Source organism: Streptomyces yaizuensis, from assembly GCF_034961445.1.
Taxonomy (GTDB): Bacteria; Actinomycetota; Actinomycetes; order Streptomycetales; family Streptomycetaceae; genus Streptomyces; species Streptomyces yaizuensis.
In genome coordinates this window covers 1-56,615 of record NZ_BSBI01000008.1, presented here as the reverse complement: position 1 = coordinate 56,615, position 56,615 = coordinate 1, and the positions used below count along the sequence as shown (strand labels likewise).

46 protein-coding genes, 5 tRNA genes, 1 rRNA gene, 1 pseudogene and 1 riboswitch (1 of these 54 running past the window's edge) are annotated in these 56,615 nt (G+C 72.2%); of the genes and pseudogenes, 25 read left to right on the top strand and 28 right to left on the bottom strand.

Features of this window, described 5'->3' with window-relative positions; translation table 11 throughout:
- Positions 1-3,317 carry the 5' portion of an ATP-dependent RNA helicase HrpA gene (gene hrpA, locus SYYSPA8_RS19795; RefSeq protein WP_323448567.1) on the bottom strand. The gene continues 616 nt to the left of window position 1, outside the view, so only the first 3,317 of its 3,933 coding nucleotides appear in the window; it begins with the start codon at positions 3,315-3,317; its stop codon lies off the left edge, out of view.
- A gap of 182 nt (positions 3,318-3,499) precedes the next feature.
- Between hrpA and SYYSPA8_RS19790 the strand changes: the two genes are divergently transcribed.
- The 3 genes from SYYSPA8_RS19790 (at position 3,500) to SYYSPA8_RS19780 (ending at position 5,745) form a co-directional block, all read left to right on the top strand.
- The gene (locus SYYSPA8_RS19790; RefSeq protein WP_323448566.1) at positions 3,500-3,871 is read left to right on the top strand and encodes a hypothetical protein; all 372 of its coding nucleotides are present in this window, start codon (positions 3,500-3,502) and stop codon (positions 3,869-3,871) included.
- A gap of 222 nt (positions 3,872-4,093) precedes the next feature.
- Positions 4,094-4,888: a DsbA family protein gene (locus SYYSPA8_RS19785; RefSeq protein WP_323448565.1), complete on the top strand. Its 795-nt coding sequence runs from the start codon at positions 4,094-4,096 to the stop codon at positions 4,886-4,888.
- A complete protein-coding gene (locus SYYSPA8_RS19780; protein WP_323448564.1) occupies positions 4,885-5,745 on the top strand; it encodes a cytochrome c biogenesis CcdA family protein in 861 nt (286 codons plus the stop codon). The genes SYYSPA8_RS19785 and SYYSPA8_RS19780 overlap by 4 nt, the downstream gene beginning before the upstream one ends.
- Here SYYSPA8_RS19780 and SYYSPA8_RS19775 read toward each other — a convergent pair.
- From SYYSPA8_RS19775 to SYYSPA8_RS19750, 6 genes are all read right to left on the bottom strand, one after another.
- Positions 5,740-6,423: a histone deacetylase gene (locus SYYSPA8_RS19775; protein WP_323448563.1), complete on the bottom strand. Its 684-nt coding sequence runs from the start codon at positions 6,421-6,423 to the stop codon at positions 5,740-5,742. The genes SYYSPA8_RS19780 and SYYSPA8_RS19775 overlap by 6 nt on opposite strands.
- Positions 6,424-6,478: 55 nt before the next feature.
- A tRNA-Phe gene (locus tag SYYSPA8_RS19770) sits at positions 6,479-6,552 on the bottom strand.
- A gap of 21 nt (positions 6,553-6,573) precedes the next feature.
- Positions 6,574-6,648, bottom strand: a tRNA-Asp gene (locus SYYSPA8_RS19765).
- A 38-nt stretch (positions 6,649-6,686) separates the two neighbouring features.
- A tRNA-Glu gene (locus tag SYYSPA8_RS19760) sits at positions 6,687-6,759 on the bottom strand.
- A 133-nt stretch (positions 6,760-6,892) separates the two neighbouring features.
- Entirely contained in the window at positions 6,893-8,404 is a 1,512-nt protein-coding gene (locus tag SYYSPA8_RS19755) for a metallophosphoesterase family protein (protein WP_323448562.1), read from the bottom strand.
- A 116-nt stretch (positions 8,405-8,520) separates the two neighbouring features.
- Entirely contained in the window at positions 8,521-8,871 is a 351-nt protein-coding gene (locus SYYSPA8_RS19750) for a metallopeptidase family protein (protein WP_323448561.1), read from the bottom strand.
- A gap of 162 nt (positions 8,872-9,033) precedes the next feature.
- Here SYYSPA8_RS19750 and SYYSPA8_RS19745 point away from each other — a divergent pair, with 162 nt between their 5' ends.
- Together SYYSPA8_RS19745 and SYYSPA8_RS19740 are read left to right on the top strand one after the other, a co-directional pair.
- A complete protein-coding gene (locus SYYSPA8_RS19745; RefSeq protein ID WP_323448560.1) occupies positions 9,034-9,582 on the top strand; it encodes a fluoride efflux transporter FluC in 549 nt (182 codons plus the stop codon).
- Positions 9,575-9,940, top strand: a complete 366-nt coding sequence (locus SYYSPA8_RS19740; RefSeq protein WP_323448559.1) for a fluoride efflux transporter FluC — start codon at positions 9,575-9,577, stop codon at positions 9,938-9,940. The genes SYYSPA8_RS19745 and SYYSPA8_RS19740 overlap by 8 nt, the downstream gene beginning before the upstream one ends.
- Before the next feature lie 530 nt (positions 9,941-10,470).
- Here SYYSPA8_RS19740 and SYYSPA8_RS19735 read toward each other — a convergent pair.
- Positions 10,471-10,716: a hypothetical protein gene (locus SYYSPA8_RS19735; protein ID WP_323448558.1), complete on the bottom strand. Its 246-nt coding sequence runs from the start codon at positions 10,714-10,716 to the stop codon at positions 10,471-10,473.
- 249 nt (positions 10,717-10,965) lie between these two features.
- On the opposite strand from SYYSPA8_RS19735, the gene SYYSPA8_RS19730 reads away from it, so the two are divergent.
- Positions 10,966-13,143, top strand: coding sequence for a DEAD/DEAH box helicase (locus SYYSPA8_RS19730; RefSeq protein ID WP_323448557.1), 2,178 nt, complete (start codon positions 10,966-10,968; stop codon positions 13,141-13,143).
- 132 nt (positions 13,144-13,275) lie between these two features.
- Positions 13,276-13,348 (top strand) — tRNA-Lys (locus tag SYYSPA8_RS19725).
- A gap of 164 nt (positions 13,349-13,512) precedes the next feature.
- Here SYYSPA8_RS19725 and SYYSPA8_RS19720 read toward each other — a convergent pair.
- The 4 genes and pseudogenes from SYYSPA8_RS19720 to SYYSPA8_RS19705 all read right to left on the bottom strand — a co-directional run bounded on the left by SYYSPA8_RS19720 (position 13,513) and on the right by SYYSPA8_RS19705 (position 16,256).
- Positions 13,513-13,974: a hypothetical protein gene (locus SYYSPA8_RS19720; protein ID WP_323448556.1), complete on the bottom strand. Its 462-nt coding sequence runs from the start codon at positions 13,972-13,974 to the stop codon at positions 13,513-13,515.
- Between the two features lie 183 nt (positions 13,975-14,157).
- Positions 14,158-14,397: pseudogene (locus SYYSPA8_RS19715) on the bottom strand (site-specific integrase); the annotation flags it as partial.
- Positions 14,398-14,663: 266 nt separating this feature from the next.
- Positions 14,664-14,978, bottom strand: coding sequence for a 4a-hydroxytetrahydrobiopterin dehydratase (locus SYYSPA8_RS19710; RefSeq protein ID WP_323448555.1), 315 nt, complete (start codon positions 14,976-14,978; stop codon positions 14,664-14,666).
- Positions 14,979-15,002: 24 nt separating this feature from the next.
- Positions 15,003-16,256, bottom strand: coding sequence for a helix-turn-helix transcriptional regulator (locus SYYSPA8_RS19705; protein WP_323448554.1), 1,254 nt, complete (start codon positions 16,254-16,256; stop codon positions 15,003-15,005).
- 700 nt (positions 16,257-16,956) lie between these two features.
- On the opposite strand from SYYSPA8_RS19705, the gene tgmA reads away from it, so the two are divergent.
- The 4 genes from tgmA to SYYSPA8_RS19685 all read left to right on the top strand — a co-directional run bounded on the left by tgmA (position 16,957) and on the right by SYYSPA8_RS19685 (position 21,304).
- Positions 16,957-17,247 (top strand): putative ATP-grasp-modified RiPP, encoded by a 291-nt coding sequence (gene tgmA, locus SYYSPA8_RS19700; RefSeq protein ID WP_323448553.1) that lies wholly within the window; start codon positions 16,957-16,959, stop codon positions 17,245-17,247.
- On the top strand, positions 17,247-18,251 hold the full coding sequence (locus tag SYYSPA8_RS19695; protein WP_323448552.1) for an MvdC/MvdD family ATP grasp protein: 1,005 nt from the start codon (positions 17,247-17,249) through the stop codon (positions 18,249-18,251). The genes tgmA and SYYSPA8_RS19695 overlap by 1 nt, the downstream gene beginning before the upstream one ends.
- A complete protein-coding gene (locus SYYSPA8_RS19690) occupies positions 18,248-19,339 on the top strand; it encodes a methyltransferase domain-containing protein (protein ID WP_323448551.1) in 1,092 nt (363 codons plus the stop codon). The genes SYYSPA8_RS19695 and SYYSPA8_RS19690 overlap by 4 nt, the downstream gene beginning before the upstream one ends.
- Positions 19,340-21,052: 1,713 nt before the next feature.
- Positions 21,053-21,304 (top strand): GntR family transcriptional regulator, encoded by a 252-nt coding sequence (locus SYYSPA8_RS19685; protein WP_407706043.1) that lies wholly within the window; start codon positions 21,053-21,055, stop codon positions 21,302-21,304.
- 125 nt (positions 21,305-21,429) lie between these two features.
- Here the strand turns inward: SYYSPA8_RS19685 and SYYSPA8_RS19680 are convergent, their stop codons facing one another.
- From SYYSPA8_RS19680 to SYYSPA8_RS19645, 7 genes are all read right to left on the bottom strand, one after another.
- Positions 21,430-21,585 carry a hypothetical protein gene (locus tag SYYSPA8_RS19680; RefSeq protein WP_323448549.1) on the bottom strand — a complete coding sequence of 52 codons (156 nt, stop codon included), beginning with the start codon at positions 21,583-21,585 and terminating at the stop codon, positions 21,430-21,432.
- A gap of 140 nt (positions 21,586-21,725) precedes the next feature.
- Positions 21,726-22,040, bottom strand: a complete 315-nt coding sequence (locus SYYSPA8_RS19675; protein WP_323448548.1) for a hypothetical protein — start codon at positions 22,038-22,040, stop codon at positions 21,726-21,728.
- A gap of 106 nt (positions 22,041-22,146) precedes the next feature.
- Positions 22,147-22,950 carry a hypothetical protein gene (locus SYYSPA8_RS19670; RefSeq protein WP_323448547.1) on the bottom strand — a complete coding sequence of 268 codons (804 nt, stop codon included), beginning with the start codon at positions 22,948-22,950 and terminating at the stop codon, positions 22,147-22,149.
- A 117-nt stretch (positions 22,951-23,067) separates the two neighbouring features.
- A complete protein-coding gene (locus tag SYYSPA8_RS19665) occupies positions 23,068-23,202 on the bottom strand; it encodes a hypothetical protein (protein ID WP_323448546.1) in 135 nt (44 codons plus the stop codon).
- A gap of 721 nt (positions 23,203-23,923) precedes the next feature.
- A complete protein-coding gene (locus SYYSPA8_RS19655; protein ID WP_323448545.1) occupies positions 23,924-25,174 on the bottom strand; it encodes a helix-turn-helix domain-containing protein in 1,251 nt (416 codons plus the stop codon).
- Positions 25,175-25,357: 183 nt separating this feature from the next.
- Positions 25,358-26,146 carry a fumarylacetoacetate hydrolase family protein gene (locus tag SYYSPA8_RS19650; RefSeq protein ID WP_323448544.1) on the bottom strand — a complete coding sequence of 263 codons (789 nt, stop codon included), beginning with the start codon at positions 26,144-26,146 and terminating at the stop codon, positions 25,358-25,360.
- Positions 26,147-26,489: 343 nt separating this feature from the next.
- The gene (locus SYYSPA8_RS19645) at positions 26,490-26,699 is read right to left on the bottom strand and encodes a hypothetical protein (protein ID WP_323448543.1); all 210 of its coding nucleotides are present in this window, start codon (positions 26,697-26,699) and stop codon (positions 26,490-26,492) included.
- Positions 26,700-26,877: 178 nt separating this feature from the next.
- On the opposite strand from SYYSPA8_RS19645, the gene SYYSPA8_RS19640 reads away from it, so the two are divergent.
- From SYYSPA8_RS19640 to SYYSPA8_RS19625, 4 genes are all read left to right on the top strand, one after another.
- The gene (locus SYYSPA8_RS19640) at positions 26,878-28,140 is read left to right on the top strand and encodes an XRE family transcriptional regulator (RefSeq protein ID WP_323448542.1); all 1,263 of its coding nucleotides are present in this window, start codon (positions 26,878-26,880) and stop codon (positions 28,138-28,140) included.
- Between the two features lie 32 nt (positions 28,141-28,172).
- Positions 28,173-28,472, top strand: coding sequence for a 4a-hydroxytetrahydrobiopterin dehydratase (locus SYYSPA8_RS19635; protein WP_323448541.1), 300 nt, complete (start codon positions 28,173-28,175; stop codon positions 28,470-28,472).
- Between the two features lie 86 nt (positions 28,473-28,558).
- On the top strand, positions 28,559-29,101 hold the full coding sequence (locus tag SYYSPA8_RS19630) for a GNAT family N-acetyltransferase (RefSeq protein WP_323448540.1): 543 nt from the start codon (positions 28,559-28,561) through the stop codon (positions 29,099-29,101).
- Positions 29,102-29,371: 270 nt separating this feature from the next.
- Positions 29,372-30,622: a serine hydrolase domain-containing protein gene (locus SYYSPA8_RS19625; RefSeq protein ID WP_323448539.1), complete on the top strand. Its 1,251-nt coding sequence runs from the start codon at positions 29,372-29,374 to the stop codon at positions 30,620-30,622.
- A 14-nt stretch (positions 30,623-30,636) separates the two neighbouring features.
- On the opposite strand, the gene SYYSPA8_RS19620 is transcribed toward SYYSPA8_RS19625, so the two are convergent.
- The gene (locus SYYSPA8_RS19620) at positions 30,637-30,951 is read right to left on the bottom strand and encodes a 4a-hydroxytetrahydrobiopterin dehydratase (RefSeq protein ID WP_323448538.1); all 315 of its coding nucleotides are present in this window, start codon (positions 30,949-30,951) and stop codon (positions 30,637-30,639) included.
- Positions 30,952-31,113: 162 nt separating this feature from the next.
- On the opposite strand from SYYSPA8_RS19620, the gene SYYSPA8_RS19615 reads away from it, so the two are divergent.
- The gene (locus tag SYYSPA8_RS19615; RefSeq protein ID WP_323448537.1) at positions 31,114-32,166 is read left to right on the top strand and encodes a methyltransferase domain-containing protein; all 1,053 of its coding nucleotides are present in this window, start codon (positions 31,114-31,116) and stop codon (positions 32,164-32,166) included.
- A 70-nt stretch (positions 32,167-32,236) separates the two neighbouring features.
- Here the strand turns inward: SYYSPA8_RS19615 and SYYSPA8_RS19610 are convergent, their stop codons facing one another.
- A complete protein-coding gene (locus tag SYYSPA8_RS19610; RefSeq protein ID WP_323448536.1) occupies positions 32,237-32,989 on the bottom strand; it encodes an HNH endonuclease family protein in 753 nt (250 codons plus the stop codon).
- Between the two features lie 272 nt (positions 32,990-33,261).
- On the opposite strand from SYYSPA8_RS19610, the gene SYYSPA8_RS19605 reads away from it, so the two are divergent.
- From SYYSPA8_RS19605 to SYYSPA8_RS19590, 4 genes are all read left to right on the top strand, one after another.
- The gene (locus SYYSPA8_RS19605) at positions 33,262-33,552 is read left to right on the top strand and encodes a hypothetical protein (protein ID WP_323448535.1); all 291 of its coding nucleotides are present in this window, start codon (positions 33,262-33,264) and stop codon (positions 33,550-33,552) included.
- 275 nt (positions 33,553-33,827) lie between these two features.
- A tRNA-Met gene (locus tag SYYSPA8_RS19600) sits at positions 33,828-33,901 on the top strand.
- Between the two features lie 201 nt (positions 33,902-34,102).
- On the top strand, positions 34,103-35,284 hold the full coding sequence (locus SYYSPA8_RS19595) for a PP2C family protein-serine/threonine phosphatase (protein ID WP_323448534.1): 1,182 nt from the start codon (positions 34,103-34,105) through the stop codon (positions 35,282-35,284).
- 213 nt (positions 35,285-35,497) lie between these two features.
- Positions 35,498-35,654: riboswitch (cyclic di-AMP (ydaO/yuaA leader) on the top strand.
- An 11-nt stretch (positions 35,655-35,665) separates the two neighbouring features.
- The gene (locus SYYSPA8_RS19590) at positions 35,666-36,724 is read left to right on the top strand and encodes a M23 family metallopeptidase (protein WP_323448533.1); all 1,059 of its coding nucleotides are present in this window, start codon (positions 35,666-35,668) and stop codon (positions 36,722-36,724) included.
- 124 nt (positions 36,725-36,848) lie between these two features.
- Here the strand turns inward: SYYSPA8_RS19590 and SYYSPA8_RS19585 are convergent, their stop codons facing one another.
- The 4 genes from SYYSPA8_RS19585 to SYYSPA8_RS19570 all read right to left on the bottom strand — a co-directional run bounded on the left by SYYSPA8_RS19585 (position 36,849) and on the right by SYYSPA8_RS19570 (position 43,350).
- Complete coding sequence (locus SYYSPA8_RS19585; protein WP_407706037.1) at positions 36,849-38,264, bottom strand: PrsW family intramembrane metalloprotease; 1,416 nt, start codon at positions 38,262-38,264, stop codon at positions 36,849-36,851.
- A gap of 129 nt (positions 38,265-38,393) precedes the next feature.
- The gene (gene trmB / locus SYYSPA8_RS19580) at positions 38,394-39,182 is read right to left on the bottom strand and encodes a tRNA (guanosine(46)-N7)-methyltransferase TrmB (RefSeq protein ID WP_323448532.1); all 789 of its coding nucleotides are present in this window, start codon (positions 39,180-39,182) and stop codon (positions 38,394-38,396) included.
- A 1,395-nt stretch (positions 39,183-40,577) separates the two neighbouring features.
- The gene (lhgO, locus tag SYYSPA8_RS19575; RefSeq protein ID WP_323448531.1) at positions 40,578-41,786 is read right to left on the bottom strand and encodes an L-2-hydroxyglutarate oxidase; all 1,209 of its coding nucleotides are present in this window, start codon (positions 41,784-41,786) and stop codon (positions 40,578-40,580) included.
- 118 nt (positions 41,787-41,904) lie between these two features.
- Positions 41,905-43,350 carry an MFS transporter gene (locus SYYSPA8_RS19570; RefSeq protein WP_323448530.1) on the bottom strand — a complete coding sequence of 482 codons (1,446 nt, stop codon included), beginning with the start codon at positions 43,348-43,350 and terminating at the stop codon, positions 41,905-41,907.
- 879 nt (positions 43,351-44,229) lie between these two features.
- On the opposite strand from SYYSPA8_RS19570, the gene SYYSPA8_RS19565 reads away from it, so the two are divergent.
- A complete protein-coding gene (locus SYYSPA8_RS19565; RefSeq protein ID WP_323448529.1) occupies positions 44,230-46,440 on the top strand; it encodes an asparagine synthase-related protein in 2,211 nt (736 codons plus the stop codon).
- 18 nt (positions 46,441-46,458) lie between these two features.
- On the opposite strand, the gene SYYSPA8_RS19560 is transcribed toward SYYSPA8_RS19565, so the two are convergent.
- Both SYYSPA8_RS19560 and SYYSPA8_RS19555 read right to left on the bottom strand, forming a co-directional pair.
- Positions 46,459-48,618, bottom strand: a complete 2,160-nt coding sequence (locus tag SYYSPA8_RS19560; RefSeq protein WP_323448528.1) for a sigma-70 family RNA polymerase sigma factor — start codon at positions 48,616-48,618, stop codon at positions 46,459-46,461.
- Positions 48,619-49,036: 418 nt separating this feature from the next.
- The gene (locus tag SYYSPA8_RS19555) at positions 49,037-49,828 is read right to left on the bottom strand and encodes a TetR/AcrR family transcriptional regulator (RefSeq protein ID WP_323448527.1); all 792 of its coding nucleotides are present in this window, start codon (positions 49,826-49,828) and stop codon (positions 49,037-49,039) included.
- Between the two features lie 325 nt (positions 49,829-50,153).
- Between SYYSPA8_RS19555 and SYYSPA8_RS19550 the strand changes: the two genes are divergently transcribed.
- The gene (locus SYYSPA8_RS19550) at positions 50,154-51,599 is read left to right on the top strand and encodes an NAD(P)/FAD-dependent oxidoreductase (protein WP_323448526.1); all 1,446 of its coding nucleotides are present in this window, start codon (positions 50,154-50,156) and stop codon (positions 51,597-51,599) included.
- Positions 51,600-51,771: 172 nt separating this feature from the next.
- Positions 51,772-53,664, top strand: a complete 1,893-nt coding sequence (locus SYYSPA8_RS19545) for an ATP-binding SpoIIE family protein phosphatase (RefSeq protein ID WP_323448525.1) — start codon at positions 51,772-51,774, stop codon at positions 53,662-53,664.
- Between the two features lie 111 nt (positions 53,665-53,775).
- Here the strand turns inward: SYYSPA8_RS19545 and SYYSPA8_RS19540 are convergent, their stop codons facing one another.
- Positions 53,776-55,041, bottom strand: coding sequence for an MFS transporter (locus SYYSPA8_RS19540; protein WP_323448524.1), 1,266 nt, complete (start codon positions 55,039-55,041; stop codon positions 53,776-53,778).
- A gap of 144 nt (positions 55,042-55,185) precedes the next feature.
- Between SYYSPA8_RS19540 and SYYSPA8_RS19535 the strand changes: the two genes are divergently transcribed.
- Together SYYSPA8_RS19535 and SYYSPA8_RS19530 are read left to right on the top strand one after the other, a co-directional pair.
- Positions 55,186-55,761: a MarR family winged helix-turn-helix transcriptional regulator gene (locus SYYSPA8_RS19535; RefSeq protein ID WP_323448523.1), complete on the top strand. Its 576-nt coding sequence runs from the start codon at positions 55,186-55,188 to the stop codon at positions 55,759-55,761.
- Positions 55,762-56,553: 792 nt separating this feature from the next.
- A 16S ribosomal RNA gene (locus tag SYYSPA8_RS19530) occupies positions 56,554-56,615 on the top strand; the annotation flags it as partial.

Here is a 56,615-nt window from a genome sequence, read left to right as displayed (position 1 = left end):
GCCAGCTTCTGCTGGTTGCTCAGCTTGTCCGACGCGAACTTCGCCGGGTTGACGGGGATGTTGAGCAGGATCAGCCTGCGGGTGCCCCGCCACATCGCCTGCCGCTGCTCGGCCTCCGTGTCGAAGAGCCGTACGGAGACCGTGTCGCCCGCGTCCACCAGCGCCGGGTACGCCTTGACCGGCTGGCCCGCCCGGCGGGTCTCGAAGACCTTCGTCAGCGTCCCGATCGTCCAGTCCGTGAGGCCGGTCCGCTCGATCGAGCCGCCCTCGGGGCCTGCGGTGGCCGCCGCCGCCCGGGAGAGGGCCTGGCGGGCCTTCGGGCGCAGCTTCAGCTTCAGCGCCTCCAGGTCCTTGTCCTCGGCCAGCGTCCGGCGCCGCTCGTCCACGATCCGGAAGGTGATCATGAGATGGTCGGGGACCCGGGTCAGGTCGAAGTCGTCGGCGGAGACCGGCACCCCGACCATCCGGTGCAGCTCCCGCGCCAGGGTGACCGGCAGCGGCTCCTGGAGCGGCACCGCGCGCTCCAGGAAGGCGCCGGAGTAGTTCGGCGCCGGGACGTAGTGGCGGCGGATCGCCTTCGGCAGGGAGCGGATCAGCTCGATGACGACCTCCTCCCGCAGCCCGGGGATCTGCCAGTCGAAGCCCTCGCCGGTGACCTGGTTCAGCACCTGGAGCGGGATGTGGACGGTGACGCCGTCCGCGTCCGCGCCCGGCTCGAACTGGTAGGTCACCCGGAACTTCAGCCGGCCCTGCCGCCAGGAGTCCGGATAGTCCTCCTTGGTGACCGCGCCCGCCTTCTCGTTGATGAGCATTTCCCGCTCGAAGTCGAGCAGGTCGGGCTCCTCCTGCCGCTTGTGCTTCCACCAGGAGTCGAAGTGCGCGCCCGAGACGACGTGCGCGGGCACCCGCTGCTCGTAGAAGTCGAAGAGGGTCTCGTCGTCGACGAGGATGTCGCGCCGCCGGGCGCGGTTCTCCAGCTCCTCCACCTCGGTGAGGAGCCTGCGGTTGTCGGCGAAGAACTTGTGGTGCGTCCGCCAGTCGCCCTCGACCAGGGCGTTGCGAATGAAAAGATCCCGGGATGTCTCGGGGTCGATCCGCCCGTAGTTCACCTTGCGCTGGGCGACGATCGGCACGCCGTAGAGCGTGACCTTCTCGTACGCCATGACCGCCGCCTGGTCCTTCTCCCAGTGCGGCTCGCTGTAGACGCGCTTGACCAGGTGCTGGGCGAGCGGTTCGACCCACTCCGGCTCGATCCTCGCGTTGACCCGGGCCCACAGCCGGGACGTCTCCACCAGCTCGGCGGACATCACCAGCCGGGGCGGCTTCTTGAACAACGCCGAGCCGGGGAAGAGGGCGAATTTGGCGCCGCGCGCGCCCAGGTACTCGTTCTTGGCGTCCGTGTCCTTCAGCCCGATGTGGGAGAGGAGCCCGGCGAGCAGGGAGACATGGACACCGGACTCGGGGCCGTCGTCCTCGTTGATGTGGATGCCGAGGGTCTTCGTCACCTGCCGCAGCTGGGCGTAGATGTCCTGCCATTCGCGAATGCGCAAATAGTTCAGATACTCCTGCTTGCACATCCGGCGGAAGCTGGACGAGCCGCGCTCGCGCTGCTGCTCGCGGACGTACCGCCACAGGTTCAGGAAGGCGAGGAAGTCGGAGGTCTCGTCCTTGAAGCGGGCGTGCTGCTGATCGGCCTGGGTCTGCTTGTCGGCGGGGCGCTCGCGCGGGTCCTGGATGGAGAGCGCGGCGGCGATCACCATGACCTCGCGGACACAGCCGTTCTTGTCGGCCTCGACGACCATCCGGGCCAGCCGGGGGTCGACGGGCAGCTGGGCGAGCTGCCGCCCGAGCGGGGTGAGCTTCTTGCGGGGGTCCTTCTGCGCCGGGTCGAAGGCGCCCAGCTCCGCCAGGAGCTGCACACCGTCGCGGATGTTGCGGTGGTCCGGCGGGTCGATGAAGGGGAACTTCTCGATGTCGCCGAGGCCGGCGGCGGTCATCTGGAGGATGACGGAGGCCAGGTTCGTCCGCAGGATCTCCGCGTCGGTGAACTCGGGCCGGGCCTCGAAGTCCTCCTCCGAGTACAGCCGGATGCAGATGCCCTCCGAGGTACGGCCGCAGCGGCCCTTGCGCTGGTTGGCGCTGGCCTGGCTGATCCGCTCGATCGGCAGCCGCTGCACCTTGGTGCGGTGGCTGTAGCGGGAGATCCGGGCGGTGCCGGGGTCGATGACGTACCGGATGCCGGGGACGGTCAGCGAGGTCTCGGCGACGTTGGTGGCCAGAACGATCCTGCGGCCGGTGTGCGGCTGGAAGACCCGGTGCTGCTCGGCGTGGGAGAGCCGCGCGTACAGCGGCAGCACTTCCGTGAAGCGATAGTTCCTCTTGTTGAGGGCGTCCGCCGTGTCGCGGATCTCGCGCTCCCCGGAGAGGAAGACCAGGATGTCGCCCTTGCCCTCGCCCTGAAGCTCCTCGACGGCCTCGCAGATCGCCGTGATCTGGTCGCGGTCGCTGTCCCCGCTCTCCTCCTCGTCCTCGTCCAGCAGGGGCCGGTAGCGGACCTCCACCGGATAAGTGCGCCCGCTGACCTCGATGATCGGGGCGTCGCCGAAGTGCCGGGAGAAGCGCTCGGGGTCGATGGTCGCGGAGGTGATCACGACCTTGAGGTCCGGCCGCTTCGGCAGCAGCTGGGCCAGATAGCCGAGCAGGAAGTCGATGTTGAGGGACCGCTCGTGCGCCTCGTCGATGATGATCGTGTCGTAGGCGCGCAGCTCGCGGTCGGTCTGGATCTCGGCGAGCAGGATGCCGTCCGTCATCAGCTTGACGAAGGTCGCGTCAGGGTTCACCTGGTCGGTGAAGCGGACCTTCCAGCCGACGGCCTCGCCGAGGGGCGTGTCCAGCTCCTCCGCGACCCGCTCGGCGACCGTGCGGGCGGCGATCCGCCGGGGCTGGGTATGGCCGATCATGCCCCGGACGCCCCGGCCCAGCTCCAGACAGATCTTCGGGATCTGGGTCGTCTTGCCCGACCCGGTCTCACCGGCGACGATCACGACCTGGTGGTCGCGTATCGCCTCCAGGATCGAGTCCTTGCGCTGGCTGACGGGCAGCTGCTGCGGATAACTGACCTCGGGCACCCGCGCCGCACGCCGGGCCGTCCGCTCGGCGGCGCTCCCGGCCTCGGCGGCGATCTCGTCCAGCACGGCCTGCCGCGCTTCGGGCTTACGGATGCGGCGAGCGCCTTCGAGACGGCGGCCGAGCCGGTGGGAGTCCCGCAGCGAGACCCCGGCCAGCAGCTTCTGAAGGTCGGCGAAGGAAGTAGACATACGGATCCCAGGATCGCACCCCGGTCGGAGCACTGGCGAACCCATTTCGCGCGGGGGCTGGTGCAGTATGGAGCAGATCATTCTGATCAGCTCGGCCCAGCGAACAGCTCGGCCCGGTTCGACTCAGCTTCGACTCAGCCGCCGGCGACCGCGCGCCGCAGCGGGGAAGGGACAGCGCGTCCATGCCGCTTCGCCGTGTGCCACGGGGCCGACTGCCGATGTCGGCGGCCGTGCTGCTGGCCATGGTCCTCGCGCTGCTCGCCCTGGCCTGCCCGGCGTCCGCCGCCGAACCGGTGGCCGAGATGCCCGTGGCCAGCGCCGTGGGGGAGCCGAAGGGCTGCGGCAAGGGCGCGCCGGACGACGACCGGGGGGCCCATCCGTCCCCGCCGCCGCGCGCCCCCTCCCCGTACGAGCCCGCTCCGGTGGCCTGTGCCGTGTACGGCGCGGCGGCCGGCCAGCCGTGGCAGGGGTGGGCGCCCGGGGTGGCGCCGGACCGGGGGCCGCCGCCGGTGGGACCGCCGACACCGGTGGATCTGTCGGTCCTGCGGGTGTAGGGACGGGCGCGGACCGTGCGGGCCCGTCCGTCCAGCCGCCCGCGCGCCCGCTCGCGCGCGGCCGGAGCCGATCGCCCCGGCGCTGCCGCCGCTTCCGCCCCTGCCCTGTCCAGCGTGCTCATGGACGGCCCGGGGCCGCCGCTCCCTCCCCTCCCCGGGCCGTCTCCCGGCGCACCGTCCCCGGGCCCGGCCCCCACCCTCGTTCAGGAGAACCGAACCACCATGCCTTCCTCCTCTTCCGGCAAGCCCGCCGCCAAGTCCTCCCGCAAGCCCGTGATCATCGGCGCGGGTGTCGTCGTCGCCGCGCTGCTCCTCGGACTCGCCTCCTACACCGCCACCAAGCCCGACGACGAGGCCACCACCACCTCCACCTCGACCGCGCCCGCCGAGGTCTCCGCCGACCCGCAGAGCGGCGTCTATCCCGAGCTGGCGAAGCTGGCCCGCCGCGACGCGAAGGACCCGCTTGCCGTGGGCCGGGCCGACGCACCCGTCGTCATGATCGAGTACGCCGATTTCAAGTGCGGCTACTGCGGCAAGTTCGCCCGCGACACCGAGCCCGAGCTGATCGAGAAGTATGTCGAGGACGGGGTGCTGCGCATCGAATGGCGCAACTTCCCGATCTTCGGCGCGGAGTCAGAGAACGCCGCGCGCGCCGCGTGGGCGGCCGGCCGGCAGGGCCGCTTCTGGCAGTTCCACTCCGCCGCGTACGCCGAGGGCGCCAAGGAGAAGGGCTTCGGCAAGGACCGGGTGCGCGCCCTCGCCGAGGAGGCCGGGGTGAAGGACCTGGACCGGTTCGCCCGCGACCTGGACAGCGACGCCGCGAAGGCCGCCGTCCGCGAGGACCAGGAGGAGGCGTACGAACTGGGCGCGAGCTCCACCCCGTCCTTCCTGGTCAACGGCCGGCCGATCGCCGGGGCCCAGCCCATGGCGACCTTCACCGAGGCCATCGAGGCGGCCCACCGGGCGGCGCCGAAGGCCGCCGGCTCCTCCGGCGGCCCGGCCAAGGCGGACCGATGACGGACATCGGCTATCTGGCCGCGTTCCTGGGCGGGCTGCTCGCCCTGATCAGCCCGTGCAGCGCACTGCTCCTGCCCGCGTTCTTCGCGTACTCGCTGGACTCGGCGGGCAGGCTGCTGGTGCGGACCGGGATCTTCTACGCCGGTCTCGCGACCACCCTGGTCCCGCTCGGCGTCGCGGGCTCCTACGCGGGCCGCTTCTTCTACGGCAACCGCGATCTGCTGGTCGCCGTCGGCGGCTGGCTGATCATCGCCCTCGGCGTGGCGCAGATCCTGGGCCTGGGCTTCGCCTCCCGCCGGATGGCGGAGATCTCCGGCCGGCTCCGCCCGGTGACCGCCGCCCCCGTCTACGCCCTCGGCCTCGTCTACGGCCTCGCGGGCTTCTGCGCGGGCCCGATCCTGGGCAGTGTGCTCACCGTCTCCGCGCTCAGCGGCAGCCCGGTCTACGGGGGGCTGCTGCTCGCGGTCTACGCCCTGGGCATGGCCGTCCCGCTCTTCCTGCTCGCCCTGCTCTGGGACCGCTTCGACCTGGGCCGCCGCCGCTGGCTGCGCGGCCGCACCCTGACGGTCGGCCGGTTCCGCCCGCACACCACGTCCCTGGCGTCCGGGCTGTTCTTCATCGTCCTGGGCACGCTCTTCCTGGTCTTCGACGGGACAACGGCGCTCCCGGGCCTGCTCTCCGTCGACGACTCCTTCGCCGCCGAACAGCGGGCGGCCCGGCTGGGCGAGGCCGTCCCCGACTGGGCGCTGCTGATCGGCGTGGTGGCGCTGGTCGCGATCGCCCTGGGGGTACGGGGATGGAAGCGCCGCACCCCCGGCGACACGGAGGCGTCCGCGTCGGATGCGTCCGTGTCATGAGGGCGCGAGCAGCCCGGTGACCGCCGCCGGGGTCCAGGCCCCGGCGGCGCCCGGCGCGGCGGCGAGATAGCGGGCGATGTCCCCGGCGTCCCAGGCGCCGGCGGTGAGCAGACCGGCGGCGAGGTGCCGCAGATACGCGGCGGACGGGCGGTTCCAGGCGACGTCCGCGTACCCCCAGGGAGCGGTGAAGGTCAGCAGGGGCAGCCCGTCCAGGAAACCGGGGCACAGCAGCGTCTCGTACCGCCCCGGACCCAGCTCTTCGCGGCCCTCCTCGATGACGCTCCGCAGATCCAGATCGGTGCCGGGGCTCCGGTACATCTCCTGGGCGGCGATGTCCGAGAACTGCCGGGCGGTGATGAGCCGGGCGACCATCCGGACCGGCCCGCCGGGAGTGTCGGGCGCGTCCGGGTCGTAGAAGGCGCGGCCGCCGCCCCAGACCGCCGACTCGGTGGCGAAGTAGAGCACCCCCGGCAGCTCGACGGGGACACTGTCGGCGGGGGGCCGGTGCTCGCGGCAGCCCGGACAGCTCCTGGCCGAACCGGGCGGCCGGCCGCCGACGAGATAGTGATGGAGCCGCGCGGGGTCCATGTTGGAGCCGTACGCGGCGTACCAGACCCGCTCCGGCTGCCGGGCGGGTCCCGGCGGCCGTGCGCCGGGGCGGTGAACGGTGGTGGACATGAGAACAGCCTCACCGAGAATCCTCGGTGAGGCTGTGTGCCCCGGAGGGCGAAGGTGGCTGGGGCCGGGGTCGAACCGGCGACCTTCCGCTTTTCAGGCGGACGCTCGTACCAACTGAGCTACCCAGCCGAACGACCACGAGGGTCGTAGCGGTCCTGACGGGATTTGAACCCGCGGCCTCCACCTTGACAGGGTGGCGAGCACTCCAAACTGCTCCACAGGACCAAGCTTTGTGCGAGCACTAGTCTCGCACAGATACTGCGTGCCCCCAACGGGATTCGAACCCGTGCTACCGCCTTGAAAGGGCGGCGTCCTGGGCCACTAGACGATGAGGGCTAAAGGCCCGCCTGGGCGCCTTCTCAGCGCCTCGGGGACGTGAGAAGCATATGGGATGGCGGGAGGTATCGCCAAAACGCTTTTCGCGGCCGCCCTCCAGGGCTCCGAACGGGTGGTGCCGGCGGGGTGTCCGTCAGCGGCCCCGGGGCCGGTTCTCGTCCGGGAGATGACGGCTGACCTCGGCGGTCGTCAGCCCCAGACCGCCGAGGGTGATCTCGTCCCACGCCTGGAGCCGCCGGGTGTCCCGGTCCAGATAGAGCACCGACGCGCGGACCTTCTCCGGCTCCCCGCCCTCCAGGGCGCGGAGCCCACCGCCGCCCGTGGAGCCCTCGGTGCGCAGCCGGGTGCCCCGGGGCAGCGTCTCGTTCACCCGGCGGTGGATGTGGCCGGCGAGGACGAGCGGGACCGTCCCGTCGGTCTCGCGGGCCGCGACCGGGTTGTGCACGACGGCGATGTCGGCGGGGGTGCCCGCGCGGGTCTGGTCGCGCAGGGCGGAGGCCAGCCGGATGCCCATCATCCGTTCGGCCGGGGCGCCCCCGGCGACGGCCGTGCGGTCGGGGGTGAACTGCGGGTCGCCGCTGCCCGCGATCCGTACGCCGGCCACGGTCACGGCCCGTCCGCCGTCCAGGACATGGACGTTCCGCATCCGTTCGAGGGCCGCCTGCGTGGCGGACGAGTCATGGTTGCCGCGTACCCACACATAGGGCGCCCCCAGCTCCGCGACCGGTGCCAGGAAGCCGTTCTCGGCGGTGGTCCCGTGGTCCATCGTGTCGCCGGAATCGATGATCACGTCGATGTCGTACTGCTCCACGATCGTGCCGATCACCTGCCAGGACGCCGGGTTGAGATGGATGTCGGAGACATGCAGCACCCGGGTGGTCAGGGGGTTCGGCCGGAAGGTGGGCAGGGTGGAGGTGGCCTCGTACAACTGGGTGACGTTGGTGACCAGACGGGCCAGCTCCCGCTGGTAGACGTCGAAGTCGGTGACGATCGAGCGCGCGTCGCCGACGAGCGAGGGCGCGCTCGTGAGCAGCCCGGAGAAGCGGGGCTCCAGGACGGAGCGGGGGTTCCAGGTGGCGGCGGCGGTGGCGCCGGAGAGCGCGAGCAGGGCCAGGGCGAGGCCGCCGGCGGTGAGCGCCCGGCGCGGGCGGCGGTAGACGGCGAGTCCGAGGGCGGTGGCCCCGGTGACGGCGGCGGCGCAGGAGCGGACGGCGAGTTCGGTGGTGCCGGCGGTGACGTCGGCCGCGACCTCCTCCTGGAGCCCGGCGAGCCGTTCGGGGCGCTCCACCAGGGCCCGGGAGCGGACGGGGTCGAGCCGGTCCACGGCGACGTCGAGGCGGACGGGCGCGGTGTGGGAGTCCAGTTCGAGGGCGCCGAGCGGGGCGATGTCGATGCGGGTGCCGCCGGCGAGGTCGGGGCGCAGGGCCATCCGGGTGTCCATGGGGCCGACGGAGGTGTGGACCGCGCCCGCGATCAGCAGCCCGAGCCAGGCGCCGGTGACGACGACGCAGAACAGGCCGAGGGTCCGGGTCCACTCCCGGTCCCGGGTCCGGTTGGGTGTCGACTTCCGGTCACGTGTCCGTTTGCGTGTCCGGTTTTGGAGGGTGGTCCGCAGCGCTGCCAGGGCTTCGCGTACGCGTGCCATTGGGCCCCTATGCCCAGCGCTCCGGCGCCGTATGCGGAGGGCTGGTCAGGGCCCCGGGAAGGGCGCGGCGGAGGCTCGGCGTGGCCTCGGCGGAGGCTCGGCGGAGGCGCGGCGGGTCAGCCCCAGCCGAGTTCGTGGAGCCGTTCGTCGTCGATGCCGAAGTGGTGGGCGATCTCGTGGACGACGGTCACGGCGACCTCGTGCACGACGTCGTCCCGGGTCTCGCAGTACCGGAGCGTGGGGCCCATGTAGATGGAGATGCGGTCGGGGAGCACCCCGGCGTACCACTCGCCGCGCTCGGTGAGCGGGGTGCCCTCGTACAGGCCCAGCAACTCCGGGTCGGAGGGGTCGGGCTCGTCCTCCACGAACACCGCCACGTTGTCCATCACCCGGGTCAGCTCGGGCGGGATCGTGTCCAGGGCCTCGGCCACCAGCTCTTCAAAGGCGTCTCGCGTCATCTCCAGCACAGGGCCATTCTCCGTGAGCGGGGTCACTTGCGGCGGGCCCGGTGAGGATCTTTCCCGGCGGCGCCACCGTGCGGACCCCGGGCGGCGGGAGAATGCCCCCGTGGAGACCGGCGAACCCCTTCCGACCCTTTCAGCCCGCCCGGCGTGCGCACCGGGGCGCGGATGACCGCCCGCGGGCCGGGAGCGGGGCCCGGCCCGGACGGCCCGGACGACCTGTACGCCGCTGTCGACCCGGAGGTGGACCTGCGGGTCCCCGCCCAGCGCGCGGAGACCGCCGGGGCCCGGCTGCCGCTGCTCCTCGCGGTGATCGCGGCGGGCGGGGTGGCCGGCGCGCTGGCGCGGTACGGGCTCTTCCTGGCCTGGCCCTGGTCCGGCCGGGGCTTCCCCTGGACCACCTTCGTGATCAACGCCTGCGGTTCCGCGCTCATGGGGGTCCTGATGCAGCTGATCGCCGCCGACGGCCGGGCCGCGCACCCGCTGGTGCGGCCGTTCGCGGGCGTGGGGGTGCTGGGAGGGTTCACCACCTTCTCGGCGTACGCGGGTGACATCCATGTCCTCCTGGAGCGCCGGGAGCACGCCGTCGCGCTGCTCTACGCGGCAGGCACGGTCCTCTGCTGCGTCACGGCGGTCTGGCTCGCCGCCGCCGCCACGCGGGCCGTCCTCGCCCGCGGGCCCGGTGCGCGTGGTGGGCGTGGTGGGCACGGTGGGTGACTGGCTGCTGGTGGCGGCCGGCGCGGCCGTCGGCGCACCGCTGCGCTACCTCACCGACCGCGCGGTCCAGGCCCGCCACGCCTCGCCGCTGCCCTGGGGCACGGTGACCGTCAACGCGGTCGCCTGTCTGCTGATGGGGCTGCTGATGGGGGCGTCGGTGCCCCCGGCCGCGTACAGCCTGCTCGGTACGGGGCTGTGCGGTGCGCTGAGTACGTACTCGGCCTTCTCGTACGAGACGCTGCGGCTGGTCGAGCGGGGGCGGGCGGGGCTCGCGGCGGCGCACGTGGGGGTGTCGGCGGGCGTGGGGATCGGGGCACTGGCCGCGGGTGTGGTGCTGGGGCGGGCGTTCGCGGGCTGACGGACGGTCGGTTCCGTTTCCCGTGGGCCGTGGTGTTTCCCGCGGGTCGTGTCCTTGTCAGGCACCGGGGCGTGTCCCTCGCGGGGCGCGGGGAGTTGGGCAGGGCGACCGTCCGCCTGTCCCCGCTTGCCCGCTTGCCCGCTTCCCCGCTTCCTTTCCCGTTCCCTTCCCGGAGGTGCCCCCGTGCGCCGTATGTCCGCCCCCGGCCGTCTGGCTGTCGCGTTCGCCACCGTGCTGGCGCTCGCAGCCACGGCGGGCTGTATGAGCGTGAGCGACGACAAGGGGGGAGGCCGCCGACCGGGGCCCAGCTCGTCGGCGGACCGGACGGACACCGTCCCCGAACCCGACGGCGGGCATGTGCTGCCCGGTGGGCCCCCGCCGGGCGGTTCCGGGCCGCCGGCCACCCGGACCGGCTCGGCGGCCGCGAGCGGCGCGCGGGGGGCGCCGGAGGGGTCCCGGAGCGCGAGCGGCGCGGGGACGGCCGCCGTGCCCCCGGCGAAGCCGTCCCGGGGCGGGAGCGGGGGCGGCGGTCAGATGCCCACCCGGCCCCGGCCGCCGGGGACCGTCCCGGAGCCGACGAAGGGCGGCGGCGGTACGGTGCCGCCCGCGACGCCGACGCCCGCCACCCCGGTGCCGCCGACGTCCGAACCGCCGAAGGAGACCCCGACGCCGACCCCGAGCGAGACGTCGCAGGACCCGTCGCCGACCTCGGCGCCCGAGGTCCACGCGGGGGCGCTGCGGATGACGGTGGCGTAGCCCGCAGGGCCCCGTCCCACCGCCGGGCGGGCCGCGCCGGCCCGGGGTCCCGGGGCGGTGTGCCCTGGCTCACCCGGTCGCGGTTTGCCTTGGACGGGGGAGGGTGCGTATGGTGGTAGATCGTTTGATCCCATTGCCCGGCGCCGAAAAAGATGTGCGCCGTGTGGCGCGTACTCTCCCTAGCCGTGACTGACCGCATCGAGGCGGTCGAATAGCGAAATCACGGAGTTTGGGCGCGTGCCGAGACTCCGGAAGGTTTCGCATTTCGCATGTCCAATTTCAGTACTGATCACGCCGTCATGCCCGTCGACACGGAGATCACGGCCGACGCCGTGGAAATCACCGAGTCCGCCGAGATCGTCGAGGTCGCCGAGGTGACCGAGGTGACCGAGGTCACGGAGCCGACCATCACCTTCGCCGACCTGGGCCTGCCCGAGGGCGTCGTCCGCAAGCTGGCGCAGAACGGTGTCACCTCCCCGTTCCCGATCCAGGCCGCGACCATCCCGGACGCCCTGGCCGGCAAGGACATCCTGGGCCGCGGCCGCACCGGCTCCGGCAAGACCCTGTCCTTCGGTCTGCCGACCCTGGCGCGTCTCGCCGAGGGCCGCACCGAGAAGAAGAAGCCCCGCGCGGTCATCCTCACCCCGACCCGTGAGCTGGCCATGCAGGTGGCGGACGCCCTCCAGCCGTACGGCGACGTCCTCGGCCTGAAGATGAAGGTCGTCTGCGGCGGTACGTCCATGGGCAACCAGATCTACGCGCTGGAGCGCGGTGTCGACATCCTCGTCGCCACCCCGGGCCGGCTGCGCGACATCATCAACCGGGGCGCCTGCTCCCTGGAGAACGTCCAGGTCGCCGTCCTCGACGAGGCCGACCAGATGTCCGACCTGGGCTTCCTGCCCGAGGTCACCGAGCTGCTCGACCAGGTCCCGTCCGGCGGCCAGCGCATGCTGTTCTCCGCGACGATGGAGAACGAGATCTCCACGCTGGTCAAGCGCTACCTGACCAACCCGGTCAGCCACGAGGTCGACAGCGCCCAGGGCAACGTCACCACGATGACCCACCACGTCCTCGTCGTGAAGCCGAAGGACAAGGCGCCGGTCACCGCCGCGATCGCCGCGCGCAAGGGCCGCACCATCATCTTCGTCCGCACCCAGCTGGGCGCGGACCGCATCGCCGAGCAGCTGCGCGAGTCCGGTGTGAAGGCCGACGCCCTGCACGGCGGCATGACCCAGGGCGCGCGTACCCGCACGCTGGCCGACTTCAAGGACGGCTACGTCAACGCGCTCGTCGCGACCGACGTCGCCGCGCGCGGCATCCACGTCGACGGCATCGACCTGGTCCTGAACGTGGACCCGGCCGGCGACCACAAGGACTACCTGCACCGTTCGGGCCGTACCGCCCGCGCCGGCAAGTCCGGCACCGTCGTCTCGCTGTCGCTGCCGCACCAGCGCCGCCAGATCTTCCGTCTGATGGAGGACGCGGGCGTCGACGCCTCGCGCCACATCGTCGGCGGCGCCGGCGCGTTCGACCCGGAGGTCGCCGAGATCACCGGCGCCCGTTCGCTGACCGAGGTCCAGGCCGACTCCGCGAACAACGCCGCCAAGCAGGCGGAGCGCGAGGTCGCCGACCTCACCCGCCAGCTGGAGCGCATCCAGCGGCGCGCCGTCGAGCTGCGCGAGGAGGCCGACCGTCTGGTGGCCCGCGCGGCGCGCGAGCGCGGCGACGACCCGGAGACGGCCGTCGCCGAGGTGACGGAGGCCGCCGAGGCCGAGGTCACCGCCGCCGTGGCCGCCGACGCGGTCGCGGAGCAGCCGGTGGAGCGCCGCGACGACCGCGGCAACTTCGACCGCCGGTCCTCCTCCTCCCGCTCCTTCGACCGCCGTGACGACCGCGGTGGCTCCTTCGAGCGCCGTGACGACCGTGGCGGCTCGTTCCGCCGCGACGACCGCGGTGGCTCGTCCTTCCGCCGCGACGACCGTCGTGACGACCGTGGTGGTCGCTCCTTCGAGCGTCGTGACGACCGTGGTGGCTCCTCGTTCCGTCGTGACGACCGTGGTTCGTCGGGTGGCTCGTTCGAGCGTCGCGACGACCGTGGTGGCTCGTCCTTCCGTCGCGACGACCGTGGTGGCCGTTCCTTCGAGCGTCGTGACGACCGTGGTGGCTCCTCGTTCCGTCGTGACGACCGTGGTTCGTCCGGTGGCTCGTTCGAGCGTCGCGACGACCGTGGCGGCTCGTCCTTCCGCCGCGACGACCGCCCGAGCGGCGGCCACCGTGGCAGCGACCGCCCGTTCAACCGCGACCGCCGCGACGACCGCCCGGCCTCCAGCGGCTTCCGCTCCGGCTCCTCGGACCGCCCGTACGGCCGCCGCGACGACCACCGCGGCACCGGCACCGGCTCCTTCGGCCGCCGCGACGACAAGCCGCGCTGGAAGCGCAACGGCTGATCCACTGACAGCGCCCGTGTCCCCGGACACGGGCGCTGTTCCGTCCCCCCACCCGCCTCCGCCGCTCCTCCGACCGGGATACCCGATCGGCTCCCGCGCCGGGGGAAGCTATGCTCGGGGGTGACTCGTGGAGGGCCGTTAGCTCAATTGGCAGAGCAGTGGACTTTTAATCCATTGGTTGTCGGTTCGAGTCCGACACGGCCTACCGAGCGCGGGGGCGGGCGCAAGCCCGTGACCTGTGAGGAAGCGCCCCACCCGGCATCAGCCGGGTGGGGCGCTTCGGCGTTTGGGGGGCTCGTGCGTGGGCGATGCGTGAGCGGGGGCGCCGAACGAGCTGTTGGCCCGGCTGCGCCGACGGAGACGTAACGGCTAGTTGGCGAGGTCGAACTGACGGAGCCAGTCCGGGTCTCCCTCGCCGACCGTGGCGACCAGCCCGCCGCACAAAAGCAGCATGTACAGGACGAAGGTGATCGGGTTGTCCCCGTAGTGCTCCATCCCCTCGTTGAGGGTGATGTTCGGGGCGTCCGGGTGGCCTATGAATCCCGCTGCCTGGATGAGGTCGTCATGCGCGATCCCGAGGGTGTCGGAGACCCATTCGACGGCTTCACGTGCCTGTTTCTCGGTGATCTGCTCCCGGGCGGCAACAAGCCAGAACATGAGCGTCGTGAAGACCATGGTCGGGTCCGACGCGTGCTCACCCTCGATGAAGGAGCCACCCGGCCCCTTGGACGGATTCGCCATCCAGGAAGCGATGTCGGCTCGTAGACGCTTCGCCGTACGAACTCGCGAGATCTCGGACAGGTCGGGCGCGGTGGCGCGAGTCTTTCGCATCGCGCGGGCGCTTCGGCGGCGTTGGCTGTTTCGTCCCACGGGCAGAGCTTCGCACCCGTACAGAGTTCCGGCCGGGGAAACAGCCAAGCCGCCGGAATCTGCCCCTTGGGGGACAAGCGAGTGATAGGGCGCAGGACGTCCGGCTGGATCGACCGGGCGCCTGTCGCTGTGGGCGGCGCGCCATCAGCTCGCCTGAGGGGCGCCCCCGCTCTTGCGGGGGATGAGCCGCGCGGCGGCCTCAGCCGCAGCCTGGTCCACCTCTGGGAGCAGGCTCGTGGACGTGTCCGACGTCAGCGTGATCGTGGAGTGCCGCAGCGTCTCCTTGACCGAGTGGCGGTCCCCGCCCTCGCCGTGGGTGAGCGTCGCGGCGACGTGGCGCAAGGTGATCGGCGGCAGACCCGTGGTGGCGAGCACGCGGCGGAAGGCCCGTCCTGACCGCCGTACTGGACCAGGCCGAACGCGCGGGTCACGATGCGGGTGCTCTGCTCCGGCAGGCCGCTGCCCAGCGGGAACTCGGCACTGCGGACTCCCTGTCCGAGGTGCTGGTCTGGCGGCTGCACGGGCTCGACATCCGTCCGGTGAAGAGCCTGGATCGGAGCGTACGGGCGAAGGGCCTCCTCTCGCCGGTACGGCCGGCCATCGCGCCCGCCGCTTCGGCGGTACGACCGCGCGGACGCTGACCCCGTCCGTCAGGCGTCCGCCGGGCGGGCTCCGTGCTCGGCGGCCAGTGCGGTGAGGCGGGAGGCCATGGCGGTGTCGAGGGCGGTGATGGCGTTCCCGGCGTCGTGGGTGTTGAGGGCGAAGCCGATCGTCCCGTAGAGGATGGTGATCTCGGCGTGGTGATTGGCCTCGTCCTCGGCTGTCGCGGAGGCGGCGTAGAAGGCGGGGACGGCGCGGCGGTCGGCCTTGAAGGTCGCGGTGAGCTTCCCGTCCCGAATGCTCCAGCCAGGGAGGTCGGCCAGGGCTCGGTCGAGTTCGGCGGAGGTCAGCGGGGTAGCGGCCATGGGTTGCTCCTTCGTTTAACGGTTTTACGCGGTGAGTGGTCCAAGGGCCTTGACCAGGCGGTCACCGATGGGGTCGCCCCGCCAGCGGCTCATGCTCTCGCGGAGGGTTTCCAGTTCCTTGCGATGGCGGGCGGAGCGCGTCTGGGCGGCGATCTCGGCGGATTCGGCGGCCAGGGTCACGGCGTGCTCGGGTTCGCCGGTGGCGGCGTACGCGGCTGCCTGGCGGGCGAGGTAGACGCCGGTGTCGCGGCGGGCGGCCGGGGGCATGTCTGCGTTGATCCGGTCCCAGATACGCCGGGCCTCGGCCTGGAGCCCCATCCGGCCGTAGCAGGTGGCCCGCTGCACCTCGAAGAAGTACGAGTTTCGGTGTGCCGCGCCCCAGGGGATGGAGGGGTCCACCGTCACGACCGTCCGGGACGCCTCGTCCAGGGTCCGGTCGACCGCGGCCCGCTCTCCGAGCAGGGAGTGGCCGTGGGCCTGCTGGTTCAGGATGTTGACCCGGATGCGGTCCGAGAGCCGGTGCCCTTCGCCCAGCCCTCCCCGGCACAGGTCGACGGCGGCACGGCCGTCGGCGAGATCGATCCGGAGGCGGGCCATGTTGGAGACGGCGTACGCGGTCAGATCGGCGTTCCCGGTCATTTGGGCGTCCGACTGGGCGATGCCGTGCCAGTACGCGGTGGAGTCCCAGAGCCCGGCGTCCTGGTGGAGCCAGGCGGCGAGGACGGCGTAGGTGACCCCGACCTGGAGCAGTTCCTCGCGTACGGGGCCGTTGGCGGCCCGGGAGAGATTGCTGATCAGCCGGTACTGCTCGGCGACGGTCCCGATGAGATCGCGGGGGCCGAGCATCATGTCGGCTGCGTAGTGGCCGTCGAGCTGTTGGTAGAAGTAGCCGACCAGGGCCGGGTCGATGTCCCGGGGCCTGAGGTCGGCAGGGCTCACGATGCTGAGCGCGGCCACCGAACCGGCGGCCAGGAAGCTGCGGCGTTCCATGGAAGATCCCTCCTCCGCAGGGCGCAGACGGACGGGGTGGCCGGGCGGGGGAGCGAAGCCTAGATGCTCGGGGCTCAGGCCGAAGGCCGCACGCAGGGCGGCGGCGGTGTCGGGCCGGGGCCAGCCGGGCCGGTCCGACTCCCAGCGCCGGTAGGTGCGCACGCTGACGGTGAAGTACGGATCTCCGAGCGCGAGCCGGCCCGCCGTGCTGATCTCCTCGGCCGCTTTCTCCTGGGAGAGCCACCCACGGTCGAGCCGTGCCGCCCGCAGCCTGTCGTTGGTCCTCACGGTGTCCCCTTGCGATCGACCTCTCCAACGTAACGCCCAACTGATCAGCTCATACCCGACGTTACGGAAGAACGGTCCATCTGTTCGAAGTGGCCGGTCAATGGCCGCTCTGTGGCCGTCGGGCTTCCTGGCCGCCCGGTGGGGTCCGGCGGTTCCCTGGAACGGTCAGCCACTCGCCACCCCAGGGAAGAGGTGAAGCCGGTGTCCCGACCCCCCTGCACAGACGCCGCACACGAAAGCCCTCGGGTGTCTGGGCCCCGTGCCCGTGACAGCGAGTCCGGTGACCGAGCACCGCTCCCCGAGGCCGCGCAGACGTTTCGCGGCAGCCACGGTGACCCCACCCGCTGGACAGCCGAGGAGTGGACGGTGTTCCTCTCCCTGGGCGGCGCGCGATGACCGGCAGGCACGCCGCCGGGCGCCCCTCGCGCCCTGGTCTCGCGGCTTTGCTGCTCGGGGTCATCGGTGTCGTACCGCCCTTCCTCGTGCTCATGACACGGGCGATCGACGCGGCTTTGCCCGTGAAACCTCTGCCGGTCGTCGCCGCCGATACCGAGGCGGTTTCCGAACCGTCCGCCACCTCCTGAGACTGCCCCGGGCAGGGACCGAACGATCCCCCACTCCCTGCCCGGGGCCGCACGCTCCCGGTCCACCCGGCCCGGGACCACCCGAACACTCTCTCCACCACGAAAGGGGAACCCTGATGTCCCTGCTCCTGGAACGCGTCCCGTCCCTCTCCCACGAGATCGCCGGCGAGCCCGCCGGACCGGCTGAGACTCGTCCGTTCGGCCTGGACAGCCTGACCGATCCGACACCGGTCCACGGACACCGTCCGGCGCTGACCGTGGACCCGGTCAGCCAGCTCTCCCTGGTCGACGGCCTCCCGGCCGACGCCCACCCCACCATGAGCAAGACGTCCTGCAACACCGAGTCGGACGGCAAGGACGCCATCGCCGTCGACACGGACCAGAACGACGACGAGTACGAAGACTGATGACGTTCCGCGCCAGTCAGGGCACGCGCGGCGGGCTCCCGCCGCGCGTGCTCGTCGTCACCCACGCCCTGGACCCCACCGCGGACTTCGTCCTGCGCGAGCTGAACGAGCGACGGGTCCCGTTCTGGCGGACCGACCTCGCCGACTTCCCCACCCGCACCACTCTCCGTACGGAGCTGGGGGCGGACAGCCGCTGGGCCGGCTCCCTCCACGACTCCGTCCAGGGCATCGACTTATCGGAGCTGCGGGCGGTGTGGTGGCGCAAGCCCACCGCCCACGAGCTGCCGGATTCGATGAGCGGCCCGGAGCGTCGGTTCGCCGTCGGGCAGGCCAAGCGGGCGATCACCGTCCTCGGCTCGCTACCCGGGGTGCTGTGGGTGAACCGGCCGCAGGCGAACGTCGACTGCACCAAGCCGGTACACCTGGCCGCCGCCGTGGCCAGCGGGCTCCAGGTGCCCGAGACGCTGATCACCAACGACCCGGCCGCCGTACCGCCCTTCGCCCGACGCTGCGGTGGGCGGATCGTGACCAAGGTGCTCGGCGGCATCGTCCACACCGAGGGCGGCACCCGGGGCCAGCTCTACACCCGCCGCGTCCCCGAGGAGCAGTGGCGCGACCCCCGGATCGCGTTGACCGCGCACCTCTTTCAGCGGGAGATCACGGACCGCGCGTACGAGGTCCGCGTCGCGGTCGTCGCCGGGCGGCTCTTCGCCGCAGCGATCCACGCCCCGGCCGGGCACACCGGACCGGACTGGCGTCAGGACTCCGACGCCTTCACCCACACCGCCATCGACCTGCCCGCCTCGATCGAGGACGCGGTACGCGAGATGATGCGCCGCCTCGGCCTGGTCTTCGCCGCCCTCGACTTCATCGTGGACGACCGGGGCGTGCACTACCTGGTCGATGTCAACGCGGGAGGCCAGTGGGCCTGGATCGAACCCACCCGCGAACCGATCACCTACGCCATCGCCGATCTCCTCCAGAAAGGCCCCACCCGCCGATGACCAGCGCTTTCACGGATCAGGCCGCCGCCGAGGCCCGCCGCGTCCTCGCCCAGGCCCTCACTGACGCGGGCGACCTCACCGACCCGGACTGGCGCCGCGCTTTCGAAGACGTCCCCCGCCACGTCTTCGTCCCGTACTTCTACGCACCCTCCGGGGAGCGCGTCTCCGGTGACGAACGCTGGTTCACCGCTGTCCACGAGGACCGCAGCCTGGTCACCCACCGAACGGACGGGGCGGCGATCTCGTCCAGCTCGCAGCCGTCCCTCATGGCCACCATGCTCGAAGCCCTTGGGGTGGCGGACGGGATGAACGTCCTGGAGATCGGCGCCGGCACCGGCTACAACGCCGCCCTGCTCGCCCACCGCCTCGGCGACGACCGCGTCACCACTGTCGACATCGCCGAGGACATCACCGGGCCCGCCCGCGAGCGCCTGGCCGCTGCCGGATACCGACCGACCGTGATCACGGGCGATGGCTCCCTCGGTGCCCCTGACCGCGCCCCCTATGACCGGATCATCGTCACCTGCGGCCTGTCCACGGTCCCCCCGGCCCTGCTTCAGCAGCTCACCGCCGACGGCTTCCTTCTCGCACCGCTCGGCAACGCCCTCGCTCGTATCCACCCGACGGGACCGGGCACCGCCACTGGCCGCTTCCTCCCCCACGGCGCCTTCTTCATGCCCCTGCGCCACACCCCGACCGACGGCATCCCGACCCGCCGCCCGCCTTTGCCCACCGGCCCCGGCCGCCCCTCCACCCTCCCCGCCGAAGCCATCGCCGACAACCACTTCCGCTTCCTCGTCGGCATCGCCCTCCCTGGCCTCACCTGGCAGTACGACCTGGGCGAGAACGGCGGGATCACGGGAGCCCGCGTCTGGCACTTCGACGGGTCCATCGCCGAGGCTCACCCCGACACCACGGTGACCGAGGCGGGCCCCCGCCCCCTCTGGACCACCCTCGAAGACGCCCACCGCACTTACCGGATCGCGGGCCGTCCCACCCCCGACCGCTACGGCATCACCATCACCTCCGAAAGCCAGCGAGTCTGGCTCGACAACCCCGATGGGTCGAGCTGGGTCTTGGGCGGATGAACTGGGGCCGTGCGACCCCAGCAGACATGGCCTGCTGGGGTCGGGTTGTCAGGAGATGGCAGCGATGGCCAGGCTGATGATGATGTGCAACCACCCTGGGTTGGACCACCAAGGCTCCCGCACCTTCAGTGCAATGACGACCATGTTCCCCTCCTGTTGAAACTCGGGGCTGGCCAACCTGGCCACCCCTATTGCTGGGGTAAACCGAGGCGTCGGTCAGGAGTCACTGGGATGGCAGCAACAGTCCCCTCGGGTGTGACAGGGCAGCATGAGAGGGTCGGACTGGCGAGCGGGAACCGATGGAACGTGTGCATCCGTTGTTGGGGTACAGCACGAAGGCAGTCGCCATGCCGACGTCACTCGTTGCGCCACGAGTTGATGGAATGCCCCCACGCCTGGGCCGGGAGCTCTCACGGGCGGCCCCTCCAGCAAGTGCCGATAAAGAGACCATCTCCGAGTGCCGGGGCCATGTGAAAAAGGCACCTCCAGTACGGCGGAGGGGCCGACATCCCCGCGTGCGCGGGGACCACTCTGAGGCTTGGCCTATCCAGCCGAGCGGACTGGGACCATCCCCGCGTGTGCGGGGAAATACGGGACCACGGTGGCAGAGAAAGGTCCCAACAGTGCAGTGTTGTAGTACCCAACGAGCGGACTTCTGCGTGGTGCCGCGCCAAGGACAAGTCGGCGGTGTGCGTGAGCGGACGTGCCGGTAGAAGGAGTTCGGATCTGGATCTGGCGACACGGAACGCCTGGCCGAGCGGGTTCCTGCGGTCGGCGGGTACCAGAGGTGACACCCCAGCACAAGATCGCCAGGTCTTTTAATCCATTGGTTGTCGGTTCGAGTCCGACACGGCCTACGCGAAAACCCCAGGTCAGACATTGTCTGGCCTGGGGTTCTCTGTGTTTCTGGGGGCCTGGGGGTCGTTTGGTGGCCCGCTGCTGGCCCGAAAGGTAAACGATCGCGAGTTGGGGTCCGGTCTCTCTGCCGGGTTGGGCGACCTGTCATCCCGCCGGATCCAGTACGTCATCTGAAGTCGGGTCAGTTGGGCGGAGGGCGAAACAGCGAGCCCCGGCCGCACGCTGGGGAAGGCGCGTGGCCGGGGCCCTTTGTGCCGTTCCTGGGGTGGGCGGACCGGGGAGTCGTCAGTCGGCCCAGGCCGGCTCCGGGGGCTGGCCTGGGCAGTGTTTGGCGGATCACGCGGTCCCTCTCGCCGTTTCGAACGCGTCCGACCCGAACGGTGCTCCCTCGTACGAGTAGGGGAAGTCGATTCCCCACGTGGCGTAGTACAGGGCCCGACGGCGCTGCTGCTGGAGGGAGCGGAGCCGCAAGGCGGCTTCTGCTCGCTGCCGGAAGATCGCTTGAGCCTCATCCTTGGTCGGCCCGGTCCAGGGGCGGGACCACGGGCTGGCGGTGACGGGGTCGATCGGCGCGGTGGGACGTGCGCCAAGGTACCGAGCGGAGTGCCGCCCCTCGGGCCGGTGAGCTGGCAGAAGAACATCCAGGATCCATGCGAGGGCACGGGAGATAGGGTCGAGCATGTCGTCAGCTCCCATTAGCTGATCGGCGGAGCCCCGAGCGGATCGATTAGGCCCGGTCCCTCGGGGCGTTGTCGTCTCCGACGGTAGATTAACCTGTAGATACCTGTCTATAGCTAGCTGTAGCTATGAGTATCTATGTAGTGATGGATGTGGGTGTGTACGGTCCGGTCTGTGATGGAGTACGACCCGACCCGCCCCAAGTGGCAGCAGATCGCCGAGGTGCTGCGACAGCGGATCATCAGCGGCGAGTACCAGCCGCGACACCGCCTGTCCGAAGTGCAGTTGGAGGCTGAATTCGCCGTTGCCCGGGTGACGGTCCGCAAGGCGACGGCAGCGCTACGAGAACAAGGGCTGATCACCACCGTGGCCGGCATGGGGTCGTTCATCGCCGAACGGGACGAGGACAACGACCAAGGCAACGCGTAGCCAGATGTGAAGGACCCCGTCCCCCTCTGGACGGTTTCCGCCGTCACTGAGGGTCGGGCGGTCCGCTCTCGGTGGCAGCCCGGGAGTCCGTGGAACCGGGGCAGCCGAGTGCGGAAGTCGGTGAACTACTTCTTCTTCCTGGCCGCTTGCTGCTGTTGCTTGCTGGCCTCGCGCTCCGCCGCGCGGCGCTCCGCCCTGTTCCCCTGCGGGTCCGGCAGAATGCCCGGCCTCGCCCGGGGCGAGTGCATCGAGTCGCCCGCTGGTGCCGGTTTACGCGCCACGGGATCTCCTGACCTGTTCTCGGGTGGGAAGACCCGTCCGGCTGCCGACCGTCCCCGCCGATGTGGGGTGACAGCCGGACGGGGGTTGTACCCGCCACGGTCCAAGGAGGCGTGGTCTCGGCCGTGACGGGAGATGGGGGTTACGGGACCCGCTTTCTCCTGCCGCGCAGGGGAACGGACCACGTTTCGAGCCTGGTCTTCAGCCAGCGGTCAGATACGCCGTACGTTCCGGCGAGGGTGCCGAGGGATTCGCCGGCGAGATAGCGGGCGATGACGGTCACCCGCTCGGTGTCCGTCCTGGTTCGGGCCGCGCGTACCTCGGCATCCGTGCGGCGAACCCGCCCGTCCTGCCGTTTCCGCTCCGGTGGCCCGGGGTCCGCGTCCGCCTGTGCGCGCACCGCCGCCGGGTGGGCGCGTACCTCGTGCAGGTCCCGGAGCGCCCGAGCGGTCTCCACGGCGGCGGGATCAGACCCTCGTGCGGTACGGATCAGGTACTCCCCGATCCGCCGGCACGCGGAACACGTATCCGTCCCGGACAGCCCGGACCGTGGGCCCGGACGTTCAGCAACCGCTGGCACCGGATCCCTCATCCTCCGGGGCGGCGTTCCAACCGATGCGCACGCCGACGGAACGCAGCATGTTGATCGCTTGGGCGGCCTCGGACGAGACGATCAGCGGGTCGGCTCCGGCGGCGATCCGCCGTACGGTCTCCACTTGCCACCCCGTCGGCAGGCGTCCGATTCGGTCCGCGACCACAGCGGTGTCGTACGTACGGGAACCGGACCGGCGCGGAGGCGGGTCCTGATCGCGTTCGGCTTTCGCGCCGGCGAGGGCGAGAGCAGCGGCAAGGGTTGGGCGGGCCAAAGGGGCGGCAGGACGCGGGGCGCCCGTGAGCAGCACCGGGGGAGGCTCGACGGGGGCTACCTGGTCGAGGACGGATGCTCTCCACTCGGCCCGCAGGCGGCGGAACGCGCCCCAGAGATACACCGCGATCTCCCCCTGGTGCACCCGTTCGGGGTCCGCTTCGGGCCATCGAGCGGCCCCGTGGGGATCGCACTTGGCCGCGAAGTGGGCGACATCGGCGCGGAAGCGAGCGACGAGCGGTTCGTATCCGGCCCTCTCTACTGCCTGCGTCCACGCATGGCGGAGACGGAGGCTGTCAGCAAGGCACCAGTGCGCGGCTGCCCGCTCGCACTCCGGGAGCCGGTCCCACACTCCGCACGCGGTCAGTGCGTCGCGTACGGCCGTCCCGGTGTGTCCCGCGATGGTGGCCACGTCGGGCCACGGGTAGGTCGTCCATTGGGAGAGCACATCCAGGGAGCTGCGTAGCTCGTCCACCAAGGTGGGCTGAGCGGGTTCGGGCATGACGGATCCAGGGAGGAAGGAGGTACGGGGAAGGGGATTACTGGGTGATCAGCACCGCGAGGCGCCAGCCGACCAGGACGTAGGTGGCGATTGCGGCGGTGCCTATGAACGCGGTTCTCACAGCCGTATCCGGCCCGCTCGGGAGAGTCCCGCCGCATCGGCCGGAATGGTCACGGGCCACACCGAGAGGGTGTACAGCCCGGTGTGATCGGAGACAGCGAGGGAGAACGGCGCGATCCCGAGTTGGGCCATCGCGGCACTCTGCGCGTCGTCATCAGCGCACCACTGGCGTAAAGCACTCGGTACGTCAGCCGATACGGGAGGTAAGGCGCGCGCAGTGCCGGCGAGCCAGGAGGCGTCCGGGGCGGGGTCGAGGCCATCGGCGATGCGGTGCGCCTGGTGGTGCAGCCACCGGAGCGCGAGCCGACGGGTCGAGGCCAGATGGGTACCGAGCCGAACGGACACCGTCCGCCCCGACACGGGCCCCTCGCCGGTCGCCTCAGCCCAGTAGACGACACGCGGGCATGAGACGGCCGTCATCGGCGGTGCGCCCGCCGGGTGGTCTCGTCAGCCCGGGTGAGAGCCCGTAGACGGTCGTACGTGCCGGCGGGTTCGGTCTCGTCGGGCGCTGCGGTCCATTCCGCTCCCCCGCCCGGGGGACGGAGTATCCAGCCGCCTTCTGCGACTCCGTGGAACTCCCCGACCCGGTCCCGCTTGCGGTCGTGCACCAGGGTGCCGGCTTCGGGCGGGGTCTTCGAGTGGGTTTCCGGTGCGGCGGGAAGTCCCGCCGCCGCGTCGTACAGGGCACGTCGGCGTGCTCGGTCTGTGCTGCTGCGTGGGGTGGTCATCGTGGCGCCTCCGAGGGTGTGGGGCCAGACACGAAGACCGTATGGACCGACGGTTCGGCGGACCACCAGCGCGGCAGTGTCGATCACGCCGCACATAGCCACCGAAGTCACACGGAGCGTGACACCTAACCGACGATCCCCAGGTAAGCGGCCATGTCCCGCATGTCCCTCGTCAACGTCCGCTTACGGGAACGCAGGATGTCCCCCATGACCCGACGGGCCATCGGCTGATGCCTGATCCACTCAGCGCCACTGACCTTGATTCCTGACAGCTCGTCCATCGCGTCCTGGTGGGACCCGAGCACCGTGTAGGCCAAGGACAGGTCCAACCGGTGCCGATGCCAGTCGGCGCCTTCCGCCGGAAAGCCCAGCTTCCGCATCGACCGTGCTTCCAGGACTCCTCGCGTGGACCGTGCGACGACCTGCCGTGCATCGCTCACGCTCTGGCCCTTGACCAAGACATCCTCAATCGACTTGATGGACACCTTGACGGGCCCGAATCCACCCCATGTCGACGGGAAGTGCCGATCTTCTCTGCTCATGCCGGCGGCGGCACGCGCGGCCATGCGGCGTGCCTGTTTGGCGTCTTCGGGCCGATTGTCGCGAACGGCCGATGCGGCGGCCCGCATCCACAGCTCCCCCCACAGACCAACCCGTGCACTATCCGCGTCGGCCATGCGCGGCTCCATCGCCTCCGCTGTGGTCACAGCGAGCTGATAGCACTCCGCGAACCGGTCCTGCCTCAGCAACAACCATCCAAGCCCGACGACGCCTACAGCGGCCGTGTGCCGGTCCTCTACGTCCCGTGCAAGCCGAATCCCCTCCGAGAGCGCTTGGTAGGCAAGGTCGTACTGACGTACCTGAGTGAGGTACTTCCCCGACACCAGCAGGGCGAGGGCCCGCGTGACCGTGGCCCGCCGGCGCTCCTTGCCGCTTGCCGCTGAAACAGCGGCCTCGGTCTGTCGCAACAGGATGGGGAGTTGGGTGGCCACGGATTCGAACTGGTCAGCACGGTAGAGGGTGTGAACATCCAGGATGCGCTGCCGCAGGTCGACACTGGTATCCGAAAGCGGTGCGCGGTCCGCAATGACTCCGTCCAGCCCCACAGGAGGCATCAGCGCCATGCGGATCGGCACCAGACTCCTTCTGGTGGTCTCGTCCTCAACCACCGGCGCCGGTGAGCCCGCAACGAACAGCTGCGAGGTCGGGACCCCAAGCCCTCGGGCGATGGCATGGAGCGTCTCTGTCCGTACCGTTCCGCCTTGTTCGACCTTTTGAACGGTACGTGCGGCCAGGTCAGAGGCAGCTGCGAGGTCTTCCTGCGACAGTCCCGCAGCACGTCGGTACCGTCGAACGTTCTTGGCCAGTTCTGACACTGCCCCACCTCCGGCTCGTCCACGGTACGCCGGGGAGGGCGCCCACCGTTCTTGTACCCAGAACGAGCAGGACCGCATAGGGGAAATGCCACCCTGCGCGGTGTAGCGGGGATGCTGGTACGCGGAGAATTTCGGTGCGTCCGCCGGACAGGTACAGCCTCCCGCCGGACGCCGTTCGCCGAGCTATTGCGTGCCTGGGACGACCGGGTTGGACAGGGTGCCGATGCCGGTGACGGAGACCTCCACGGTGTCCCCGGGGAGGAAAGGGCCCACTCCGGCGGGGGTGCCGGTGAGGATGATGTCCCCGGGGTCCAGGGTGACGGCGGCGCTGATGTACGCGATGAGGTCGGCGACCGGGGTGAGGAACTGGCTCGTCCGGGCGTGCTGGCGGAGTACGCCGTTGACGTGGCACCGGATCTCCAGGTCCGCCGGGTCGAGTCCAGTGGTGATCCAGGGGCCGAGGGGGCAGAAGGTGTCGAACGCCTTGGCCCAGGACGGCTGGCCGTCCGCCTTCTGGATGTCCCGGGCGGTCACGTCGTTGCCGCAGGTGTAGCCGAACACGTGGGAGAGCGCGGCAGAGGCCGGCACGCCCCGGGTGGTGCGGCCGATGACGACGGCCAGCTCCGCTTCGTACTCGACCTGCCGGGACTGGGCCGGGTAGCGGATCGGCTCGCCGGGCCCGATCACGGCGGACGGCGGCTTGAAGAAGAGCCGGGGCACAGCTGGTGCGCCCATGCCCATCTCGGCGATGTGGTCGGCGTAGTTCCGGCCCATGGCCACGATCTTCCCGGGTTGGACGGGGGAGAGAAGCCGTACGTCGTCCAGGGGCACCGTGCGCCCGGCCTGCCGGACTCCGTCCCGTGCCGGGTCCCCGTCCAGGACTTCCACCGTGGTGTTGCCCTCGGTGCCGTTCACCCGGCCGTGCCGGATCGCACCGTGCAACTCGAAGCGAACGAACCGCTGTCCCTCCATGCGTGCCGATCGTAGGCAGTGCGTGGAGTCGGGGGAAGATCCGCCGTGTTGACGGTGGGGTGTTGGTCCCCGTGCACGGGGCGCCCGGCCGATGCGACGAGCCCCGGCCGCGCGCGGGGGCGGGTGCGGCCGGGGCCCTGTTTCCCGGCCCTGGGACAGGTGGGCCGGGGAGCCGTCCGTCGGGGGCCCGGGGTGCGGAGGCGTGGTCGCACGCTCCGGGCCGGTGCCCGACGGACGGCGTTCGGGGGTCAGAGCAGTTCGGCCATGCCGACGCCGAACAGACCGAGGGCGGACAGGTAGGTCACGGTCATCAGGCACGACAGCCATGTCTGCGGGCTGGGCCTCATGGGGCGTCACCGCCGTTGGCCGGCGCTGTGGCCGTCCGGAGGGCTTCGGTGATCCGCTCCACTGCCCCGGCGGGCAGGCAGCCGATCTCCACCTGGGCGCCGCCGAAACGGGAGACCTTCGGCCCGATGCCGCGCCACACCTCCTCGGGGATCTCCACGCCGGCGAGCCAGCGGCCGGCCGGTGTGCGGTGCGTCGTGATGGTCATGTCGTTCCCTGCGGGCGGCGCTTCTGCCGGTGGGCTGTGCCTCCGGTGGCGGGCCGGTTCAGTCAATGCCCCCTCGCCCCGCCGCGCGAGGAAAAGAATCAGTCGGACCAGGTGGTGGCGTTGCGGAAATTCCCGCCTTGTCGCTCACCGACAGATCACGCGTCGCTACGTTGAGTTCGTGGAGACCAACGCGACTTTCGTCGGTGCCTTGCGGGAGAAGGGCTTCACCCAGGGGGAGGCGGCCGAAGCGCTGAACGCTGTTCTGCGTTCCCAGGGGCATGGGGGCACGGTCAGCGACCGGACGGTCCGGCACTGGAGTGCGGGGAAGACCCGATGGCCGCATCTTCGGCAACGCGAGGCGCTGGAGACGGTGTTCGGATGTACCGTCGAAGAGCTGGGCTTCACGCCGCCAGCCCGGAGACGTCCCGACGCACCCATGGAGTCACCCGTGAGGCGCAGAATCTTCCTCTCCGCCGCCACCGGCACAACGACGGCCGCAATGATTCCCTTCGCCGGCGCGAGCCATGCCGTGGGCACGTCGGATGTCCTGCGTCTGCGCAGCGGGATCGATGAGCTGATCTCTCTGGACAACAACAGAGGGGGGCACGAGCAACTGGAGCGGGCCGCGCTGGCCGGTGCCGAGGAGGCACTGCGGCTACAGCAGCTCTCCGCCTCCCAGCGGGTCCGGCGCCGGTTGTTCGGCGTGGCGAGCGAGTACACCGTCTGGGCCGCGTGGAGTGCCGTCGACGCCCAGCAGGCCGGCCGCGCCGTTCCGCTGCTCCACCACGCTCTCTACCTTGCCGGGATGGCGCAGGACCCCGTAGCGAAGATGAAGGTCTGGAACAACCTCGCCATGGCAGCCCGCCAGCGCGGCGACTACCGGGAAGCCTTTGACGCCGGGCAGGCGGCCCTGTCCGTTGTCAGCACCAGGCAGTACCCCTTGCTGGCTTCTCTGGCGCATGCGCGTATCGCCGTCGGCCACGGATATCTGGGGGAACGTCAGGCCGCGCTGCGCTCGTTCGGCCATGCCCAGGAGGCTCTGGAGAAGGTGGATCCGGAACAGCCCCAGCCGGGCTGGATCGCCTTCTACGGCCCCGGCGACCTGGCAGCGCTCACCGCGGTCGTTCATGAACACGCAGGAGAACACGCCGAGGCCGAGGCCGCCTCCCACCGGGCCTTCAGCGCCACTCCGCCGGAGTACCGCCGGAACCGGGCCATGGACATGGCCCGGATCGCGCTGGCACAGCTTCGTCAGCACGATGTCGAACAGGCTTGCGCCACGGCCACCGCCTCCGTCGGTCTGATGAACGGCGATCCGCTCCCCGGGCGGATGCGCGCCATTCTCGGCGACTTCCAGCAGGAACTGATCGCTCTCGCTCCGACCACACCGGTCGCCCGGGACTGGCGGGACCGCCACCGAGCGGGAAGGGGCCGAGCGTGAGTGCAGCCCACCCTTCGGGTCAGGGAGGCCCCATGGCTGAGGCACTGTCCAAGGAGCAGATCGAGGAGCGGATCCGGAGTCTCGACGGCTGGTCGACGGACGGCCGGAAGATCGAGCGCACGTACGCGGTCTCGCACATCCCCGGGGCGGCGTTCATCATGCACATCGCGGCGATTCAGGACGACCTCGGGCACCACTCGGACGCGACCCTCGGCTATCGGGCCGTGCACATCGCGATCAGCTCCAGCGACCTGGGTGGGTATGTGGCCGAGCACGACATCGAACTGGCCCGTCGCATCGAAGCCGCAGCCGGGGCCCACGGGGCGGAGTAGCGCCCCACGGCCGGTGACCGTCTCCTGCGCCGTCACAGCCGTCGCCCAAGAGTGGAGCATCGCCACCGAACCGAAGGGGACCGAACGTGAGCGCCACCGCCAACCTGACCGTCCGGCGCTACGCGCACACCGACCTTCCGCAGATCCGCCAGGCCCTGATCGACGTGCACGCCGACGTCTACGCGGATGCGATGGACGACGCGTTCAACCAGCGCTTTCCCTGGTTTGTCGATCACTGGGGCAGCGACCGCACCTTCGACTGCGTGATCGCGTACGACGGTGACGAGCCGGTCGGCTTCGCCTACGGGGCCCCTTCCGCGCCCTACCGCGAGTGGTGGCGGGAGCATCTGGGCACCGTCCCGGTGGCGCACCGGACGTTCGCGTACTCGGAGCTGGCGGTCCGCACGGCCTGGCGGAGGACCGGGACGGCCGCCCTGGTGACCCGGGCGCTCCTGGACGGGCGGAAGGAGGACCTCGTGGTCCTGCTGGTCGACATCACCCACCCCCGTGTCCAGGCCCTGTACGAGTCCTGGGGCTTCCGCAAGGTCGGTGAACGCAGGCCCCCCGTCCCCGGAGCGCCCCTGTGCGCGGTGATGCTGGCCGGTCTGCCGCTGGGCGGGCCGGCCTGACGACACCCGGCCACCATCGGGTTCCGGACATTCCGGAAAGCGCGGAGGGGGCTCTTCCAGGGTGACCGGACGGATACGGCGCCGGCACGTGTCCCGGTGGGCCGGGGTGGCGGGGCAGTGGCATCCGGGAGGCCCTTAAGGGGGATCCCCGGGATTGAGAACGGCCTGATCCCGACCGGGGCGCGCGGGTGCGGGCAACGGGGCGGCGCCGTGGTGGGTCCTGTCTGCCGATCGCGTCCGTCCCGGGCGTGGCGGCAGACAGGAGAGTTCATGTCCGTGCAGGCCCTCGGGTCCGTCCGTGCCCCGTATCACCTCTACTCCGTACCCGCCCTCGCGGCGGCCGTCGCCGTCGGGCTGCTCGCCGGGCCCGCCCGGGCCGATCCGGGGCCCCGGCCCGGTGCCGGGGTGCAGCAGGTCATGGAGGACCAGGTACGGGCCGGGGTGCCCGGGATGCTCGCGTCGGTGCGGGACGGGGGTGGGGAGGGGCGGGTCTGGCGGGGGAGCGCCGGGGTCGCCGATGTGCGGACCGGGGAGAGGCGGACGCACCAGGACCGCTTCCGGATCGGGTCGGTCACCAAGACCTTCGTCGCCACCGTCGTGCTCCAACTGGAGGCCGAGGGACGGCTCGACCTCGACGACAGCGTGGAGAGCCTGCTGCCGGGGCTGGTCACGGGTAACGGCCACGACGGCTCGCAGGTGACGATCCGCCAGTTGCTCAACCACACCAGTGGCATCAGCGACTACGCCTCGAACCGGGAGTTCTTCGACCGCTACATCGGCAGGGACTTCCTGCGGAACCGCTTCCACCGGCACACCCCCGAGAGCCTGGTGCGCTGGGCCATGCGCAGCGCCCCCGACTTCGCTCCCGGCACGGGCTGGAACTACTCCAACACCGAGTACATCCTCGCCGGGATGATCATCGAGAAGGTCACCGGCACCTCCTACGAACACCAGGTCGAGCGGCGGATCCTGCGGCCGCTGGGGCTGCGGGCCACCTCGCTGCCCCGGCACGCGACCGCGCTGCCCGAGCCGTCGGGGCGGCACTACACGAAGGTCCCGTTCGGCGACCCCGCCGGGCGGGTGCACGAGGTCGACCGGCTGAACGCCTCCTCCGGCTGGGCCGCCGGGGACATGATCTCCACCACCGGCGATCTGCACCGGTTCATCCGCGCCCTGATGTCCGGGCGGCTGCTGCCCCCCGCCCAGCAGAAGGCGTTGACCACGACCGTGGCGAGCGCCGAGGGCGGCGCCCGCTACGGGCTCGGCCTCGGCCGGCAGGAGCTGTCGTGCGGGGCCGTCGTCTGGGGGCACGCGGGCGGAATCCACGGGTCCCGCTCCGGGATGTACCTGGACGAGCGGAACGGGCGCTCCTTTGTCGTGAACGCCAACGCGGAGTGGGCCACCGGGTCCCGCGAGGCGGCGGAAGCGGCCTTCTGCCCGGCGGGAGGTCCGACCGGAGGTGGACCGGGAAGTCCGACCGGAAGCCCGTCCGAAGGGCCGTCCGCAGGCCCGCCCGGATAGCCCGGCCGTTCCCCTCAGCCGGCCGCCGGGCGGGCCCCGTGCCCCGTCGCGAGAGCGGTGAGCCTGGCGGCCATGGCGGTGTCGAGCGCGGTGATCGCGTCCCCGGCGTCGTGCGTGCTCAGGGCGAAGCCGACCGTTCCGTAGAGGATCCGGACCTCGGCGTGGTGGTTCGCCTCGTCCTCGGCGGCGGCGACGGCCGCGTACAGGGCGGGGACGTTCGCCCGTTCGGCCTTGAAGGTCGCGGTGAGTCTGCCGTCCTCGACCGTCCAGCCGGGGAGGCCGGTCAGGGCGTGGTCGAGTTCGGCGGCGGTCAGCGGGGTGGCGGCCATGCGCGGATGCTCCTTCGGCGGCGGGTGGGAACGATCCGGATCGTAGGCGGGCGGCCCGGTCCCCGTACGGGTGGCGCGCACAGGCCCCTCGGCCCATGGCCGGATCATGGTTGGCCGGATAGTACGTGGTGCGTAGTACGCGTCGCGTAGCAACCTGGCCCCATGGCCACCCAGGACGCCCAGACGCTCGTACTCTGCACCCTCATCGACGGCCCGCTGCACGGATACGGGATCAACGCCGCCATCGAGCGGCTGTCGGGCAACCGTCTCGGCCCCGGCAGTCTCTACGGCGCACTCTCGCGGCTGGAGGGCAAGGGACTGGTCGAGTCGCTGCCGGGGGAGGGCCGGGCGCGGCCCGTGCGGATCACCGAGCGGGGGCGGGCCGTCCTGGAGCGGGAGGCGCGGTCCATGGCGCGCGTGACCGAGCGGGTCTTCGAGTCCGTCCGGCCCGACGAGGTCCGCTATCTCGACCGGGTCGCCGCCTCCGACGCCGGCCGCGCCTACAAGGGGCTGATGCTCGATGCCCTGGCGATCCGCCCCGGTCACACGGTGCTCGACCTCGGCTGCGGACCGGGCACGGACCTCGGCGCCATGGCCGGTGCCGCGAACGGGAACGGGAGCGGGAGCGGGCGGGTGATCGGCGTCGACATCGACGAGGAGATGGCCGCGCGGGCCCGGGAGCGCACCGCCGGACTGCCCGGCGTCGAGATCGCCGTCGCCGACATGCACACCCTGCCGTACGAGGACGGCAGCGCCGACCGGGCCCGTACCGACCGGGCGCTCCAGCATGCCGCCGATCCGGCCGCAGTCCTGGCCGAGGTCCGGCGGGTGCTGCGGCCGGGTGGCCGGATCGTGATGGGTGAGCCCGACTGGGACTCGCTCGCCCTCGACCACCCCGACCGGGCGGTCTCCCGCGCGTACACCCGTTACATCGCCGACGAAGCGATCCGGAACGGAACCCTCGGCAGGGAACTCGCCCGGCTCGCCGCCGGTGCCGGTTTCACCGTGCCGACCGTGCTCCCGGTGGTGTCGGTGTTCCGTGACGTCCAGGCGGCCGATGCCGTCCTCGGGCTGAAGCGGAACACCGAGCGGGCGGTGGCCGCCGGGTATCTCACCGCCGGTGCCGGCCGGGATCTGCTCGACCACCTGGCCACCGGGCCGTTCCTCGCCACCGTGACCCTGTACGTGGTGGTGGCGGAGGTTCCCGCTGGCTGAATCCCTACACGCCGGTGGCCCGGCACGCCCCTGAGGAGCGTGCGCGGGCCACCGGTCCGCAGCGTCGGTCCTATGGCGCCGTCTCCCACACCACCTCGGTCGTCGTGCACCCGGCGGCGATCGAGAAGAGCCGGTCCTGCTCGTTCTCGTCCACGGTCAGCCCCCAGCGGAGCTTGGTCGCGGTCCACTCCGCCGCGTACCGGCAGAGCGCGCCCTGGGCCGGAGGCAGCCATTGCGCCGGGTCCTGGTCGGCCTTGGCCCGGTTCGAGCGCGCGGTGACCGCGATCAGCGAGGTGGACTGGCCCTGGTCGTTCGCGTACGCCTCCCGCCGCGCCGGCGTCCAGCCGTACGCGCCGGAGTCCCACGCCTCCGCCAGCGGAACCATGTGGTCGATGTCCAGCGCACCGGCCGGTGTCACCCGTACTTCGTCGTAGTACGACCACCAGGCGCCGCCCGTCAGCGCGCACCGCGCCCCCACGGTCGGCGGTTCCACGGCCTCCGCGATCAGCACCTCGTTACGGGTGTTGCAGCCATCGGCCGGATCGAGCCCGGCGTTCCAGTGGCGGAAGAGGTCGCGGTTGTAACCGGTCCGGTTCTCGGTGCCGACCGCCAGCCCGCCGACGGCGACCCCGAGCCGCGCGGTCTGCGCCCGCAGCCGGGGTGCGGCGGGAGCGGTGGGAGCGCCGGGGAGCGCGGCCGGGGCCGCCTCGGAGACGGCGGCCGGGGGTACGGGCGGTGGCGCCGCGTCGGCGGCGGTGGCGAGGGAGAGCGGAAGGACAAGACAGACGGCGGCCAGAACGGCACGCTTCACATGGGTGATCACGTCACCCGAAATACGGGCAGACCGCCCCGAAGTAGGCCAGCGAAACGAACGGTTGCGCCAGACGGGTGCGGGAGTTCACCCGTTTCGCCCCCTGCGGGGTGCTCCGGACGGCGTACGAGTGGACCGGCGGCCGCCACGCTGACGGACGGATGTACGGACCGGCCTACCGGCGGACGAATCCGGTCGGCACTCCGGTGGTCGCCCCGGCCTCGTGCGGGTCAATCCCCGTACCGGGCCCGTGACTCCAGCCTCTTTCGGCCGTTTGTCCCGGCATGACCAAGACACAGCGCGCCTTCGCGGCCGTGGCCTTCGCGGCCGGGGCCTCCGTCTTCTCCATCGCCGGGGCCTTCGCCTCCCCCGTACCCGTCCCCGCGGCCCCCGCCGCGCCCGCCCCGCAGGGCTCCGCCGTCGAGCAGCTGCTGACCGGTGTCAACGAGCTGAGCCAGCTCCACCAGCTGACCACCGTCACGGATGTGCCCGGCCAGGTCGCCGCGCCCGCCACCGACCAGCTCGCCGTCCTGACCGACCCCGTCGCCGGACTCGCGGGCGCGGTCCAGCCGTAGGACGTTCCGCTGAGCGGGGACGCGCCCGTCCGGCCCCCGGGTCCGTACACGCCCCCCGCTTCCGCTTCCGCTCTTCTTCCGCTCTTCTTGTGACGCGTCTTCGCGCGCTGCCATGAACCGTCCGACCCCCGCTCCCGGGGCCGTGCCCGGCGGGATCCTGCCTCCCAGGGGTCCCGTCACGGGCCGCCGCCCGACCCGCGCGGCGGCCCGGAGACGAACCGCCGGGGAAAGTGGTGTGGATCTTGCTCCGCATGGCGTAGAGTTGGGTTTACCGACGCGGGGTGGAGCAGCTCGGTAGCTCGCTGGGCTCATAACCCAGAGGTCGCAGGTTCAAATCCTGTCCCCGCTACTGAAGACCTCGGCCCGGCACTTCCTCGTGAAGTGCCGGGCCGAGGTCGTTTACGCGTTCCCCCTCGCCGCAGGCCCGCGCCGGTGCCCCCGCTCGCCCACTTGGACGGCGGCGGCTCGCCTCCGCCGCCGATTGCGGCAAGCCTGAGGGGAGCGCGACACCGTGTCCGCGGCGGTCGGCGGACCCGGTCAGGAGATCCCCTTGGCGCAGCCAGAGCAGCAGAGCGGATACGGCGGCCGCCGTTTCGTCCGGATGCTGCCCGCGCTGATGCTCGTGGCCGGCGTGGTCTTCGACCTCGTCACCCCGCCCCGGTTCACCGCCGCCCCCATGTTCACCGCGGCCCCGCTGATCGCCGCGCCCTTCTTCTCCTTCCGGGCCACCCTGGTGACCGGCATCGCGGCCGTCCTCGGCGTGCTCGCCATCCACTTCCACAAGGGGACGGCGGACGAGTCCCCCGCCTACACCGAACTCCTCACCGTGATCACGGTCTCCATCCTCGCCCTGGTGATCAACCGGGTGATCACCCGCGGCAGCGAGCGGCTGGCCTCCGCGCGCGTGATCGCCGAGACGGCACAGCGCGCCGTGCTGCCCACCCCGGCGGAACGGATCGGCGGGCTGCGGATCGCCGCCCGGTACGAGGCCGCGCTCGCGGACGCCTTCATCGGCGGCGACCTCTTCGCCGTCCAGGACACCCCGCACGGGGTCCGGCTGGTCGTCGGCGACGTACGGGGCAAGGGGCTGGGCGCGGTGGAGGCGGTCGCCGTCGCCATCGGGGCCTTCCGGGAGGCTGCGGAGCAGGAGGCCACCCTGGAAGGGGTCACCGAACGGCTGGAGCGGGCGCTGCTCCGGGAGGCCCGGCGCCGGGACACCCTGGACGCCGTCGAAGCGTTCACCACCGCCGTCCTCGCGGAGATCCCGCACGGCTCGGGCACCGTCCGGCTGGTGAACCGGGGACACCCCGAACCGCTGCTGCTCCATCCGGACGGCGCGCTGGACGTCCTCGAACCCGCGGAGGCGGCGCTGCCGCTGGGCATGGTCGAACTGGGGGCCTGGCCGGACCGGGTCGGCGAGCATCCGCTGCCGCCGGGGGCGACGCTGCTCTTCTACACCGACGGACTCTCCGAGGCGCGGGACGCGAAGGGGCACTTCTACGAACCCGCCGTCCGCCTGGCCGGGCGGGTCTTCCCCGGGCCCGGTGAACTCCTCGACGAACTGCTGGACGACGTACGCCGGCACACCGGCGGCGGGTCGACGGACGACATGGCGCTGCTCGCGGTGGCCCGCCCCCCGGCGGAGCCCTCCGCCGGGCACCGGACCCGGCACGAGCGCTCCGTTCTGCGGCCCCTGACGTCAAGGCGGCATAAAGGGTCGCACGCTCCGTAGCCGGAGCAGTGCCATCCGATAACAATTGACGCACCGTCAGATAGGGCTCTCCGCCCGACGGTGGCTCAAGTCGCCCGACTCCGCCCGCTTATGTGGCGTTAAGTCCATGGCAAAGAGATTAAAGATCGTCCTGAACAACTTGGAATAAGGACCGCCCGTCTATTAACGTTCGATAACGCAGCGCGGTCGTCCCAGCCGTCGTCAGGGCGGCACCGTGCGCACGCGCCGAATCCCGCAAGGGAACCGGGGAACCACCTCTTGGGGTGAATCGGGCTCCATCCACCGTGCTCTTCGCGGTGGCGGGTGCCCGTAGGAGACCTTCCTGCTCCGAACCCGTCAGCTAACCCGGTAGGCGAGAAGGAAGGAAAGGAGTGCGCCTCAGTGGCGTCCAACACCCCTGCCCCGGAAGCTCCGTTCAAGTCCGGGGTCTTCAGTGACGAAGGGGCCGCTCCGACCCCCGGCGTGTGGAACCCCACCGCCGAAACGATTCGCCCTGTCCGTGGACGCCACCGCAACAAGGTGATGAAGCAGCGCGGCGGTCTCGCCCGCAGCTCCACCGTCCTCGGTGTCGGTGTGATCGCGGCGGTCGGCGCCGGCGGTATCGCCACCGCGCAGGACAAGCCTGCGGTCTCCATCTCCCTTCCCGACGCCTCTTCTCTACCCGGTGTCGGCTCTTTCATGTCCGAGGACGGCGACAACGCCTCCGGTGCGGGCGACGAGAGTGCCTCCTACGCCGCGATGGGACTGGTGGCCCAGGAGGCCGGGTCCGAGCAGGCCACCGCCGCCGAGGCCCTGCGCTCCCGGATCCTGGACCAGGCCGAGGAGCAGAAGGCGAGCGCCGAGGCCGCCGCCCGCGCCGCCGCCGAGCGCGATGCCGCCGAGAAGGCCGCCGCCGAGGCCGAGAAGGCCGAGAAGGAAGCCCAGGCGAAGGCCAAGGCGGAGAAGGAAGCCAAGGAGAAGGCCGAGAAGGAGGCCAAGGCCAAGGCGGAAGCCGAAGCCAAGGCCAAGGCCGAGGAGGAGCGCCTCAAGCGCCTCGCCGGCAGCTTCTCGATGCCGCTCTCCTCGTACACCCTCACCTCCACCTACGGGCAGTCCGGCCCCATGTGGTCCTCCGGCCAGCACACCGGTCTGGACTTCGCGGCCCCGGCCGGTACGCCGCTCAAGGCCGTCGGCACCGGCACCGTCAAGTCGGCCGGCTGGTCCGGCTCGTACGGCTACCAGGTCATTCTCCAGCTGTCGGACGGCACGGAGATCATGTACGCGCACATGCACTCGATGACCGTGAGCGCCGGGCAGCAGGTCTCCACCGGCGACATGGTCGGCCGCGTCGGCGACACCGGCAACACCAGCGGCGCCCACCTGCACATGGAGGTCAAGACCTCCGGCGGCTCCGCCATGGACCCGATGTCCTGGCTGCGCTCCAAGGGCCTGCCCATCTGATCAGCGGTTTTTCGTCCGCCTGCGGCTTCGCGCCGCAGTGGGGCGACCCACCCTCCGGACCCCGGCGGCCCTGGCGCAAACCCCCCGATGCCAGGGCCGCCGGCCCGTTCCCGGCCCGTTCGTCTCAGACGCGGTACGGGTTGTACACCTCGTAGTCCCGGTGCGGCGGCGGCACCCGGACCCGGCCCGTCGCCCGTGCCGCGTACGTCAGCGCCGGCACGGCCACCGCCTTCCGCTGCCACATGTGGTGCAGCAGCTCCTGCTCGCGGGCGACGAAGTCCTCTCCCGCCGACCCCCGCTCCGCCCGGTGCCGCAGAAACGCCAGCGACGTCGCGAACCGCTGGTACTCGCAGACCGCGTGCGCCGCCGCCGGGCCCTGCGCATGCCGGGCGACCGCCCGCGCCACCGTGCGCGCCTTCATGGACGACAGGGCCTGCGGCTCCGCCGGGGCGAGCCAGCCGGCGACCGCGTACTTGGGCAGCTCCGCCGCTATCGTGCGCAGCTCGCTCTGCCGGGACCAGATCGCCAGCCAGGTCAGCAGCCCGAACGCGGGCACCATGAACGCCGCGTACACCGCGTAGAAACCGAGCGGCCCGAAGTAGGAGGCCGAGCCGTTCCACAGGGCGTGGACGCCCATCGCGAGCACGACACCGAGCAGCGGCAGCAGCACCCGGCGGGCCTTCTTCGTCCGGGGGCTCATGGCCGCCATGCCGAAGCCGATGCCGGCGAGCACAGTGAACAGCGGATGCGCGAACGGGGACATCACGACCCGGACGAAGAACGTCGCCGCCGTCAGCGTCGGCAGGCCCGTGTAGCCGATCTGCTGGTCCTCGCCGAAGGCACTGCCCAGATAGAGGATGTTCTCGGTGAAGGCGAAGCCGGTGGCGGTGAGACCGGCGACCACCACGCCGTCGACGACGCCGGTGAAGTCCTTGCGGCGGAAGAAGAAGATCAACGCGATGGCCACCGCCTTGGCGCTCTCCTCGACCACGGGGGCGATGACCGTGGCCCCGAGGGAGTGGGCGCCGGTCGGGTCGGCGGTGGCGGTGGCTATCCAGCGGGTCGCGAACGTGTTCGCCAGGATCGCGATGAGCGCCGCCGCGAAGGCACCCCAGGCGAAGGCGAAGATCAGATTCCGCCAGGGGCCCGGCTCCACCCGGTCCAGCCAGCGGAAGGCCGCGACCAGCAGCGGTACGGGGAGAGTCGCCAGGCCCAGGCCGACGAGGAAGCCCTCGGTGCCGGTCTGCTCCCGCACCAGGGCGAGAATCACCAGCGCGCACAGCGCCAGGACCGTGATCAGGACACCGGCCCGGATCGCCTTCGACTGCCACAGCCGCCAGGCCCGCCGGGGCTTGTAACGCCATCGCGAGCGCTCGGGCACCGCGTCGAACAGCGGTTCCTCCCGGCAGGCGGGGACCGCGGGGCCCGGGTGCTCCCCGCTCACCCCCGGCGCGGGCAGGAGGTTCTCCGGGCGGGCCCGCGCGGCGGGCGCGGGAGCCTGTGGACGGGGCTGCGGGTGGTGCGGGGACGGCTCGGACACCAGACGACCCTAACGACGCCCACCGACACCTGGCGACGGGCTTCCCCCGCCGGGCCGGGCGCCGGGTCGCCGCCGGATCGGCCGAGGGCTCGGTCCCGGGGTCGGTCCCGGTGTCGACCCCGGGGTCGGTCAGACTCCGGGCGCGGTGGTGGCCGCCGTGGCCGCGCGGCGGAAGAGCAGGTCGTGGACGACATGCCCCTTGTCCAGGCCCTGCCCCTCGAAACGGGTCAGGGGACGGAACGCCGGACGCGGCGCGTACCCCCCGTCCACCTGCGTGTTCTCGAAGTCCGGGTGGTCCGTCAGCACCTGAAGCATCTGCTCCGCGTACTCCTCCCAGTCCGTGGCGCAGTGCAGCACGGCACCCGGCTTCAGCGCGCCCGCCGCGAGAGTCAGGAACTCGGGCTGGATCAGCCGCCGCTTGTGGTGCCGCTTCTTCGGCCAGGGATCGGGGAAATAGACCCGCATGCCGTCCAGCGACGCGGCCGGCAGCATCTCCCGCAGCAGGATGATCGCGTCGCCGTTGGCCACCCGGACGTTCGACAGCCCGTTCCGCTCGGCGAGACCGAGCAGATTGCCCTGGCCCGGAGTGTGGACATCGACCGCGAGAATTCCGGTACCGGGATCGTCGGCGGCCATCCGCGCGGTGGCCTCGCCCATACCGAAGCCGATCTCCAGCACGACGGGAAGCCCGTCGAACAGCTCCGCCGGGACGACGCGCTCCCGGCCGTCGATCTCGATGCCCCACACCGGCCACAGCCGCTGAAGGGCATCGCCCTGCCCGGTCGTCACCCGGCTGCGCCGGGGCTGGAAGCTGCGGATCCGGCGCTCGTGGTGGGAGCCGGCGGGGTCGGCGATGGGCCCGCCGGGGAAGCGGGGCAGGGTGCGGTCGCGCGTGGGGGTGGGGTTCTTATCGGACACAGTGCGACCAATTCTACGGCCCCACGCCCCCCTGCCGGGGGCCGAGCCGAGACGACCGCCTCGACCCCTTTGCCCGGGTCCCGGGCCACCTGCGCCGGTACGGGTTCGGCCTTCCGGTGTCCGGGCCGCGTCGGTACGTGTGCGGTGCGCTCGTCCGGGGTTTCCGGTGGCCCGGGCCGCGTCGGTACGGGTGGGATGCGCCCATCCGGGGCCGCGCCCTGCCCGCCCGTGTCGGTAGGGGGTCCCGCACCCTTCCCCGTCCGGGGTCCCGGCCTGTCTGGCCCGTGTCGACGGGGTGGCCCGCACCTCTTTTTCCCCGGCTCGGGGTACCGGTCTGCTGCGCTGGCTTCGTGGGTGGGGGGTGCAGGGTCGCCCCCGCAGGGGATCGGCGGTAAGTCCTGCTCGCGCTGACCGTGGGCCTTCGGTCCGCCGACCCCGAGGAGGTGAGCCCGGAGGCCACCACCAACCCGCACCACACCGTGCGCCGGGACCACCCGAGCAAATCCAGCCCGTCCGGCGCTTGAGGACGGACCCAGCACCCTGCCCCGCCGCACAGGCAAAACGCCCCGCAGCGTGCGGGCCCTCGTCGGGGACCAGTCCCCGAACCCCTGCGCCTCAATCGCCGGCGGGGCTGAGTTTTGTCCAGCCCGCCGCAGGGGCGGACAGTCCCCCGGGCACACGGCGTGTGCGGGCCTGTGTCGGGGGCCAGCCCCCGAGGCCCCCGCGCCTCAAACGCTGGCGGGGCTGGATTTGTGCGGGCTCATCGCGGGCCAGGCTGAGTTTTCCGGGTTGCCGCAGGGGCGGACAGGTTTCCGGGCACATGGCATGTGCGGGCCCTTGTCGGGGGCCAGCCCCCGAACCTCCGCGCCTCAAGCGCCGGCGGGGCTGGTTTTTGTGCGGGTCTGTCCCGGGCCCGGGTGGTGGTGCGGGTTGGCGGGGCCTCCGGGCTCACCTCCTCGGGGTCGGCGAGCGTACTCACCAGGTCCCGTGCGGGTCGGCCTCCGCCGATCCCCTGCGGGGGCGACCCTGCACCCCCACCCACGGACCATCCGGAGGCGGACCGTACCCCCGGGCGGGGGAAAGAAGGGTGCGGGACCCCGTACCGACGCGGGTCGGGCAGGGCGGAGCCCCGGACGAGTGCCACGCACACGTACCGACACGGGTCGGGCAGCCGGGGCCCCGGACGAGCGCGGCGTCCCCGTACCGACGCGGGTCGGGCAGGGCGGAGCCCCGGACGAGTGCCACGCACACGTACCGACACGGGTCGGGCAGCCGGGGCCCCGGACGAGCGCGGCGTCCCCGTACCGACACGGCCCGGACAGGCCGGAACCCCGGACGATCGCACCCCGCCCGCATCGACGCGGGCCCCGCAGCGCGAGGCCGAACGTGTGTGGGTCAGAGCCATCGGAGGACCCGGGAGGCCACCTCCCGGCCGATCGGGAGGGACGCCGTCGCCGCTGGCGAAGGCGCGTTCAGGACATGGACCGTCCGTGGCGCCTCCTTGATCAGGAAGTCGTCGGCGAGGGTCCCGTCCCGCAGGACCGCCTGGGCGCGGACCCCGGCGGGCGCGGGCCGCAGATCGGATTCCGTCACCGACGGCAGGAGTCTTCGCACCGCCGCTGTGAACGCCGGCTTCGACAGGGAGCGGCGCAGCTCCCCCGCCCCGTACCGCCAGTGGCTTCCGGCCATTCGCCAGGTCCCCGGCCAGGCCAGGGTGGTGGCCAGCTCGCGGGGGCGGACCGTCCCCCAGTCGTAGCCCTCGCGGGCGGTCGCGGGGATCGCGTTCGGGCCGACGTGGACGGAGCCGTCGATGCCGCGGGTGAGGTGGACGCCGAGGAAGGGGAAGGCCGGGTCGGGCACGGGGTAGACCAGTCCGCGGATCCGGTCGGGGTCGGTCAGCTCGTAGTACTCGCCCCGGAAGGGGACGATCCGCATCCCGGGGTCGTCGCCGGAGAGCCTGGCCACCCGGTCGCAGTGCAGCCCCGCGCAGTTGACCAGGGCTTTCGCCCGGAAGACCCGTTCGTCCGCGGTCCGCACGGCCACGCCCCAGGGTCTGCGGTCGACGGCGGTGACCTCGGCGTCGTAGTGCACGGCCGCGCCGGACCCGGTCAGGATCCGGGCGAGGCGGTCCGCGACGGCGCCGTAGTCGCACACCCCCGTCGTGCCCACATGGATCGCGGCGACGCCGCGGACCTCCGGCTCGTACTCCGCTATCTGGGGCGGGCCCAGCTCCCGCACCGGAATGCCGTTCTCCCGGCCGCGCTGGACCAGGGTGTGCAGCCGGGGCAGCTCGTCCCGCGAGGTGGCGACGATCAGCTTGCCCGTGACCTGGTGCGGCAGGTCGTACTCCGCGCAGAACTTCACCATCTCGGCGGCGCCCCGCACCGCGAACCGGGCCTTCAGCGAGCCGGGGCGGTAGTAGATCCCGCTGTGGATCACTCCGCTGTTCCGCCCGGTCTGGTGGCGGGCCGGGCCGGGCTCCTTCTCCAGGACGGTCACCCGGGTCCCGGGGGCCGCCCGGACGAGGGCATGCGCGGTGGCGAGACCGACGATCCCACCGCCGATCACCAGGACATCGCAGTCGAAACCACCTCTGGACGCCATCACCCCTCCACCTCCCACCCCTGATACTGCACCGGCCCACTGACAATGCCCCCCTGAACCGGTCCGCCGATCCGGTCCGCCGGGGGGCGGAATGCCACTCCGCGGCCGGTCGGTGGTGCTACGCCGGAGCCATCAGCAGCGGCCGGGCCCGCTCCCGCAGCTCCGCGACGCGCGGCTCGTCCCCGTAGGGCTCCAGCCGGTTCAGCAGGTCCCGGACGTACTCCGTGGTGCGCGCCGAGGAGATCCGGCCCGCGACCTCGACCGCCCGGGTGCCCGCCGCGCACGCCGCGTCCAGATTCCCCGACTCCAGTTCGGCGACCGCGCTGACGACGAGCCGCAGCCCGTGCGAGCGGACGAACTCCTCCGTGGGCCGGGACAGCGCCTGCTCGGTGAAGCGCCGCACCTGCCGGGGCGCCTTGAGGTCGCGGTAGCACTCGGCGGCGTCGGCGCAGAACCGGTCGTACGAGTAGAAGCCCAGCCAGCTGGGGTCCGGGTCGCCGGCGCGGGAGCGCTCCAGCCACGCCTCCGACGCCTTCAGCGCCGCGCCCGCCGCCACGGCGTCGTTCGCCTTGGCGTGGGCGCGGGCCTCCACCAGCCGGAAGAAGCTCATGGTGCGGGCGGTGGCGAGGCCCCGGTTCCGCTCGATGGCCGCCTGGGCGAGGTCCACGCCCTCGTCGGCGAAGCCCCGGTATATGGCCTGGAGCGACATCGACGCCAGGACATAGCCGCCCAGCGGTACGTCGGCGGCGGCGCGGGCCAGGCGCAGGGCCTGGATGTAGTAGCGCTGGGCCGCCTCCTGCTGCCCGGTGTCGAAGGCCATCCACCCGGCCAGCCGGGTCAGCTCGGCGGTGGCGCCGAAGAGCGCGCGCCCGACCTCGTCCGAGTACGCGCCGAGCAGCAGCGGGGCCGCGTCCACCCGCAGGCACTCGGGGACCATGGAGGAGCGCCAGTCGCCGCCGCCGTACTTGGAATCCCAGCGGCGGGCGTCCTCGGCGGCCTCCCGCAGCTTGGCGACGTCGCTGTGGCCGACCCGGGCGGGCGCGTCGTCGGGAGCGGCCTCGCCGGGGCCCGGCCCGCCCGCGTCGGGTATCCGCTCCACGGAGGAGTCGGCGGGCGTTATCAGCCAGCGCGAGGCGGGGGTGGCGTAGGCGCTGACGGAGAAGGAGCCGGCCAGGGACTGCCAGATGCCGCCGCCGCCCGCGCGCCGGCCCGCCAGGTCCAGCCGGTACAGCTCGGTCGCCGACTTCACCGCGCCCGCGACGTCGCGCGGGAAGGCGAGGCCGACCTCGGGGGCCGGGTCGGCGTCGGCGAGGCCGATCTCGTGCAGCGGCACCGGGCGGCCCAGCTTGGCGCCGATCGCGGCGGCGATGAGGTGGGGGGCGGCGCCCTGCGGCACCATGCCCTTCGACACCCACCGGGCCACGGAGGTCTTGTCGTAGCGGAGTGTCAGTCCGCGCTGCGCCCCGAGGTCGTTGACCCGCCGGGCGAGCCCCGCGTTGCTGATTCCCGCGAGGGCGAGAACGGTGCCGAGCTTCTCGTTCGGCCCGCGCTGCTCCCTGGACATGGCCCACCCCTCGACACACCCGGACGGCCGCCGCGACGCGGTCGGGCGCGCGGCATTCGCACTGAAGGCTGCCCCGCCGGACGGCACCCGTCCCCCGGTCCGCGGTCCCGGTTGCAAAAGCGCCTGGCCGAGCCCTTCGGAATATGCCCGTCGGTTCAGAACATCAGTAAACACAGCGTAGTTCGCCGCATCCCGACCGTTAAGAGGCGGTGTTCCGTATGGCGAGATTGTTGTGCGTCATCGGAGGGTGCCTCCGATTTGCTGGAGCGGGCCGTGGCGCCGCCGTGCCGCCGTGCCCCGTGCGTGTGGCCGTGCGCCCGGGTGTGCGCTCTGGCCGGGGGAGGGGTCGGGGCGTTTCCATGGGAGTCGCGTGGGTCGGCCCGCTGTGTACGGGAACCAGTGGGCCGGGGGACGCCGCCGCCTTCAATCCCCGTGGGTGGCGGACCGGTCCGGGGGGCGGAGCGCGCCTCCCGGGCTGTGCGGGGCCGAGCCCGGAGTGCTGGGTTCCACTCGGCCGCCGGGGGTCGCGCGCCCCTCCGTGCTGCCCGTCGAACCCGTGAGATTGGCCTGAAGTCGCCTGTCCGGGTTATCCGCTTAACTCCCTTGTGGGGATGGCGTGTCGGATCGCTCGCGCAATCTCCCCTGCCTCAAGTCGGCGGCGCCGGGAGCGCATTCACTTTTCGCACCTGCTACCCGGGAGCGCGTCCGCGCGCCTCCTTCGTGGCAGCATGGTCCCGAACGGTCGGGTGCGCCCCTTCCGCGGAAGGTCCCCGAAGGCCCCCGGGCGGGTCGCCGGAGGCTCCGGGGAGGTTCGCGTCGCCCCGAGGCTCCCTCGCGGCTCCCGGACGGCAGAGTTGTCCACAGCCTGTGGAGGCGCCGATGCGGTGGTTGGTGGGGTGGAGCAGTGACGCCACTGGCTTCCACACGGTCACGGCCGCCGACCCCGGGCGGCCCACCGCCGGGACCGTCGGCCACCCCGACGAGGGCCGCACCGTCCAGCCCGTCGGCTCCCAGCTGCTGTGGGGGGACCCCGACCCCCTGTGGGCCGTCGGCGACTGGCGGCCCGACGAGATCCGCGTCGTCACCCTCGAACAGCCGCCGCTGCCGGGCCAGTTCCCCGGCCACCTCCCCCCGTACCCGGGCCCCGGACAGCCCTCCGCCGCCGTGATACGGATGGCCGTCCTCGGCTGCTGCGCGGCGGGCGACGACGAACTGCGCGCCGCGCTCGTCACCGCCCGCGGCGGCGCGCTGCGCCACCTCACCACCTGGTCCGGCAGTTACACCGTCGTCCTCCAGGCCGGCCGCAGGATCACCGTCGTCGGCGACCTCGCCGGCGCCCGGCCCGTCTTCCACACCCCCTGGGACGGCGGCACCGCCTACGCCACCGCCGCCCTCCCCCTCGCCGACCTCATCGAGGCCCAGCTCGACATCGGACACCTCGCCGCCCTGCTCGCCTGCCCCGAATCCCCCGAGGCCCTGGGCGACTCCACCCCCTACGAAGGCGTCCGCCGCATCCCGCCCGGCCACGCCCTCATCCTCCGCGAGGGCTCCCGGGAGATCACCGGATACGAACCGACCGCCTCCCTCGCCGTCGCGGGCCCCCGGATGGAGGCCGACCGCGCCGTGGACGGCGTACGGGACGCACTCGTCGACGCCGTACGGGCCCGGCTGACCGCACCCCGGCACGCGCCCGGGGCCCTGCCCGCCGACCCCGGACCCGTCCCCGGCATGGGCCCCGCCGACCGGCGCGCCCGGCGCGGCGCCCCCACGCCCGGCATCGGCGCCGACCTCTCCGGCGGCAGCGCATCCGGGACGCTCGCCCTCCTCGCCGCCGGGCTGCCCGGCCGCCCCGGCACCGTCAAGGGCCACGGCACCGGCGCCGGCGAACGCCTCACCGCCGTCACCTACAACGACCTCACCGAGGAAGGCCGCGAAGCCGAACTCGAACGCGCCCGCGCCCTCGCCGACGACCCCCGGCTCCACCACGTCGTCGTCGCCGCCGGAGAGGAGGGCCTGCCGTACGCGGGACTGGAGAACGGGCCCCTCACCGACGAACCCGCGCCCTCCCTCGTCCTCGCCGAACGCCACCGGGGCCGCCTCGCCGCCGGCAGCGCCGACCACTTCACCGGCGCGGGCGCCCGGCAGGTCCTCGACGCCCACCCCGCCCGCCTCGCCGACCTGCTCCTCGACCGCAGACGCCGGCACCTGCTGCGGCCCGTCGCCGCCCTGGCCCGCGCCGAGGGCGGCTCCCCGCACTCCGTGTTCGTCCCCCTGACCGTCTACCGCGCCGCCCGCAGACTCGCCCGTACCCCCTACCGCACCGGCCTGGAGACCGCCGCCGGACAGCTCACCGAGGCCAACCGGCCCGCCGCCCGCGCCTACTCCACCGGGCCCGTGGGCGCCTCCCTCGCCGCCCTCGCCTGGTCCCGGCCCGGACCCGCCGCCCGCTGGCTCACCGGCGAGGCCCTCGCCGAAGTCGCCGTCCGCCTCACCGACGCCGCCACCCGGCCCGGCGTCGTCCCCGCCGGCGGCCCCCGCCCCGGCGAGGCCCGCGCCCGCGCCGCCCTCAACCGGCACGCCGCCGACCAGCGGATCCTGGAACAGGCGGCCGAGGTCCGCAGTCAGCGCCTGCACGCCCCCTTCCTCGACAACCAGGTCGTCCGCGCCTGCCGGGACCTGCCCGAGTCGCTGCGGGTGCGGCCCGGGGCCCGCGCCGACATCCTCCGTACGGTCCTGGCGGGCGCGGGCGTCCACGCACTGCCGCCCGGCTGGGGCACCCCCACCCACGTCTCCTCCGCCGAGACCGCCCGCAAAGGGCTGCGCGCCTCCCTGCCACAGCTCATGGCCCTCTTCGACGTGCCCCTGCTCGCCGACGCCGGACTGGTCGAGGCCCGGGTGGTGCGCAAGGCCCTGCGTGCCGCGTCCGAGGGCGAGGCCCTGCCCCTCGACGGGCTCGCCGACCTCGTCGCCACCGAACTCTGGCTCCGCCGGCTCCTCTCCCGCCGGGGCACCTGCTGGACCGGCACCGCGGCCCCCCGCCGGCGGGCCGTCGCGGGCGGCGTACCGCCCCGCCCCTCCCTGCGCACCTGACCGCATCAGGTGCCGGGCTCAGACGCAGCTGATCCCGGAGTGCGCCCAGTCGGCGAGGACCGCCGTATCGAGCGGGGTGTACGGCGTGACCACCAGCCGGATCGACGCCCGGCCGGTCAGGGGCACCTGGAGCGGCACCGCCGGGTCCCCGGCCCGCAGCACCGGGGACTGCCACAGCCGCACCCCGTCCCCGTACACGGAGAACCGCGCGGCCCCCCAGCCCATCATCAGATCGTCGATCCCCACCACCGCGTCATAGCGGGAACAGCTCCGGTTGAGGTCGATCGTCACCGACGAGGAGGCGTGCACCGTCGCCCCGTGCCCGTAGCGGACGCCACCGATCGACAGCCCGAACCGCTGCCACAGCCAACTGCTCCCCCCGGTGCGCACCTCGGGGCCGGTGTGGTCGCCCTCATGGCTGTAACGCAGCCGGCTGAGCCGGTACACCGTCGGCGCCGGAGGCGGCGGCGGAGTCGCGGAGACCGTGGGCGTCGGCGACGGGCTCGGCTTCGGCGGCGGGGGCTTCGGCGACGGCGTCGGGGTGGGCGAGGGGGATGGGGACGGCTCCGGTGAGGCCTTCGGCGGCGCCGGCACCGGCTTCGGCTTGGGCGGCGCGGGCCGCGGAGCCGGCGGCTCCGGCACGGGCCGGGGCTTCGGGGGCGCCGGCTTCGGCGGCTCGGGCTTCGGCGCCGGAGGCGGCGGTGGCGGCGGTACGACGGGCTGGGCCACGGGCGGCTTCGCCTTCGGCTCCGGCTCCCGCGAGTCCCCCGCGAACGCCCACACCAGCCCCGCCGCCACGGCGACGGCCACCACCGCGGCGATGCCCGCCCGCGCCATCGTCCCCAGCCCCTCGGACGCGGCCGCGCCCCCGGCGGAACCCCCGGAGCCCCCGGCGGCCGCACCGCCGCCCGTCGCGGCCGCGGCGGCGCCCGCCCCGGTGGCTCCCACGACCCCGCCCGCGGCGATCCCGGCGGCCTTGAGGGAGTACCCGGCGGCGAACCAGCCGATGACCGCGACCGGCAGCAGCGCCGGGATCCCGGAGTTCACATGCGCCAGTTCACCCGCCGCCAGCCGGCACTTCGCGCACTCCTCCAGATGCTTGCGCAGCCCCCGCTCGGCCCGCATCCGCAGCCCGCCCCGCGCGTACGCGCCCAGCCGGTCCGCGTACCGCGCGCAGTCACCGCCCGAGGTCAGCGCGGAGTTCACATGCGCCTGGAGATACGCCTGCTTGAGCCCCTCCCTGGCCCGGCTCGCCAGGACCGCCGTCGCGTTCGCGGTCAGCCCGAAGAGCGGCGCCACCTCGCTGGGGGACTCCTCCTCCACCGTGGTGTGCCACAGCACCGCCTGCCAGCGCTCCGGCAGCGACCGGAACGCCTGCATCGCCAGCGACCGCTCCGCCTCCCGCATCGCCCGCACCTCGGCGCCCAGGTCCGTCGTCGCCTGCGCGGCGTCCGGCGTACGGGCCGCCTCCGCCGCGAACAGCGCGAAGTCCTCGACCAGTTGCTCCCGCTTGGTGCTCCGGGCCCAGCCCGCCGCCACCCGCCGCACCGTGGTCAGCAGATACGCCCGCACGGCCTGCTCGGGCCCAGCGCCGCCCCGCACCGCCTGGAGGGTCCGCGCGAACACCTCGGCCGTCAGGTCGTCCGCCGTGTGCGCGTCCCGGCAGCAGGTCCGCGCATAGCGGCGCACCGCGTCGGAGTGGCGCCGGAACAGCTCCGCGTACGCGCTGTCGTCCCCGGCCCGCATCCGCTGGATCAGCTCCGCGTCCGACGGGCCCGTCTCCCGGGGCGGGGGCAGCACCGAGTCGGAGCCCCGGGAACGCTCCCGCTGCGCAGGCACGGCGGGCTCCCGGAGCGGTGGCGCCGAGCCCACGAAGACGGGGGAGCCGTCCGCCCGGGTGCCGCCCGTCCCCTGGCTGGGCACGGTGGGAGGAACAGCCCCGGGACCGCCGCCACCGGGTGCCCGCCCGGGTGGGCGCGGATCGCCGAACACGCCGGGGGTACGGGGACCACCCGCGCCGGCGGAGCCGTCGCCACCCGCTGCCCGGGAGCCGCCGGGACCGCCCTGCCCGGGCACCTGCGACGAGGACTCCGCCACGGGCTCCGCTCCGGGCCCGCCGTCCGTACCGCCCGGTCCCCCCACGGGTTCGTCCCGAGCGTCCCGCCCGTCACCGCTCATCGCGGAAACCCTCATTCATCGCGGAAGCCACCGTCAGCACCTCAGACCCGAACACCGGGTTAGCGTGACACACGGCAACTGCGCGACGGACCCCCAGCGACGCCAACCACTCATCCGGGGAGACGTGATCGAAATCCGCGCGCGAGCCGACCGTGCCGAGGAATCAGGCAACCACGCATCGGTCAACCGCTCAACGGGGCCTGTCCGGCCATCCGTTGCCCGGCCGGAAGCAGCTCACCCTCCCCCTGCCGGAACGGTCCGGATGACGGCCCGGATGACGCCCCGGGACGCTGACGGGCGACGGCCCGGGACGCCGGCGGGCGACGACCGGAGGCCGCCGCCCTGACGACGAGGGCTCACCCCGCGCGCTGTACTGCCGTACTGAGGAATCCCGCCGACGCGCAGCCGGCGGCCCGCGTCACCCCGACCGGGGCCGCAGACCCTCCAGCAGGATGTCGAGCAGCCGCGCCGACGCCGCCGCCTGCTGCGCCGCGTCCGGCAGCGAAGGCGCCGCCGTCGCTATCACCAGCAGCACATCCGCCACGGTCACATCGCCGCGCAGCTCACCGGCCTCCCGCGCCCGGTCGACCAACTGCCCCACGACCTCCAGCAGATCGGACGCCCCCGCGTCGTCCGGCACCTCCACGGGCGCGGCGACGATCCGCAGGTCCGGCTGGCCCTGACCGGCCCCCGCCGGCACCCCGCGCTGCGGCGGCACCCGGACCTCGTCCCGGCCCCGGGCCGGCTCGTCGGGCTCCACACCCACCCGCAGCACCTGCGGCGGCAGCAGCCGCCCGGCACCCGAGGCCACCGAGGTCCGCAGGAACCGCGCCAGCGCGGACCACGGCTCCTCCTCCTGCCCCAGCGCCGTACGCGCCTGCTCCGTCAGCCGGGAGGTCTCCTCCTCGGCTATTCGCCGCACCAGGACGTCCTTGCTCGGGAACCGGCGATAAACCGTCCCCACACCCACCCGGGCCCGGCGCGCCACGTCCTCCATCGGCGCCCCGTAACCCAGCTCGCCGAAGACCTCACGGGCCGCCCGCAGCACATGCTCCAGATTGCGCTGCGCGTCCACCCGCAGCGGCGCCGAACGACCGGCCCCGACCGGCCCCACGCGCCCGTTCCCCTCGCTACCCGTGCCACCGCCGTGGACCTGCGTCTCCGCGGTCGGCGGAACGGCGGCCTGCCAATGCGAATCCTGAATGGTCATACGGGTTCCCCCGGTCACTGTGTCTCCCCCCGGAGACCCCCCACCTGGTCTGCCGGGCATGCCTTGACCAAGCACCCCGACGAGGTACGAACATAGTTGAGCTGGGGTCAATTCAGAAGGGGGTAGTTCCGCACGGAGCGCCCCCCGATCGGAGCAAGGACCGGAAGGCTACCGTTTACGCCCCCTGTCACCTCCCCTCCCGCCACCCCTGACCTGCGGACCTTCCACACTCCCGGCCGCCGTGGCCGGATCCGGTCGCCCACGGCCTCCGGTCACACAATTTGCCGGGGCTGTGGACAAACGCCGGGGACCGTTGCGTCATGGGATGGTGAAGGAAGCTGACTCCCGGGACCAGATCCCCGGCACCCCGCCGTCCGCGCGCCCCTCCGGTACGCGGATCCTCGTCCTCGGCGGCGGCTATGTCGGGATGTACACGGCCCTCCACCTCCAGCGCCGGCTGCGGGGCGAGCTGGCCCGTGGCGAGGCGGAGATCGTCGTCATCACGCCCGACCCCTATATGACGTATCAGCCCTTCCTCCCCGAGGCGGCGGCCGGATCCATCTCCCCGGCCCATGTGGTCGTCCCGCTGCGCCGCGTCCTGAGCAAGTGCCGGATCGTCATCGGCGAGGCCACCGCCGTCGACCACGCCAAGCGGACCGCCACCTTCACCACCCTCGCCACCGAGGAGGAGGGCACCGGCGCCGCGGAGATCACCTACGACGAACTGGTCATCGCGCCGGGATCGGTCTCCCGCACCCTCCCCATCCCCGGCCTTGCGGAGTACGCCATCGGCTTCAAGACCCTCGAAGAGGCCATCGGCCTGCGCAACCACGTCATCGAACAAATGGACATCGCCTCCGCCACCCGCGACCCCGCCCTCCGCGACGCGGCCCTCACCTTCGTCTTCGTCGGCGGCGGCTACGCCGGTGTCGAAGCACTCGGCGAACTGGAGGACATGGCCCGCTACACCTCCCGCTACTACCACAACCTCAAACCCACGGACCTGAAGTGGATCCTCGTGGAGGCCAGCGACCGCATCCTCCCGGAGGTCGGCGCCGAGATGGGCCGCTACGCCATCCGTGAGCTGCGCTCCCGCAACATCGACGTACGCCTGGAGACCCGGCTGGACTCCTGCGAGGACCGGATCGCGCGGCTCAGCGACGGCAGCCGCTTCCCCACCCGTACGGTCGTGTGGACGGCGGGCGTCAAACCCTCCCCCGTCCTCGCCGCCACGGACCTCCCCCGCAACGAACACGGCCGCCTCCGCTGCACCTCCCGTCTCACCGTCGAGGGAACCGGCCACGCGTGGGCCGCCGGTGACGCGGCCGCCGTACCGGACCTCACCGCCGGCTCCGCGGACGTGCTCTGCGCCCCCAACGCCCAGCACGCCGTGCGCCAGGCCAAGGTCCTCGCCGCGAACCTCGCCGCCTCCCTGCACGGCAGACCCCTCAAGGACTACGCGCACCGGTACGTCGGCTCCGTGGCCTCCCTCGGGCTCCACCGCGGCGTCGCCCATGTGTACGGGCGCAAACTCAAGGGCTACCCCGCCTGGCTGATGCACCGCGTCTACCACCTCAGCCGGGTCCCCACGCTCAACCGGAAGGCACGCGTCCTGGCCGAGTGGACCCTCGCCGGACTCTTCAAACGGGAGATCGTCTCCCTCGGCTCGCTGGAACACCCGCGCGCCGAGTTCGAGAGCGCCGCGGGCGGTGGCACCGGACGGAACACGCCGAAGCCCCCACGGGGCGACAGCGCACCCCGAGACACCTGACACCGGCCCGGCACGGCCCGCGGGCGACCCCGCGCGGGCCCGGCGGACGCCCGGACGACACCGGCTGTCAGTACGTTCGGTCACACTGGACGTGTGACCATAGGTGGGCTCACATTTGCACAGAGTGACCCTCGTGACCCCTGGCGACAAAACCATTGAGGCTAGAAAGTCAGTGAACTTCACGCGTTGGAGCGCAAGGCTCCCCGGTACGCAGCGCCGCGCCGCAGCGCGGAGGTCCGACCGAGGAATCTCCACGGCACCTCCGCGCCCGGCCCAGCGGGACGGCGGCGGCCAGCCAGACGGCAGGGCGGCTGACGGACGCGGAGAGAGCCCGGTGCCCGCGGCCCGCGGAGAGACGGCACACGAGTCAGCACACGGGACGCCGCACGGGACGCCGCACGGGACGCCGCACGGGACGGCACCCGAGGGGAGCGACCGGCCGGACCCGTCCACGCCCCCGGCCGGCGCCGCCCCCGGCACCCGCCGCACCCCCGCGCCCGGCGGGCCCCCCGCGCCCGCCCCCGCGCCCGCACTCGACGAATTCCCGCTCCGCGAGATCCTCGGCCGCCTCCCCGCACTCGTCGTCCTCACCTACGGCCCCGAGCACCGCGTCGCCTATGTCAACGACGCCTACACCGCCGCCTTCGGCCCCCGCCCCATCGGAATCCGCGCCGCCGACTCCTGCCCCGAGCTGACCGAGCTGGGTCTGCACCCCCTGATGGACCAGGTCCGCCGCAGCGGACGGCCGCGTACGGTCAAGTCGCGCCGGGCCGCCTCCGGCGGTTCGTACACCGTCACCTGCCTCCCCGTGGACCTCCCCGACACAGGCACAGGCACCGGGACCGCGACCGACCCCGTAACCGACACCGGCGGGGGCAGCGGCGTGCTGGTCTTCGCCGCCGACGTCACCGACCACGCCGAAGCCGCCGAACGCCTCCGCGCCAGCGAACGCCGCCAGCGCGAGATGGCCGTCACCCTCCAGCGCTCCCTCCTCCCCCAAGAGCTGGAGCAGCCCGACGACCTGCGGATCGCCGCCACCTACCAGCCCGGCAGCGAGGACACGGCCGTCGGCGGCGACTGGTACGACGTGATCACCCTCGGCGCGGGCCGCACCGCCCTCGTCATCGGCGACGTGATGGGCCGGGGCGTGCGCGCCGCCGCCGTCATGGGCCAGCTCCGCACCGCCGTCCGCGCCTACGCCCGGCTCGACCTGCCTCCGCACGAAGTGCTCCAGCTCCTCGACGGGCTCGCCGCCGAGATCGACGCCAGCCAGATCGCCACCTGCGTCTACGCCGTCCACGACCCCAACGAGGGCCGGCTCGTCTACTCCTCCGCCGGGCACCTCCCCATCCTGGTGCGCGACGAGGACGGCACCGTCCGCCGGGCCGCCGAGCCCACCGGACCGCCGCTGGGCACCTGCGGCTGGCTCCACACCTCCGGCACCATCGCCCTGCCACCGGGCTCCAGCGCCGTCCTCTATACGGACGGCCTGGTCGAGCGGCGCGGCGAGGACATCGACGAGGGCGTGGCCTCCCTGGAGCGGGCCCTCTCCGGAGCCGACGGCAGCCCCCAGGTCGTCTGCGACCGGCTGCTCCGCTCCCAGGGGGTGACCGCCGACCACGACGACGACGTCGCCGTCCTGGTCGTCCAGCACCCCTTCCGCACCGGGCCCTCCGCCGAGCTGTTCCACAACGCCGCGCTCGACCTCCTCGGCGGCACCGAGGCCGCGCCCCGCGCCCGTGCCTTCGCCTCCGGCGTGATGGCCTCCTGGCGGTTCTCCCCGGAACTGCACGACCTGGGCGTCCTCGCCACCAGCGAGCTGGTCGCCAACTCCCTCCAGCACGGCACCCCGCCCATGCGGCTGCGGCTCCGCCGCACCGACCGCCGGCTGATCATCGAGGTCACCGACGGCGACGACCACCTGCCCCGCCGCCGCCGGGCGGAGAGCGAGGACGAGTCGGGCCGGGGCATCTCCATCGTGGCCACGATCGCCTCCTCCTGGGGCTGCCGCCGCACCCCCGGCGGCGGCAAGGCGGTCTGGTGCGAGTTCGCCCTGCCCGCCTGACCCTTTTCCGGATGACATCCACGGCATACGACGGACGCCCTCCTACGACATCGGTCGTAGAAGGGCGTCGGGATCCGGCACCGGGGTGCCGGACCTGTACGGGGTACGGGGTCAGGCCGCGGCTCCGACCTGCTCCGCCGGCTTGTGCTGCGCCACCACCCGCGTCTTCGCCGCGAGATACGGCTGATTCTGTACGGGGGTGAGCTGCCGCCCCAGCCGTACCGCCAGCACGGTGATGCCCAGCGAGAACAGCACGAAGGTCACGATGTACGGCGCGTGCCAGGAGGCCCCCATGGGCCCGCCCACCGCCGGCCCGATCGCCAGTGCCATCTGCTTGACCAGCGCGAACGCCGAGTTGTACTGCCCCACCATCGATTCCGGCGCCAGATCCGCGACCATCGGGGCGACGGTCGGCGCGAGCATCGCCTCACCGAGTCCGAAGAGCGCGTACGTGGAGATGAAGGCGGCCGTGGCCATGGCCTGGCTGCCCTCGCCGAGGCCCGCGTACCCGGCCAGCAGCCAGGCGACCGCCCAGATCAGGCCAACCGCACCGATCATCCGGGTGCGCTTGCGGCGCTCCACGAACTTCAGCACCAGGAACTGCGCGAGCACGATCACGGCGGTGTTCGCGGCCAGCGCCGTACCGAGGGTCGCGGGCTCGATCCCGGCCGCCTCGGTGCCGTACGCGGCGAGACCCGACTCGAACTGTCCGTAGCAGGCGAAGAAGAGGACAAAGCCGAGCACGCACAGCTGGACCATCGCCTTGTGCCCGAGCAGCACGCGCAGCCCGCCCTTGGCCGCGCCCTGGGCCGCCGCACCCGCCAGGGGCTCCACCCGGGGCAGCCTGATGGTCAGCGCCAGCCCCGCCAGCACCAGGAACATCACGGCCTCGATGCCGAACAGCAGGGTGAAGCTCTCCGGGCGGCTCTTGTCCACGATCTGCCCGCCGAGCAGTCCACCGAGGCCGAGACCGAGGTTCTGGAGGAAGAACTGCATGGCGAAGGAACGGGTGCGGGACTCGGCGTCCGAGCACCGGACGATCATCGTGGCGAGCGCCGGCTGCATCACGGCCGTACCGGCACCGAGCAGCGCGGCCGAGAGCACCACGGTCCAGATGCCGCCTGCCAGCCCCATGGCGACGGCGCCGCTGCCCGCCAGCAGCGAGGCCCCGACCAGCACGGGCAGCGGCCCGCGCCGGTCGATGATCCGCCCGGTGAAGGGCAGGGCGACGAGCGCGGCCATGGCGAAGACCCCGAGGACGGCACCGGCCGTCGTCGCCCCCAGATCCCGTACCTGCGCCACATAGACGTACAGATACGGGACCGTGAAACCGAGTCCGAACGCGCTCAGCGCGTTCCCTGCCTGGATGCGGCGCATTGCTGCACGCCTCTCCCTGACCACACTCACCTGCCTCAAGAGCCGAAGGACTGAAGCCTGAAGACTTCAACACTAAAGTTAGACCCTTAACAATACACATCGAAGGACTTCAAGGCCAATGAGTCGCGTGCGATACTGCCGCGTATGCCTAACGCGAGCCCCGAGGGCCCAGCAGTGACGGGCCAGGCCATCCAGGAGCCGACCCTTGACGAGCAGATCGCCGCATACCAGCGCGAGTACGGCGACCTGGACCCCCAGGTCGAGAAGGTGGTCTCGGCCCTCGGCCGGCTCAACCGCCGGATGAACGTCGCCTACGGCCGCCAGGTCGCGACCCTCGGCATCAGCAACGCCGAGTGGGAGGTCCTGAAGACCCTCGTCCTCGCGGGCACCCCCTACCGGATGGGCCCCGGCGAGCTGGCCAAGCGCCTGGGCCTCACCCCGGCCGCGATGACCCACCGCATCGACCGCATGGCGAGCGAGGGCCTGGTCACCCGCGACCGCGACGAGAACAACCGGGTCCGCGTGATCGTCGAGCTGACCGACGAGGGGCGGACGAAGTGGCTGGAGGCCATGCGGATGGCCTCCGACTTCGAGGGTGATCTCCTCCAGGACCTCTCGGCCGACGAGCGCGGGGTCCTCGGCGAGCTGCTGATCCGCGTACTGCGCCGGGTGGAGCACACCCAGCCGGACGCCGGCGGCCGCCTCACCGACCTGGATTAGGGCCTGCCGCCCGGATCCCGCCGGTGCCGCCATCCGGGCGGCACCCGGGCGGCACCCGGGCGGCACCCGGTGATTGCGGGGCCGTTGCCCGGATGGCCCACGTGGGTTGACACGGACTTCACCGGTCCGTAAGGTTCTCCGAGTTGCCACGGGCTGAAACAGTTCTGCGGCAGCCACTCCCGCCGCTGATGCGGCAACCAAACTCCGTACGATCTCCCGGACCGGGATGGTTTTCGGCCTGTCCGAATTCCATGACGAAGGGCTCGATTATGAGCCCCCGGGGAAATCCGCTAGAGTTTGGGACGTCGGAACGGCCCAAGGGTCGGAAAGACAACCCGAGTTCGACCGGGAATCAGGCCCGAAAGGATCTGATAAAGTCGGAGCAGCCGAAAGGCAAAAGGCCAGTCCAACTGGCCGCCGGATCTGAAAAGTCCGAATCCCGGGTGACCGGGAGGCGGGAAAAGGATCTGGTAGAGTTGGAAACGCCGAAAGGCAAGAAGGAAAAAAGAAAAACCGAAGGGAAGCGCTCGGAGGGCCTGGTGAAACAGGACCGAAGGAAGCGTCCGTTCCTTGAGAACTCAACAGCGTGCCAAAAGTCAACGCCAGATATGTTGATACCCCGTCCGGGAGCATCTGCTTCCGGGTGAAGGTTCCTTTGAAAAGTCCTCCGACCGGCCACTTGGTGGTCTGGTAGGGGGCAATTACACAGCGAGGACGCTGTGAACCAGAGGCGATATTCCTCGTCTTCTGGTTCCGCTCCGAGTGATGTGTCACCAGGATATCCTGGAAGCATTCACGGAGAGTTTGATCCTGGCTCAGGACGAACGCTGGCGGCGTGCTTAACACATGCAAGT

Excerpts from the sequence above, each read along its gene's own strand:
- SYYSPA8_RS19790 (WP_323448566.1), top strand. The coding sequence starts at position 3,500 with ATGCCGCTTCGCCGTGTGCCACGGGGCCGACTGCCGATGTCGGCGGCC.
- SYYSPA8_RS19785 (WP_323448565.1), top strand. The coding sequence starts at position 4,094 with ATGCCTTCCTCCTCTTCCGGCAAGCCCGCCGCCAAGTCCTCCCGCAAG.
- SYYSPA8_RS19780 (WP_323448564.1), top strand. The coding sequence starts at position 4,885 with ATGACGGACATCGGCTATCTGGCCGCGTTCCTGGGCGGGCTGCTCGCC.
- SYYSPA8_RS19775 (WP_323448563.1), bottom strand. The coding sequence starts at position 6,423 with ATGTCCACCACCGTTCACCGCCCCGGCGCACGGCCGCCGGGACCCGCC.
- SYYSPA8_RS19755 (WP_323448562.1), bottom strand. The coding sequence starts at position 8,404 with ATGGCACGCGTACGCGAAGCCCTGGCAGCGCTGCGGACCACCCTCCAA.
- SYYSPA8_RS19745 (WP_323448560.1), top strand. The coding sequence starts at position 9,034 with ATGACCGCCCGCGGGCCGGGAGCGGGGCCCGGCCCGGACGGCCCGGAC.
- SYYSPA8_RS19730 (WP_323448557.1), top strand. The coding sequence starts at position 10,966 with ATGTCCAATTTCAGTACTGATCACGCCGTCATGCCCGTCGACACGGAG.
- SYYSPA8_RS19720 (WP_323448556.1), bottom strand. The coding sequence starts at position 13,974 with ATGCGAAAGACTCGCGCCACCGCGCCCGACCTGTCCGAGATCTCGCGA.
- SYYSPA8_RS19710 (WP_323448555.1), bottom strand. The coding sequence starts at position 14,978 with ATGGCCGCTACCCCGCTGACCTCCGCCGAACTCGACCGAGCCCTGGCC.
- tgmA (WP_323448553.1), top strand. The coding sequence starts at position 16,957 with ATGTCCCTGCTCCTGGAACGCGTCCCGTCCCTCTCCCACGAGATCGCC.
- SYYSPA8_RS19695 (WP_323448552.1), top strand. The coding sequence starts at position 17,247 with ATGACGTTCCGCGCCAGTCAGGGCACGCGCGGCGGGCTCCCGCCGCGC.
- SYYSPA8_RS19690 (WP_323448551.1), top strand. The coding sequence starts at position 18,248 with ATGACCAGCGCTTTCACGGATCAGGCCGCCGCCGAGGCCCGCCGCGTC.
- SYYSPA8_RS19685 (WP_407706043.1), top strand. The coding sequence starts at position 21,053 with ATGGAGTACGACCCGACCCGCCCCAAGTGGCAGCAGATCGCCGAGGTG.
- SYYSPA8_RS19670 (WP_323448547.1), bottom strand. The coding sequence starts at position 22,950 with ATGCCCGAACCCGCTCAGCCCACCTTGGTGGACGAGCTACGCAGCTCC.
- SYYSPA8_RS19665 (WP_323448546.1), bottom strand. The coding sequence starts at position 23,202 with ATGGCCCAACTCGGGATCGCGCCGTTCTCCCTCGCTGTCTCCGATCAC.
- SYYSPA8_RS19650 (WP_323448544.1), bottom strand. The coding sequence starts at position 26,146 with ATGGAGGGACAGCGGTTCGTTCGCTTCGAGTTGCACGGTGCGATCCGG.
- SYYSPA8_RS19645 (WP_323448543.1), bottom strand. The coding sequence starts at position 26,699 with ATGACCATCACGACGCACCGCACACCGGCCGGCCGCTGGCTCGCCGGC.
- SYYSPA8_RS19635 (WP_323448541.1), top strand. The coding sequence starts at position 28,173 with ATGGCTGAGGCACTGTCCAAGGAGCAGATCGAGGAGCGGATCCGGAGT.
- SYYSPA8_RS19625 (WP_323448539.1), top strand. The coding sequence starts at position 29,372 with ATGTCCGTGCAGGCCCTCGGGTCCGTCCGTGCCCCGTATCACCTCTAC.
- SYYSPA8_RS19620 (WP_323448538.1), bottom strand. The coding sequence starts at position 30,951 with ATGGCCGCCACCCCGCTGACCGCCGCCGAACTCGACCACGCCCTGACC.
- SYYSPA8_RS19615 (WP_323448537.1), top strand. The coding sequence starts at position 31,114 with ATGGCCACCCAGGACGCCCAGACGCTCGTACTCTGCACCCTCATCGAC.
- SYYSPA8_RS19605 (WP_323448535.1), top strand. The coding sequence starts at position 33,262 with ATGACCAAGACACAGCGCGCCTTCGCGGCCGTGGCCTTCGCGGCCGGG.
- lhgO (WP_323448531.1), bottom strand. The coding sequence starts at position 41,786 with ATGGCGTCCAGAGGTGGTTTCGACTGCGATGTCCTGGTGATCGGCGGT.
- SYYSPA8_RS19570 (WP_323448530.1), bottom strand. The coding sequence starts at position 43,350 with ATGTCCAGGGAGCAGCGCGGGCCGAACGAGAAGCTCGGCACCGTTCTC.
- SYYSPA8_RS19565 (WP_323448529.1), top strand. The coding sequence starts at position 44,230 with ATGCGGTGGTTGGTGGGGTGGAGCAGTGACGCCACTGGCTTCCACACG.
- SYYSPA8_RS19560 (WP_323448528.1), bottom strand. The coding sequence starts at position 48,618 with ATGAGCGGTGACGGGCGGGACGCTCGGGACGAACCCGTGGGGGGACCG.
- SYYSPA8_RS19555 (WP_323448527.1), bottom strand. The coding sequence starts at position 49,828 with ATGACCATTCAGGATTCGCATTGGCAGGCCGCCGTTCCGCCGACCGCG.
- SYYSPA8_RS19550 (WP_323448526.1), top strand. The coding sequence starts at position 50,154 with ATGGTGAAGGAAGCTGACTCCCGGGACCAGATCCCCGGCACCCCGCCG.
- SYYSPA8_RS19540 (WP_323448524.1), bottom strand. The coding sequence starts at position 55,041 with ATGCGCCGCATCCAGGCAGGGAACGCGCTGAGCGCGTTCGGACTCGGT.
- SYYSPA8_RS19535 (WP_323448523.1), top strand. The coding sequence starts at position 55,186 with ATGCCTAACGCGAGCCCCGAGGGCCCAGCAGTGACGGGCCAGGCCATC.